General features: G+C 70.6%; 15 protein-coding genes and 1 tRNA gene (1 of these 16 running past the window's edge). 3 read left to right on the top strand and 13 right to left on the bottom strand.

The annotated features are described in order from the left end of the window. Both D7V97_RS03385 and D7V97_RS03380 read right to left on the bottom strand, forming a co-directional pair. Positions 1-1,574, bottom strand: partial view of a DEAD/DEAH box helicase gene (locus tag D7V97_RS03385; RefSeq protein ID WP_199728685.1) — the 5' portion only. It extends 151 nt beyond the left edge of the window; the window shows 1,574 of its 1,725 coding nt (coding positions 1-1,574); the start codon lies at positions 1,572-1,574; its stop codon lies off the left edge, out of view. Next, positions 1,571-1,954 carry a hypothetical protein gene (locus D7V97_RS03380; protein ID WP_120609131.1) on the bottom strand — a complete coding sequence of 128 codons (384 nt, stop codon included), beginning with the start codon at positions 1,952-1,954 and terminating at the stop codon, positions 1,571-1,573. The genes D7V97_RS03385 and D7V97_RS03380 overlap by 4 nt, the downstream gene beginning before the upstream one ends. A gap of 107 nt (positions 1,955-2,061) precedes the next feature. Between D7V97_RS03380 and D7V97_RS03375 the strand changes: the two genes are divergently transcribed. Next, the gene (locus tag D7V97_RS03375; protein ID WP_147444672.1) at positions 2,062-3,351 is read left to right on the top strand and encodes a hypothetical protein; all 1,290 of its coding nucleotides are present in this window, start codon (positions 2,062-2,064) and stop codon (positions 3,349-3,351) included. Positions 3,352-3,421: 70 nt separating this feature from the next. Here the strand turns inward: D7V97_RS03375 and D7V97_RS03370 are convergent, their stop codons facing one another. The 9 genes from D7V97_RS03370 to D7V97_RS03335 form a co-directional block, all read right to left on the bottom strand. Next, the gene (locus D7V97_RS03370; RefSeq protein WP_120609129.1) at positions 3,422-3,931 is read right to left on the bottom strand and encodes a DUF1643 domain-containing protein; all 510 of its coding nucleotides are present in this window, start codon (positions 3,929-3,931) and stop codon (positions 3,422-3,424) included. Continuing rightward, entirely contained in the window at positions 3,928-4,662 is a 735-nt protein-coding gene (locus D7V97_RS03365) for a hypothetical protein (protein ID WP_120609128.1), read from the bottom strand. Before D7V97_RS03365 ends, D7V97_RS03370 begins: the two co-directional genes overlap by 4 nt. Beyond that, positions 4,655-5,827 carry a DUF5131 family protein gene (locus D7V97_RS03360; protein ID WP_120609127.1) on the bottom strand — a complete coding sequence of 391 codons (1,173 nt, stop codon included), beginning with the start codon at positions 5,825-5,827 and terminating at the stop codon, positions 4,655-4,657. The genes D7V97_RS03365 and D7V97_RS03360 overlap by 8 nt, the downstream gene beginning before the upstream one ends. Continuing rightward, positions 5,820-6,035, bottom strand: a complete 216-nt coding sequence (locus D7V97_RS03355; RefSeq protein ID WP_120609126.1) for a hypothetical protein — start codon at positions 6,033-6,035, stop codon at positions 5,820-5,822. Before D7V97_RS03355 ends, D7V97_RS03360 begins: the two co-directional genes overlap by 8 nt. Then, positions 6,028-6,393 carry a hypothetical protein gene (locus D7V97_RS03350; RefSeq protein WP_120609125.1) on the bottom strand — a complete coding sequence of 122 codons (366 nt, stop codon included), beginning with the start codon at positions 6,391-6,393 and terminating at the stop codon, positions 6,028-6,030. The genes D7V97_RS03355 and D7V97_RS03350 overlap by 8 nt, the downstream gene beginning before the upstream one ends. Then, positions 6,386-6,691: a LexA family transcriptional regulator gene (locus D7V97_RS03345; protein WP_120609124.1), complete on the bottom strand. Its 306-nt coding sequence runs from the start codon at positions 6,689-6,691 to the stop codon at positions 6,386-6,388. The genes D7V97_RS03350 and D7V97_RS03345 overlap by 8 nt, the downstream gene beginning before the upstream one ends. Continuing rightward, positions 6,688-6,906 (bottom strand): hypothetical protein, encoded by a 219-nt coding sequence (locus tag D7V97_RS44015; RefSeq protein ID WP_147444671.1) that lies wholly within the window; start codon positions 6,904-6,906, stop codon positions 6,688-6,690. Before D7V97_RS44015 ends, D7V97_RS03345 begins: the two co-directional genes overlap by 4 nt. Continuing rightward, entirely contained in the window at positions 6,903-7,610 is a 708-nt protein-coding gene (locus D7V97_RS03340; RefSeq protein ID WP_158623255.1) for a PP2C family serine/threonine-protein phosphatase, read from the bottom strand. The genes D7V97_RS44015 and D7V97_RS03340 overlap by 4 nt, the downstream gene beginning before the upstream one ends. 320 nt (positions 7,611-7,930) lie before the next feature. Next, a tRNA-Arg gene (locus D7V97_RS03335) sits at positions 7,931-8,004 on the bottom strand. Between the two features lie 574 nt (positions 8,005-8,578). On the opposite strand from D7V97_RS03335, the gene D7V97_RS03325 reads away from it, so the two are divergent. After that, on the top strand, positions 8,579-10,345 hold the full coding sequence (locus D7V97_RS03325) for a glycoside hydrolase family 15 protein (RefSeq protein ID WP_233582491.1): 1,767 nt from the start codon (positions 8,579-8,581) through the stop codon (positions 10,343-10,345). A gap of 268 nt (positions 10,346-10,613) precedes the next feature. Next, positions 10,614-11,906 carry a DUF2254 domain-containing protein gene (locus D7V97_RS03320; protein WP_233582490.1) on the top strand — a complete coding sequence of 431 codons (1,293 nt, stop codon included), beginning with the start codon at positions 10,614-10,616 and terminating at the stop codon, positions 11,904-11,906. A gap of 24 nt (positions 11,907-11,930) precedes the next feature. Here D7V97_RS03320 and D7V97_RS03315 read toward each other — a convergent pair whose 3' ends face one another. Both D7V97_RS03315 and D7V97_RS03310 read right to left on the bottom strand, forming a co-directional pair. After that, positions 11,931-49,211, bottom strand: a complete 37,281-nt coding sequence (locus D7V97_RS03315) for a non-ribosomal peptide synthetase (protein WP_120609120.1) — start codon at positions 49,209-49,211, stop codon at positions 11,931-11,933. Beyond that, positions 49,201-57,654: a non-ribosomal peptide synthetase gene (locus tag D7V97_RS03310; RefSeq protein WP_255424748.1), complete on the bottom strand. Its 8,454-nt coding sequence runs from the start codon at positions 57,652-57,654 to the stop codon at positions 49,201-49,203. Before D7V97_RS03310 ends, D7V97_RS03315 begins: the two co-directional genes overlap by 11 nt. Positions 57,655-57,671 lie beyond the last annotated feature (17 nt).

Genomic DNA, 57,671 nt, shown 5'->3' with positions numbered 1-57,671 from the left:
TCCGAGCCCGAGTCGGACGTCAGGAAGTAGGCCATGACGGGGTCCGGCTGCCCGTCGCGGTGGACACGGCCGATGGCCTGCTCGTGCACGCCGGGGCTCCAGTCCAGCTCGCCGAACACCACTGTCCGGCAGCAGCCCTGAAGCCCGTCGAGCCCCGCGCCGGCGCGCAGGGACATGATGAGGATGGGCGTCTGCCCGGACTTGAAGCGCTGGGCCTGCTCCTCCTTCTGCGTCGGGCTCTCCTGCCCGGTGAAGATGGCCGGGGAGTACTCCGCGAGGCGCTGCCGCCAGATGCTGTAGACCTCGTGGTGCCACCCGTACAGCAGCACCCGCTCGCCGTTCTCCACCAGCATGCGGACGAACTCCGCGACGAAGGGCGCCTTGCTGATGCCGGTGGCCTGGCGAAGGCGCCAGGAGAGTTCCCCGGAGGCCTGCATCCGCTCCTCCGGTTTCACCCCGCCCTGCGCGAGGATGATGCGGGCGAGCTCCGACGCCTTGTCCTGCACCTCATCGAGGACCTTTGTGTCGGCCTCCACGGTGTGCACGGTGCGCGTGAGGGACGGCAGCTCCCGCCCGACTTCCTGCCGCGTGCGGCGCAGCATGAGCCCCGCGTCGCGCAGGTAGGTGCCGAAGGCGCGCGGGTCCTTGAAGTTGAGCTTGTCGTCCACGCCGGTGCACCACTCGCGGCTGAACTCCTCGCGCGTGCCCAGCACCCCGGGCTTCAGGGCGTCGAGGACGTGGAACATCTCCCCGCCGTAGTTGTAGATGGGGGTGGCGGACAGGCCGATGGCAAAGGGCACGCGCTCAGCCAGGTAGTGCGCGGCCTTGTACTTCTCCGACTCCGGCCCCCGCCGCAGTTCCTGGCACTCGTCGAAGACGACGGCGCGCACTCCCGCGGCGACGAGCGTGTCCGCCCAGCCAGACAGCTTGTGGTAGTTGAGGATGAGGACGTCGGGCCAGGGCAGCTTCTGCCCGCCACGTCCCCGGGTGACGTCCTCCGGCGTGGCGCGCTTCGCCACGTGCACACGCAGGCGCGGGAGGAAGCGCGCCAGCTCGCGCTGCCACTGCCGGGGCAGGTGCGTCAGCGTCACCACCACCGCAGGCAGGGTGCGCTTGTCCGTGAAGCCCGTGAGCGCGGACGCCGTCTTGCCCAGGCCCACGTCATCCGCCAGCAGCAGGCGCTGCAGGCGCAGCCACATGTCCGCGGCGCGGCGCTGGTAGTCGCGCGGCGGCACAGCCATCGCGAAGTCCGGTGGCTGGTACTCGGCGGCCAGCAGGTTGGCCACCTGCGCTTCGCGCCGGGCATGCTCGCGCGCGCCGCGCCGCAGGAAGTCCTGTGCCTCCTTGCCCACCACCTCCAGCGGGTAGCGCTCAAGGAACCACTCCAGCTCCCGGGCCGTCTCCTCGGTGGCCGCCAGCAGCACCTCGCCGACGTCGCTCTTGTTGACGCGCTCGAAGATGCGCTTCAGCCGCACGGCCACGTGAGGCTCCGCCTGCACCACCCACGCGGGCCGCTCCCCTCCCCGGTTTCCCAGCTTCCGCGCCTCCAGGCGCACCGTCCCGAATGTCTTCACAGCAGGCCTCCCCTCAGCACGGCCACGCGCACGGGCTTGCCGCGCATGCGCGGAGGCAGGCCGCCGTGGCGGGAACGGGTGGTGACGAGCAGGAGGGCGTGGACGTCCTCCCGCTCCGCGTACCGCAGCAGCTGGCGGGTGACCTCCGACAGGCCCCCGTCCACCTTCACTTCGAGGCCCACGTGGGCCTGCGTCAGCAGGAAGTCGATGCGGCCCGCCTCGCCCAGCGACACCTCGCGCTGAAAGGCGATGCTGGCCCCCGCCAGCACCTGAGCGAGCGCCACCTGGAGGAGTGCCTCCCCGGCACAGCGGAACCGGTGGCCGGTGACGAGGGCGTGGACGTGGTCCAGCACCGCGAGGGTGTCCGCGGGCGTGCTCATGCGGTCCCCCAATGCGTCGGCGGGATGCTGGTGACCCACCCAAAAGGTCGGGCTGCGACCCAGACTGCCCGGCACCTCTGTGGGTGGGGGTGGAGTACGGTTTCCGCGTGGCCCTTCACGAACTCACATCGCGGGACGCAGTCCTGGCTGCCATCGCTAAGTACCGAGAACTCGGACGCGACGCATTCCTCCGCAAGTACGGCTACCTGCGCGCCCGTCGCTACTTCCTCTCGTACGATGGCGAGCTTTTCGACTCGAAAGCCATCGTCGGAGCAGCCTTTGGAATCCAGTACCCGGACCGAGGGCCACTCACGCACGCGGACTTCAGCGGCGGTGACGCCACGGTGCGGGCTCGTCTCGAAGCGCTCGGGTTTGCCATGTCGGTCAAGGCGAGTGAGGGCCCTGCCCCTGATGGATCGAAGGAGCAACCCCGGCTTGAAGTAGGGCGCGTCTACTCCTGGGACGAGCTCGGAGAGATCTTCCACTGCAAGCCTGCCTACTTCGGCTCGGCTGGCGGGATGATTTCCAGGCCCATGGTCTGGGCCCTCATCCTCATCACGCACATTGGAGGCGCGAAGTCGTTCGATTACGACGACCACTGGGAAGGCAAGGATCTCATCTACACGGGTCGTGGACAGACGGGCGACCAGCGCATGGAGGCGCAGAACTCCTATCTTGCGCGTAATCAGTTCACGAACTTCGTTTTCGAAGGTGCTGGTACCTACCGCCTGCGCTTCCTCGGTCTCGCGCAGTGCGCACAGCATTGGTGGTCGACAGGCCCAGACAGCACTGGGGCGACGCGCCGTATCATTCGGTTCCGATTGAGGTTCGATGCTGGCGCAGAGGTCGAGGCGCCCGAAGCGGTCGAGGCTGTCGCGCCCGCGCGTACGCGCCGCCGGACGAGCTTCACGCCTCGCCCATTCGACGAGGCCCGCGAGCCTGCCCCCTTCGTTCAGGGTGATGCCCCTGAGCCGCTGGAGGAGACTCTCGCGAGGAAGGAGAAAGCTGCAGTGGACCATCACCGTCTGCTCGCCGCGCTCAACCGCGCGCTCGGGGCGGCTGGTTGGAGCATCATCGAGGAGATGCCTGGTGCCGTGGACCTGTGGGCGCGGCGTCCGGCCGACACGAGGCGCGTCATCTTCGAAGCGAAGACGCTGATAGGTAAGAACGAGGTACACCAGACTCGCTCGGCACTCTCGCAGTTGCTGGAATACCGGCACTTCCACGGCGAGCCAGACGACCTTCTCTGCCTGGTGACGAACGCGCCGGTGTCCGATACCCGAGAGCGCTTCCTTCGCTCGCAAGGCGTGGCCGTCCTCATGTACGACGGCACCGCCTTCGAGGCCGCGGGACCGCTCGCGCTGGAAATGATCGGCACGCTCAGCCAGCGGCAGTAGCAACCACCACGCGCTTTCCCGCGCAGTGATGAAGAGGGTTACGGCAGCGGCACCCAGGAGTGCGAGGACGTCACTCATAGCTCGCCTCCCGGTAGAGCTGCGGCCGCAGGTGGCCGGCGAGGTACAGCGGGTGCCGGGGCTCTCCGGCGCCGGTGAGCGCGAGCGCGTGCACCGGGTGGTACCGGCGCAGCAGGGCCAGCACGGCGGGCGCGCGCTGAGGCACCATGCGGTGGGCGCCCCATGCCCCGACGACGAGGGCGGACTCGCGCGCGGCCCGCTCCAGCGCGGCGTCATTGAGCGGGCCCACCGCGTCCCTAGCCGGCAGCAGGTCCGCCGGATCGGTGGCGCGCAGCGCGAAGAGGTTGCAGAGCGTGAGCGCGCCGAAGCCCCACGCATGGGCGAAGCCCACGCAGCGGCGCAGCGTCGGGTCGTCCTGCTGCCCGTCGGCAATGGACGGGTTGAGCATGACGAAGAGGACGCGCGGCGTGTCCTCCTGCGCGGACCACCGTCGCCAGAGGCGGTACCGGTACAGGCCGCACTCGCTCAGCTCGGCGCCGGCATCCAGGTAGCGGGGCGTCATCGCGACACCTCGACCTGGCGGAACTCAATCCTCCAAACCCACGGGTTGGCGTCCCAGGACTCGGCACCGTTGATGGAGCTCCAGAGGCGCTCGAAGGCGACGCGCGGGCTCACGTCCCAGTCCACCCACGGCCAGCCGGTGTCGTCGGTCCCGGGGAGTCCATCGCGGTCGGGGATGCCGTACTTCCAGGTGCGGCCGCCGTCCTTGGTGATGCACGCAAGCCCTTCTGCCTTCGCGTCCTCCTCGGTGATGTCGTGCAGGCGCTCGACGCGGACGGACGCCACGTCGAGCGTCAGGCGTGAGGCCCACCGCGGCATGTGGATGGAGGGACGCCAGCGCGTCGGCGCGTAGTCCGACGCGAGGTAGAAACGATCGTTGAGGTTCGAGCGCCAGGCAGCGGCGCGGTCCGCCTGCCAGACCACCCGCTCACCGTCGTCCTTGCCGTCCTCCAGTCCCCACGTCTCGCGCACCCAGAGCCGGTCCCCAGGCTGGCCGTAGGGGCAGCGCAATTCGCGCACGTCGGAGGACATGGGGCGCGTCACCGCGAAGCTGGGTGGACGCCCGACGATGTTGGTGAGCCACTCGATGCTCTCGCCCGTCTCCGGCTGAGGCTTCACCAGCCGTCGCGTGATCGTCTTCCGGCCAGCGACCAGCGCGCAGATCATCGGCCCCGAGAAGAGGATGGGGCCCTCGCGGACGGAGGGTGCGGCAACCACGGCAGGGCTACCCATGGCGCACCTCCGGCATCTCGTCCCAGGTGCGGCCACCGAGGACGCGACCAGCAGCCTTCTTCCCCAGGTTGAAGAGCGTGTGGACTTCACCGCCCACCGGCAGCGGTTCCGTGGGGAAGGACACCACCGGCACCCGGCAGCGGCGCGTGCTGTCGGGAGGCATGCCTTCAGCCACCGGTTCGTAGAGCGCGTCGGCCTCCTGCTCCGTCATCGCGCAGTAGGGCTTCCACGCTCCCCACTGCTTGAAGAAGAAGCTCGTACCGGCGGCAACGCACTGGTCGCGCAGGCGTCGCACCCAGACAGGATGAATGGGACGCGCGCCGGGGCCGGACTCGCCACCGACTACGACCCAGCCGACTCTCTCATCGGGGAACCTGCTGTCGGTTTCACCTCCGCAGTGCGGACATGCCCCCATGCACTCCGAGTCGATCCACGCCGCCCGAGTCGACGATGAGGCGTCGACATGGTCGTCCCAGAGCAGCCCGCGCTTGCACTTCATGCAGAAGCGCTCGCCTACTGCATGCGACAGATCCAGCGGGCCCAGGAGCGGTTCACACGACAGCCACCGCACCGCCGCAGGCGTGCGCAGCAACTCCGGGATGCGCTCGTCCGCGCGCTGCTGGTCCTCCACTGACACGCCCAGCCACACGTTGGGCAGCGGCCAGCGCAGTTCGCCGGGCTCCAGCTCGAGCCCGCGCCGCGTGGCCTCCATCGACGCGATGGACAGCACGAGTCCCTTGAAGTCCTCGCTGCCGACGGTACGCGCCATGACGTCCGCGCGCTTCGTGAGGACCTGGAAGGTGTGCGTCCGCGCGAGGGCCATCACTGCGAACACCAGCGCGATGTCCTTCACGCTGAGGGCCTCGTGGAAGAGGTCGCTCATGCTGTTGACGAAGACGCGCCGGGGCTTCTTCCAGCGAAGTGGCTCGGCCAGCTTCTCCGCGTCGAGCACCACCTTGCCCGTCCAGCGCGGTCCGGCAGGGGTGCTCTTCACCAGGCCCTCATAGGGCTGGCCCGGCCCCGCAAGCCGGATGGCCATGCGCTCCGCGTAGCAGCCGCCCTTGCGATTGCCGGCGGTGCCGCCACCGCAACCGGGAGAGAAGCGGGAGCAGCCGCGCGTCGGGTTCCACACCACGTCCGTCCACTCGATGCTCGTCTCACCCATGGTGCTTCACCTCGGAGCGCAGCTGCGTGGAGAGGCCGCCGGGCAGGATGCGGAGCACGGGCCGGCCGGTGGTGCGGGTGGGTGCGGGGCGCGAGGGCTCGCGCTCCAGCGCCGTCAGGAGCGCGGTCGCGGCCTTCGTCGCTGCGGCCGCTGCCCGGAGCAGCACGCTGGCGATGAGGAGGCCGAGGGCCCGGAGGACGTCACGCATGGCACGCCCCCTCTCCGCTCCTGCTGCCCGAGAACGCCTCGACGAGCGCCGCCTTCGCACGCTCGTGAAGGGTCGCCTCGCGCTTCAGCGCACGGCGCCAGAGGCGCCAGCAGTGCGCGTCCTTGCAGGTGGCGACGGGCCGGTCCTGCAGCTCGTTCAGCTGCTGGCGACGGGGGCGCAGCGTCCAGCACACCGCGCACCGAGCCTTGAGTCCGCCGTACCCGGCATCCTCCGGAGACGCGGGTGTTTCCTCGTACAGCCGCAGGCGCAGCAGACCACGCTCGTGCTCGGGGCATTCACGCACTAGGTCGCAGACCTGCTCGCGGCGCGCCTCCGGCGTCGGCAGGCGGCTACCCATGGAGCACCTCCGGGTGCGCGTCGAGGTACGCCTGGGCCAGGGCCTTGCCGGACTCGGTGAGGCGCAGCGACCGTGCCGCCTTCGCCTGCCGTGTCAGCAGCCGGAGCTGCTCCAGCCGACCGAAGTACTCGTGCGCGGCGTTGGTCGACGTCCAACCGAAGCGCTCGCACAGTTCGCGCGCCGTGGGCGCCATCTCGTGGGCCGCCTTGAAGGCGTGGACGTACGCGAGCACCTCCTGCTGGCGCTGCGTGGGGACGCCGCCGGACGGGCCGTGCTCGGGGTTCGGGCGGCAGGTCATCGCGTAGGCCTCCGCGTGATGATGGTGTTGCAGCTCGCCGCGCGCTCGCGGCGCAGGTGGTCCAGGTCGTCGGCCTTCAGCCAGGCCGCGCGCCGGTCCGGGTCCCAGACGCTGACAACGGGGCCGGTGCCGTCGCTCAGCGTCACGCGGACACCGGGTCCGCTCCGAAGCGAGGAGCGCACCATCGCGGCGGGGTGGCAGTTAGTGGCGCTCACGCGGCACCTCGCAGCGACGCGTCGGCAGTGCCAGGCGCCCGGACCACCACGGCCGTGCAGTTGTCGCGGCTGCCGGCGGACAGCGCCAAGGAGACCAGCGCCTCGGCGGCGACCTGTGCGCTGGCCCCATCCTCCAGGACGGCACGCAGCTCGCCGGTGGACAGCGACTCGTGCACGCCGTCCGTCGACAGGAGGTACACGTCACCGGGCTGGAGGTCCGTCTCCAGCACGTCCGGCGTGGAGTCCGTCCCCGGGCGCTCGCTGCCCAGGCACCGGTTGAGGACGTGCCGGCTGTCCTTGTGGTCGACGGTGAGCTGCGCCAGGTGGCCGGCGCGGAGCCGGTACACGCGCGAGTCGCCCACGTGCACCACCACCGCGCGGGCGCCCTCCACCTTCAGGAGCGCCAGGGTGGTGAGCCCCCTGTGCCCGGAGGCGAGCTGCTCGCGCAGCACCTCCTGGTGGGCTTGCTCCACCACCGCCTCCATGCCGGCACGCAGCGACAGCGCCGCGGGCGACAGGAAGGCGTGGTGCAGTACCGTCCGCACCGCCACCTGGGCGGCACGGTCGCTGCCGGCGTAGTGGCCCAGGCCGTCCGCGACGGCGGCCACCAGGGCGCCCTGGACGGACTCGCCCCCGGCCGCGTCCTGCTGATAGTCCCGCGGGCCCTTCTCGGAACACGAGCCGATGTCGAAGGCGGGGCTCATCGGCCACCGCCTTTCCCGCTGGCAGCGTCCGACGAGGTGGACGTGGGTCCAACGGTGGAGACAGTCTTCCGGGACAGGGCAACGAGCGCGTCCACGAACGCGTCGTAGACGTGGTCGCCGACGCCACTGGATGAGCCAGTGACGGCCCATCCACCAGGGACGCGCTGGAAGTTCAGGTGGAAGCTGTCGGGGAGCCCGGGCGGGCCGCTCGCGCGAGCACCGTCACCGGAACTCCCACTGGACTCCCAAGGCTTTGCTGCTTGTTTGGCCGTCCGCCCCCGGCCCGCTGATTTCCTCAGTCGGGCCGGGGGTTTGGACAGCGACCCCGACAGGAATCGAACCTGTGGCCTACGGTTTAGGAAACCGCCGCTCTATCCAACTGAGCTACGGGGTCAGGGCGGTGGGCTTTATAGCAGGCGGCCCGACGCGCGCAACGCGTGTGAGGCCCCCCGGCCGCCGGGGTGTCCGCCGGGCTACGCCTGCCCCTTGGGCTGCTTGGGTCAGACCTCGAAGGCGATGTCCCCGATGAGCTCAGGTGCTGGTGGTGGACGACGATCCTCGCCTCGCTCACCGGGCGCCATCGTGCTGGACCAGCCCAGGTAGTTGTCGTCGAGCGACTCCAGCAGCCGCGCGATGTCCTCGCGCGAGAAGCCGCCGACGTAGCCCTCGTCGTTGAGTGACTTCAGCGGTGAAGGGAGGGTTGACGGCCACTCCTATGAGTACCGAAGTTCATTGTCCCTTCCACGATTTTCTGGATCGTGCCCGGGTCCGGCTTCGCGGGTGACACCGTGCGTCCGGGTTGCGGTGGGCCGGCTTGTACGCTCCCACATGACTGGCGAGAGGGGTGGCGGTGCCTACGTTTTCTGGGACCCACGAACCAGGAGCGGTGAATGGCTTCGACACAGACGGTGCAGACGAGGGAATCACCCAGGACCGGTTGGGGAACCAAGACCCGGCAGGAGCCGGGGTTGCTCATCGAGGATCACGCGCTCCTGGGAGATCTGTATACGGCAGCGCTCGTGGCCCGGGACGGGTCCATCGACTTTCTCTGCCTCCCGGATTTCGACTCGGACGCGTGCTTCACGTCGCTGCTGGGAACAGCCGACAACGGGCGGTGGAAGATTGCTCCGACGGCGACCGTGCGCGACGTGAAACGCCGCTACCGCGGCAAGACCCTCATCGTGGAAACGGAGTTCGTGACGGACGAGGGCACGGTGCGCCTCGTGGACTTCATGCCCATTCGCAAGGGCACCCCCCATCTGGTGCGGTGGGTGGAGGGAGTCCAGGGCACGGTGACGATGCGCTGCGAGCTGCGGCCCCGGTTCGCCAACGGCTCCACCGTCCCCGTGGTGCGCAAGGCAGACCTTGCCAGCGCCGCCATCGCCGGTCCGGACGCGCTCTATCTGCGAGGCGCGCTCGGTGAGGCGCCACCTCCGTTCGAGTCGGAGTTCAAGGTTCAAGCCGGCCAGCGGATTCCCTTCGTGCTCTCCTGGGCCCGGCCCTACGACGAGATCCCCAAGCCGCTCGACCCGGAGATCGCCCTGCGTGAGACGCAGTCGTTCTGGGAGGACTGGGCCTCGAAGATCCGCCTGCCCGCGGAATACAAGGACGTGGTCCTCCGCTCGCTGCTCACCCTCAAGGCGTGCACCTTCCATCCGTCGGGGGCGCTGGTCGCCGCGCCCACCTTCGGTCTGCCGGAGACTCCGGGCGGGGAGCGCAACTGGGACTACCGGTTCTGCTGGATCCGCGACTCGGTCCTGACGTTGAACGCGCTCATGCGCGCCGGCCTCATGGACGAGGCGGATGCGTTCGGCACCTGGCTGGAGAACGCCGTCGGAGGCGCTCCGGACCAGCTGCAGATCATGTATGGCATCCGGGGCGAGCGGCACCTCACCGAGATCACGCTGGGCTGGCTGCAAGGTTACGAAGGGGCTCGGCCCGTGCGGACCGGGAACGGTGCCTACACGCAGTTCCAGCTCGACGTCCTCGGCGAGTTCGCCGGGGTCCTCTTCATCCATGCGCAGCTGATAGGCAAGCTGCCAGAGCGCGGCCAGCAGGCCCTCAAGACCCTGGCGACCCGGGTGTCCGAGGTCTGGACGGAGCAAGACCATGGCATCTGGGAGATGCGGGGTCCGAAGCACGACTTCATCGCCTCCAAGGTGGCGGCGTGGACCACCATCGATCGCTGGGTGCAAGCCATCGAGCTGTACGGCTTGAAGGAGGACAAGGCGCCGTGGGTGAAGCTGCGGCAGACCATCTTCGACGAGGTGTGCAGCAAGGGCTTCGACGCCAAACGCAACACGTTCACGCAGTACTACGGCTCGAAGGGCGTGGACGCGAGCCTGCTCTTCATTCCGCTCTCCGGGTTCCTCCCGGCGGATGATCCCCGCGTCGTCGGAACGGTGCGGGCCATCGAGCAGGAGCTGATGCCGCAGGGGCTGGTGCTGCGCTACCTGACGGAGGAGAGCGTCGACGGGCTCTCCGGCGAGGAGGGCGCCTTCCTCGCCTGCTCCTTCTGGCTCGCGAACACCTACCAGCTCATGGGGCGGCAGGAGGACGCGCGGCGGCTCTTCGACAAGCTGGTGGGACTCTGCAACGACGTGGGCCTGCTCGCCGAGGAGTACCTGCCCAAGGAGCGCCGGCAGATCGGCAACTTCCCCCAGGCGTTCAGCCACCTGGCGCTCGTGAACTGCGCCTACAGCCTCGCAGAGGGGTACAAGCCCCCGCTGCATTAGCAGGCCGGCGCGAGTCTCCAGCAGGGGGCCATGGGGCCCGCGGCGTGTGAACGGTGCTCCCGGACGGGAGTGCCGCCCGCCCGGGCCCTCGCTTGACCATGCGACCGGATCCAGGAGGCCCGAGGCCACGCCTGGCGAAGGCACCAACCCGTGGAGGGAGGGGCGGATGGCGGGTACCGGGGCAATCCTTCGCCAGCAGGTGCGGCCCGGCGGCGTCCCGAAGCGGACGAGGCGTCGGCATGAGACCCGCCGGCTCCGCGACTGGAGGGTGAGGAACCAGTGGCTGCTGCCCGCGCTCGCGGCGCTGCTGGGGGTCGTGCTCGGAGTGATGCTGGTGGATGCGACTCCCGGCTCGGCGCTCGGCGGTCTGGCGTGGCGGGGCACGCCCAGGGAGGCCCGGAGCGTCCTGTCGTCGGTGCTGGGCACCGCGCTCACCTCACTGAGCATCATCCTGTCGCTGTCCATGCTGGTGGCACAGAACCTGGCTGCGCAGTACTCGCCGCGCCTGATCCGCGTCTACCAGCGCGACGCAGGCAACCGGATCGTCCTCCCTGTGTTCATCCTCACCGGCGTCTACTGCTTGGTGGCCATCCAGCGGTTCGGCCTGGTTCCTGGCGATCAGGAGCAGCCGCGCCCGGCGGCCGGCATGGCCATCGTCCTGCTCATCGCATGTGGAGCGGCGCTGGTGTTCCAGGTGCTGCACACCCTCCAGCTCATGCGCGTGGAGAACCTGGTGCGGACGGTGGCGAACCTCACGCTGCATGTGGCGCGCGGGCTCCATCGGCGCCGTCTGACGGACGCGCCCCCGGTGGCGCCTCCGCCGCCCTCCCCGCATGCCCTGCCGTTGAGGGCCCCGGCGGACGGCTTCGTCGCAGACGTGGACGGCGCGGCCCTGCTGGCGCGGGCGGAAGCGCACAGGGTCGTGGTGCACGTGGACATCGCCATTGGCGAGCCGGTGCTGCGGGGCACCCCCATCGGGTGGGTGGAGCCGGAGCGCACCGGGGTCGCTCGGGCGGCCGGCGAGTCCGAGTCCCTCGTGCGCGCCATCGCGCTGGACGGCTGGAGGGACCAGGACGCGGACGTGGCCCTGGGCCTGCGGCAGCTGGTGGACATCGCGATCAAGGCGCTGTCGCCGGGCATCAATGATCCGTACACGGCCGTGGAGGCGCTGGATCAGCTCACCTTCATCCTGTGTGGGCTGGCACACCTGCGGCTGGGCCCGCGCGTGCTGGCGGATGGGGATGGGCGGGCGCGTGTGTTCCTGCGCGCGCCGGAGCTGCGCGACTACCTGGACCTCGCCACGGAGCAGATCACCCGCTACGGCGCGGGGGAGCCCGTGGTGGTGCTGCGGCTGCTGCGACTGGCGGGTGCGGTGGGGCAGAGCGCACGGCATCTGGCGGATCGGCAGGCCGCGCACGCCACCCTGGAGCGCATCCTCGCCGAAGCAGAGCGGGCTCGGACGGACTCGCCCCAGTTGGGAATGCAGCAGCGCTACGCCCGGGAGGTGGAGCGTGCGATGGAGGGAGCACCGCTCCCTCCCCTGCCAGCGCTCGAGTTCTGAGCGCACGCCAGAGCTCCAGAAGGATCATTCCTGACCTTCTTGCAGGGCCTCCGCGATCCGCTTCCGAAGCGCCTCGGCCAGGACCGTGACCTGCGGGGCCCGGAGGATGGAGTAGTGGTCGCCCTCCACTTCGAGCAGCTTCACGCCACCCAGGCCCAGGGCGCCCCATCCCCGATCCCGGCCGAGCGGCGCGGGGTCCGCGTTCTTGCTGGCGCGGATCACGGTGATGCCGCCCTCGTGCGGGACGGGGACGTACCGACGGGTCGCCTTGCGGTTGAGCTCGAAGATGCCCATCAGGATGCGGAAGTCCCGCAGCTCCACGTCCGGCGTCACCGCTCCGGCCTTCTTCGCCTCGTCCAGCAGCCGCGCCAGGAGCGCATCTCGCGAAGGCGGTTCGCCGGCCTCCGGTGACTTCCGCGGAGCCTTGCCCTCGGGGTCCTCATCGAAGAGCGCCTCCAGCTCCTGGCCGAGCTGCTCGCCTTCCGTGCCCGTGCCTCCGGTCGTGCTCACGGAGCCCGGATCGATGAGCGCCAGCAGCGCCACGGTCTGTCCCGCCGCGCGCAGCTGGCGGGCCATCTCGTAGGCCACGGCTCCGCCCATGGACCAGCCCGCGAGCAGGTAGGGGCCTTGCGGTCGCACCGTGCGCACGGCTTCGACGTAGGTGGTCGCCATCGCCTCGATGGTCTCCAGCGGCTTCTGCTCGCCTTCGATGCCCAGGGAGCGCAGCCCGTAGAACGGCTGATCCGGACCCAGCTGCCGCGACAGCTCCACGTAGCCGAGGACGTTGCCTCCGGCCGGGTGGACGCAGAACAACGGGGGACGACTGCCTTGCGGCTGGATGATCACCAGCGGCGACATCGACGGTGCCGAGTCCTGACGCAGGAGCGCCGCCAGCCGTTCCACCGTCGGGCTCAGGAAGAGCGCCGCCAACGGCAGGCCCTTCCCCAGACGCTTGCGGATCGCCGTCATCAACCGGACCGCCAGCAGCGAGTGGCCTCCCAGCTCGAAGAAGTCCGCATCGACGCTGATCGGCTGGGTGCCCAGCAGCTCCTCCCAGATGGACACCAGCTGCAACTCCACGGTGTCACGGGGCGCGATGACCTTCCCCGCGACGCTTGTTCCCACCGCCGGCGCGGGCAGGGCCTTGCGGTCCACCTTGCCGTTGGCGTTGAGGGGCAGTGCGTCCAGCACCACGAAGGCCGATGGCACCATGTACTCCGGCAGTCGGCCCTTCAGTGCGCTCCGCAGGGCCGTGGCCTCCACGGTGTGGCCCGGCTGCGCCACCACGTACGCCACCAGTCGCTTGTCTCCCGGTGCGTCCTCGCGCACCACCACCACCACGTCGCGCACGGACGGCTGCGCGCCCAGCGCCGCTTCGACTTCACCCAGCTCGATGCGGAAGCCTCGCACCTTCACCTGGAAGTCCATCCGGCCCAGGTACTCCAGCGTGCCGTCCCTCCCCCACCGCACCTTGTCGCCCGTGCGGTACAGCCGCGCTCCCGGCTTCTCACTGAAGGCGTCGGGCACGAAGCGCTCCGCAGTCAACCCGGGCTGGCCCAGGTAACCGCGCGCCAGGCCTTCGCCTCCGAGGTACAGCTCTCCGGGCACGCCCACCGGCACCGGCTGGCCCTTCGCGTCCAGCACGTACGCTTGCGTGCCTTCCAGCGGACGGCCGATTCGCGGCTCCGTCTTCGCTCCGCGCTCTACCCGCGCGTGCGTCGAGTACGTCGTGTCTTCTGTCGGGCCGTAGAGGTTGTTGACCTCCTTCACCTGCGGCAGGGCATACAGCGCCTGCACCAGTCGGTTCGGCAGTGCTTCGCCTGCGAGGTTCACTGTCTCCACCGTCGACGGGATGCCTCCGCTTCGCACCAGCTCCGCCACGGCTGACGGCACCGTGTTCAGCAGCGTCACGCGCTCGGCTTCCTTCAGCCCGGCCAGGGCCAGCGCGTTCTCCGCCACCACCACCGTGCCGCCGCTCACCAACGGTGCGAAGACTTCGAACACCGACAGGTCGAAGTTCAACGACGTCGCGGCCAGTACGCCCTTCAACTGCTCCGGCTTGAAGGTGCCCGTGGCCCACTTCAAGAAGGCCGCCGCGCTCGCGTGCGTCACCGCCACGCCCTTCGGACGTCCCGTGCTTCCCGACGTGTACAGCACGTACGCCAGCTGGCTCGGGAGGCTGCCCACCTTCAACGGCGTGGGGACGTAGCCGTTCAACACCGCCGCATCCGTGTCGAGCCGCACGCGCTGGCCCGTGTATTCCGGCAGCACTCCTTCCAGGCTCGCCTGCGTCACCACCACTGGGGTGCCTGTGCCCTCCAGCATGTAGGCCAGGCGCTCCTTCGGGTACGTCGCATCCAGCGGGACGTAGGCAGCCCCCGCCTTCATCACGCCCAGCAGCGCCACCACCATCGCTTCCGTGCGCTCCATGCACACGCCCACCCGACTCTCCTCCCCGACTCCCAATGTCCGCAGGTGACGCGCCAACTGGTTCGCCCGCGCCTCCACCTGCGCGTACGTCAGCTCCGCTCCCTCGTGCACCACCGCCACCGCAGCGGGCGTCTTCGCCGCTTGGGCTGCGAAGAGGCCGTGCACGGTCTCCGTCGTCTCACGCTCCTGGGCCGCCGTGCCCGCGAAGTGCTTCAGCACCTGCTGGCGCTCCTCCGCCTCCAGCAACGGCAGGTCCCAGATGCTGGCGTCCGCGTCCTTCGCGATGCCTTCCAGCAGCACCGCCAAGTGCCCCAGCATCCGCTGCGCCGTCTCCGCGTCGTAGAGGTCGGTGTTGTATTCGAGCGATGCCGCGAGGCCCCGGCCCGTCTCCGCCATGGCCAGCGACAGCTCGAACTTCGCGGCTCCGCTGCTGGTATCGACTTCGTGCAGCGCCAGCCCTTCACTTCCGGGCTGTCCCGCGTCCGCGCCCTTCGCGTTGTTCTGCAAGGTGAACATCACCTGGAACAGCGGCGAGCGGCTCAGGTCGCGCTCCGGCTTCAGCTCCTCCACCAGCTTCTCGAACGGCACCTCCTGGTACGCGTACGCGCCGAGCGTCGTCTCCTTCACCTGACGCAGCAGCTGCCGGAAGCTCGCGCCGTCTTCCAGCTTCGTGCGCAGCACCAGCGTGTTCACGAAGAAGCCGATCAGCCCTTCCAGCTCCGTGCGGTTGCGGCCCGCGATGGGCGTTCCCACGCTGATGTCCTGCTGTCCGCTGTAGCGGGCGAGCAGCACCTGCCACGCCGCCAGCAGCACCATGAAGGGCGTCGCTCCCTCCTGACGTGCCAGCGCCGACACCGCGTCTTCCAGCGTCTTCGGCAACACCACCGCGGTGTTCGCGCCGCGGAAGGTCTGCACGGCGGGCCTCGGATGATCCGTCGGCAGCTCGATGGCCCTCGGCGCACCCTCCAGCTGCTGACGCCACCAGGCGAGCTGCGTCTCCAACACGTCACCACGCAGCCAGCCGCGCTGCCAGGCCGCGTAGTCCGCGTACTGCACTTCCAGCTCCGGCAGCGGCGAGGGACGCCCCTCCGCATACGCGGCGTAGAGCGCGGACACTTCGCGCACCAGCACCCGCATCGACCAGCCGTCCGACACGATGTGGTGCATCACCAGCACCAGCACGTGCTCCTCCTCCGACACCGAGAGCAGGGTCGCGCGGAAGAGCGGGCCCTGGCTCAAGTCGAACGGACGCGCGGCCTCCTCTTCGGCGAAGCGACGTGCCTCCGCCCTGCGCTCCTCGGTCCCTTGCTCGGAGAGCGGGATGATCTTCAGCGTCTTCGTCGCCACGGGCGCGATGACCTGGATCGGTTCTCCGTCGATCCCCTGGAACGTGGTCCGCAGGGCTTCATGCCGGCGCACCAGCTCCGTGAACGTGCGCTCCAACGCCGACACGTCCAACCGTCCCGTGAACCTCACGGCGGACGGCAGGTTGTAGAGGGCACTGCCCGGTTGCAGTTGATCCAGGAACCACAGGCGCTGCTGCGCGAAGGACAGCGGCTCCCGCCCCGTGCGCGGCCGGGCCACCAGCGGAAGCTGCTTCGTGCCCTGCCCCTGTGCCACCTCCACGTCGATCCGCTCGGCCAGGGCCTGCAGTACGGGCGCCTCGAAGAGGGCTCGCAGCGGCAGCTCCACGCCGAAGGCCGTCCGCAGGCGCGACACCACCTGCGTCGCCAGCAGCGAGTGCCCGCCCAGGTCGAAGAAGTCGTCCCGAGCCCCTACCTTCTGCACGCCCAGCACCCGCGCCCAGAGGGCCGCCAGCGCTTCTTCCGTCGCCGTGCGTGGCGCCTCGTACCGGCCTGCTTGCGACGGGCTGGCCTCCGGCGCCGGCAGGGCCCTGCGGTCCACCTTGCCGTTGGCGTTGAGCGGCAGCGCTTCCAGCACCACCAGCGCCGACGGCACCAGGTAGTCCGGCAACCGCTGCTTCAGCGCCGTGCGCAGCGCCTGCGCGTCCACCGCTTCGCCCGGCTTCGCCACCACGTACGCGACCAGCCGCTTGCCCGTCGCGGCTTCATCGCGCACTACCGCCACGGCTTCGCGGACTCCGGCCTGCGCCACCAGCGCGGCTTCCACCTCGCCCAGCTCGATGCGATGGCCGCGCACCTTCACCTGGAAGTCCAAGCGGCCCAGGTACTCCAGCGTCCCGTCCTCCCTCCAGCGCGCCTTGTCTCCGGTGCGGTACAGCCTCGCTCCGGCCCGTCCACTCAGACCGTCCGGGATGAAGCGCTCCGCCGTGAGGTCCGCGCGGCCCAGGTAGCCCCGAGCCAGACCCTCGCCGCCCACCAGCAGCTCACCCGCCACGCCCACCGGCACGGCGCGCCCTGCGTCGTCCACCACGTACACGTCCGTGTTCGCGATGGGCCGGCCGAGCGGCACCACCTCCACCGCCTCCCGCGGCGTCTCCCACGCCACGCAGTCGATGCACGCTTCCGTCGGGCCGTACTGATGCACCAGCGTCGCGCCCAGCTTCTTCACGAAGCGCCGGTGCAGCCCCGCGCCCAAGGCCTCGCCGCCGCAGAAGACGTAGCGCAGGGCTTCGCACGCCTCGACCCCAGCGGTCTCCAGGAAGGTGCCCAGCGGCGCCGGCCCGAAGTGCACGTGCGTCACCGCGTGCTCGGCCACCGTCTTCACGAGGTACTCCGTGTCGCGCTGACCTCCCGGCTTCGCCAACACCAGCCGCGCTCCACTCACCAGCGGGGCCCAGACCTCCCACACCGAGATGTCGAAGCTGCTGGAGGCCTTTGCCAGGAACGCGTCGCTTCCGCTCATCGGGAAGCGCTCCTGCCGCCAGTGCAGGTGGTTGACGACGGCGCGGTGTCCCACGCCCACGCCCTTCGGCTTCCCGGTGCTGCCTGACGTGTAGATGACGTACGCCAGGGCGTCGGCATCCCGGGCCACTTGGGCTTCCTTGCGAGCGATGTGTTCCGACGAAGCCCCTGTGGCGAGGGCGTCCTCCACGTGGACCACGCGCGCGGCGGTGATGGGCAGTTCGTGCGCCCGGGCCTTGTGCGCGAGCACCAGGGCCGCGCCGCTGTCCTCCACCATGAAGCCCAGCCGCTCCGCCGGGTACTCGACGTCCAGGGGCACCCAGGCGCCTCCGGCCTTCAGCGTCGCCACCTGCGCCACCACCAGCGCCGCGGAGCGCTCCAGCGCCAGGCCCACCTTCACCTCCGGGCCCACGCCCCAGGCACGCAGCTTGTCCGCCAGCGCTTCGGCGGCTTCGTTCACCTGCCGGTAGGTGAGCGTCCCTTCCTCGCTGATGATCGCCACGGCGTCTGGCGTCTTGAGGGCCTGCGCCTCGAAGAGGCCGTGCAGCGTCGCCTCTCGCGGGAACTCCGCCGCCGTCTGGTTCCACTCCACCAGCACCCGCTGCGCCTCGGCGCCCCGCAGCAGGGCCACCTCCGCGAGGCGTGCATCGGGACGGGCCGTCACTTCCTCCAGGAGGATGCCCAGGTGCTTGAGCAGCCGCTTCGCGGTTCCCTCCTCGAAGAGGTCCGTGTTGTACGTCAGCGTCGCCGCCAGCCCCTGGCCCGTCTCCGACATCGCCAGCGTCAGGTCGAACTTCGCCGTCGCGCCTTCCGTCTCCACCGAGCGCAGCACCAGCCCACCCGGCAGGGACTGGCCCGTCCCCGTCGGCACGGTGTTCAGCGTGAAGGACACCTGGAACAGCGGCGTGCGGCTGAGGTCGCGCTCCGGCTTCAGCTCCTCCACCAGCTTCTCGAACGGCACCTCCTGGTGCGCGTACGCGCCCAACGTCATCTCACGCACCTGGGCCAGCACCTGCCGGAAGGACCGCTGCCCCTCCACCTTCGTGCGCAGCACCAGCGTGTTCACGAAGAAGCCGATGAGCCCTTCGAGCTCCGTCTGGTTGCGGCCCGCGATGGGCGTTCCCACGCTGACGTCCTGCTGCCCGCTGTAGCGCGCCAGCACCACCTGCCAGGCCGCCAGTAGCAGCATGAAGGACGTCACGCCCTCCCGCTGCGCCAGCGCCTTCACCTGCTCCTCCACGGAGCGCGGCAGTGCCACCGAGTGGCTCGCGCCCCGGAAGCGCTGCACCGCCGGACGCGGCTTGTCCGTCGGCAGCTCCAACGCGGGCGGCGCGCCTTCCAACTGCTGACGCCACCAGCCGAGCTGTGACTCCAGGACCTCGCCCTTCAGCCAGCCGCGCTGCCACGCCGCGTAGTCCGCGTACTGCACCGGCAGCTCGGACAGCGGCGACTCGTGGCCCTGCGTGAAGGCCGCGTAGAGGGCTCCCACTTCCTTCACCAGCACGCCCATCGACCAGCCGTCCGACACGATGTGGTGCATCACCAGCACCAGCACGTGTTCGGTGGCGCTCAGCCGCAGCAGCCGGGCCCGGAACAACGGGCCCTGGCTCAAGTCGAACGGACGCTGTGATTCCCACTGCGCCCGGCGCTGGGCCTCCGCCTCACGTTCCGCGGCGGGCAGGGCTTCGAGGTCCACCGACTCCAGCACCGTGTTCGCCGACGGCGCGACCACCTGCGCCGGCTGACCGTCGCGGACCTGGAAGGTCGTGCGCAGGGCTTCGTGGCGCCGTACCAGCTCGTCGAAGGTGCGGCGCAGGGCCGCCACGTCCAACGGACCCGACAGCCGGACGGCCGCGGGCAGGTTGTAGAAGGCACTGCCCGGTTGCAGTTGATCCAGGAACCAGAGGCGTTGCTGCGCGAAGGACAGCGGCTCCTCGCCCGTGCGCGACTGCTTCATGAGCGCGGGCATCGTCGCGCGACGGCCCGACTGCCAGGCCGCTTCCACCTTCCGGGCCAGCTCCGCGACCGTGGAGGCCTCGAAGAGGGCTCGCAGTGGCAGCTCGACGTTGAAGGCCGTGCGGATTCGCGAGACGGCCTGCGTCGCCAGCAGTGAGTGGCCGCCCAGCTCGAAGAAGCTGTCGTGGATGCCCACCTGCTTCACGCCCAGCACCTGCGCCCAGACGCTCGCCAGCACCTCCTCGGTTTCCGTGCGGGGTGCGACGTAGACGTGCGTGCGCTCCGCGCCTGCCTCTGGCTTCGGCAGGGCCTTGCGGTCCACCTTGCCGTTGGCGTTGAGGGGCAGTGCCTCCAGCACCACGAAGGCCGACGGCACCATGTACTCCGGCAGCCGGCCCTTCAGTGCGCTCCGCAGGGCCGTGGCCTCCACGGTGTGGCCCGGCTGCGCCACCACGTACGCCACCAGTCGCTTGTCTCCCGGTGCGTCCTCGCGCACCACCACCACCACGTCGCGCACGGACGGCTGCGCGCCCAGCGCCGCTTCGACTTCACCCAGCTCGATGCGGAAGCCTCGCACCTTCACCTGGAAGTCCATTCGGCCCAGGTACTCCAGCGTGCCGTCCCGGCCCCACCGCACCTTGTCTCCCGTGCGGTACAGCCGCGCTCCCGGCTTCTCACTGAAGGCGTCCGGCACGAAGCGCTCCGCCGTCAACCCGGGCTGGCCCAGGTAACCGCGCGCCAGGCCTTCGCCTCCCAGGTACAGCTCTCCGGGCACGCCCACCGGCACCGGCTGGCCCTTCGCATCCAGCACGTACGCTTGCGTGCCTTCCAGCGGGCGGCCGATTCGCGGCTCCGTCTTCGCTCCGCGCTCCACCCGCGCGTGCGTCGAGTACGTCGTGTCCTCCGTCGGGCCGTAGAGGTTGTTGACCTCCTTCACCTGCGGCAGCGCGTACAGCGCCTGCACCAGTCGGTTCGGCAGCGCTTCGCCTGCGAGGTTCACCGTCTCCACCGTCGACGGGATGCCTCCGCTTCGCACCAGCTCCGCCACCGCCGACGGCACCGTGTTCAGCAACGTCACGCGCTCGGCTTCCTTCAGCCCGGCGAGGGCGAGCGCGTTCTCTGCCACCACCACCGTGCCGCCGCTCACCAGCGGTGCGAAAACTTCGAACACCGACAGGTCGAAGTTCAGCGACGTCGCCGCCAGTACGCCCTTCAACTGCTCCGACGTGAAGGTCGCGGTGGCCCACTTCAGGAAGGACACCGCGCTCGCGTGCGTCACCGCCACGCCCTTCGGACGTCCCGTGCTTCCCGACGTGTACAGCACGTAGGCCAACTGCTGCGCTGTACCCGTGTTGCCCAGACCCGCATCCGAGTACGCAGCCAACGTTCCCGCGTCCGCGTCGAGTCGCACGCGCTGGCCCGTGTACTCCGGCAGCACGTCCTCCAGGCCCGCCTGTGTCACCACCACTGGCGCGCCCGTGCCTTCCAGCATGTAGGCCAGGCGCTCCTTCGGATACGTCGCATCCAGCGGGACGTAGGCGGCCCCCGCCTTCAGCACGCCCAGCAGCGCCACCACCATCGCTTCCGTGCGCTCCATGCACACGCCCACCCGGCTCTCCTCCCCGACTCCCAATGTCCGCAGGTGACGCGCCAACTGGTTCGCCCGCGCCTCCACCTGCGCGTACGTCAGCTCCGCGCCCTCGTGCACCACCGCCACCGCGCCCGGTGTCTTCGCCGCTTGCGCCGCGAAGAGGCCGTGGATGGATTCTGTCGCTTCACGCTCCTGGGCCGCCGTGCCCGCGAAGTGCTTCAGCACCTGCTGACGCTCCTCGGCCTCCAGCAGCGGCAGATCCCAGACGCTCGCATCCGCGTCCTTCGCGATGCCTACCAGCAGCACACCCAGGTGCCCCAGCAGCCGCTCGGCGGTCTGCGCGTCGTACAGGTCGGTGTTGTATTCGAGCGATGCCGCGAGCCCCCGGCCGGTCTCCGCCATCCCGAGGGTCAGGTCGAACTTCGCCGTGGTTCCTTCCGTGTCCACGGGACGCAGGACGAGGCCAGCCGGAAGCGCCTCTCCTGATCCGCCCGGCGTGTTCTGGAGCAGGAACATCACCTGGAAGAGCGGCGAGCGGCTGAGGTCACGCTCCGGCTTCAGCTCCTCCACCAACTTCTCGAACGGCACTTCCTGGTGCGCGTACGCGCCCAGCGTCGTCTCCTTCACCTGGCGCAGCACCTGCCGGAAGGACGGACTGCCCTCCAGCCGCGAGCGGATCACCAGCGTGTTGACGAAGAAGCCGATGAGCCCTTCGAGCTCCGTGCGGTTGCGACCCGCGATGGGCGTTCCCACGCTGAGGTCCTGCTGTCCGCTGTAGCGCGCGAGCAGCACCTGCCACGCCGCCAGCAGCACCATGAAGGACGTCGCGCCCTCCTGACGCGCCAGCGTCTTGACGGCGTCCTCCAGCGACTTCGGGAGCATCCGGGCCGCATTGGCGCCGTGGAAGGTCTGCACCGCGGGCCGCGCCCGGTCGGTCGGCAACTCCAGCGCGTGCGGTGAGCCTTCGAGCTGCTGACGCCACCAGGAGAGCTGCGTCTCCAGGACCTCGCCCTTCAGCCATCCACGCTGCCACGCGGCGTAGTCCGCGTACTGCACCGTCAGCTCCGGCAGCGGCGAGGGACGCCCTTCCGCGTACGCCGCGTAGAGCGCGGTCACTTCGCGCACGAGCACGTCCATCGACCAGCCGTCGGACACGATGTGGTGCATCGCCAGCACCAGCACGTGCTCCGATCCGGTCAAACGCACCAGCGTCACGCGGAAGAGCGGACCCTGGCTCAGGTTGAACGGACGGAGGACCTCGGCGCGCACCTGCTTCCGGAGCTCCGTCTCACGCCAGGCCTCCGGTACGCCTTCCAACGCGGTCAGGCTCCAGGCCACTTCCTGGGACGGCGCGACCACCTGGAAGGGCTGTCCATCGTGCACCTGGAACGTCGTGCGCAGGGCGTCGTGGCGGCGCACCAGCTCGTCGAAGGTGCGGCGCAGCGCCTCCACGTCCAGTGCGCCGGAGAGACGCACCACCATGGGCAGGTTGTAGGACGCACTCCCGGGCTGGAGTTGATCCAGCAGCCACAGCCGCTGCTGGGCGAAGGACAACGGCTCCCGCCCCGTCCGCGCCACGGCCTCCAGCTTCGGCACCGTTAACGCCAGCCCCGTGCTCCGGGCCGCTTCGACCTTGAGGACGAGCCCTGCGACCGTCGGGGCCTCGAAGAGGGCTCGCAGTGGCAGTTCGACACTGAAGGCCGAGCGGATACGGGACATCGCCTGCGTCGCCAGCAGCGAGTGACCACCCAGCTCGAAGAAGCTGTCGTGGATGCCCACCTGCTTCACGCCGAGCAGCAGCGCCCACAGTCGTGTGAGCACTTCCTCGGTCTCCGTGCGCGGCGCCACGTACTCCTGGCTGCGCTCCGCACCTGCCTCCGGCCTGGGCAGGGCCTTGCGGTCCACCTTGCCGTTGGCGTTGAGGGGCAGTGCCTCCAACACCACGAAGGCCGACGGCACCATGTACTCCGGCAACCGGCCCTTCAGGGCACTGCGCAGGGCCGTGGCCTCCACGGTGTGGCCGGGCTGCGCCACCACGTACGCCACCAGTCGCTTGTCTCCCGGTGCGTCCTCCCGCACCACCACCACCACGTCGCGCACGGACGGCTGCGCGCCCAGCGCCGCTTCGACTTCGCCCAGCTCGATGCGGAAGCCTCGCACCTTCACCTGGAAGTCCATCCGGCCCAGGTACTCCAGCGTCCCGTCCCGGCCCCACCGCACCTTGTCTCCCGTGCGGTAGAGGCGTGCTCCCGGCTCCTCGCTGAAGCCGTCGGGCACGAAGCGCTCCGCCGTCAACCCGGGCTGGCCCAGGTAACCGCGCGCCAGGCCTTCGCCTCCCAGGTACAGCTCTCCAGGTACGCCCACCGGCACCGGCTGGCCCTTCGCATCCAGCACGTACGCTTGCGTGCCTTCCAGCGGACGGCCGATTCGCGGCTCCGTCTTCGCTCCGCGCTCTACCCGCGCGTGCGTCGAGTACGTCGTGTCCTCCGTCGGGCCGTAGAGGTTGTTGACCTCCTTCACCTGCGGCAGCGCGTACAGCGCCTGCACCAGCCGGTTCGGCAGTGCTTCACCCGCGAGGTTCACTGTCTCCACCGTCGACGGGAGGCCTCCGCTTCGCACCAGCTCCGCCACGGCCGACGGCACCGTGTTCAGCAACGTCACGCGCTCGGCTTCCTTCAAACCGGCGAGGGCGAGCGCGTTCTCTGCCACCACCACCGTGCCGCCACTCACCAACGGCGCGAAGACTTCGAACACCGACAGGTCGAAGTTCAGCGACGTCGCCGCCAGTACGCCCTTCAACTGCTCCGACGTGAAGGTCGCGGTGGCCCACTTCAGGAAGGACACCGCGCTCGCGTGCGTCACCGCCACGCCCTTCGGACGTCCCGTGCTTCCCGACGTGTACAGCACGTAGGCCAACTGCTGCGCTGTACCCGTGTTGCCCAGACCCGCATCCGAATACGCAGTCAACGTTCCCGCGTCCGCGTCGAGTCGCACTCGCTGGCCCGTGTACTCCGGCAGCACGTCCTCCAGGCCCGCCTGTGTCACCACCACTGGCGCGCCCGTGCCTTCCAGCATGTAGGCCAGGCGCTCCTTCGGATACGTCGCATCCAGCGGGACGTAGGCGGCCCCCGCCTTCAGCACGCCCAGGAGTGCCACCACCATGGCTTCCGTGCGCTCCATGCACACGCCCACCCGGCTCTCCTCCCCGACTCCCAATGTCCGCAGGTGACGCGCCAACTGGTTCGCCCGCGCCTCCACCTGCGCGTACGTCAGCTGCGCGCCCTCGTGCACCACCGCCACCGCGCCCGGTGTCTTCGCCGCTTGCGCCGCGAAGAGGCCGTGGATGGATTCTGTCGCTTCACGCTCCTGGGCCGCCGTGCCCGCGAAGCGCTTCAGCACCTGCTGACGCTCCTCCGCCTCCAGCAGCGGCAGGTCCCAGACGCTCGCATCCGCGTCCTTCGTGAGCCCGCGCAGCAACGTCCCCAGGTGTCCCAACAGCCGCTGGGCCGTCTCCGCGTCGTACAGGTCGGTGTTGTATTCGAGCGACGCAGCGAACCCCTGGCCCGTCTCCGACATCGTCAACGACAGGTCGAACTTCGCCGTCGCGCCTTCCGTCTCCACGGGACGCAACGTCAATCCGCCGACGCCGGGCAGGGCTTCGTCCGGCCCCTTCGCGCTGTTCTGCAGCGTGAACATCACCTGGAAGAGTGGCGAGCGGCTCAGGTCGCGCTCCGGCTTCAGCTCCTCCACCAGCTTCTCGAACGGCACTTCCTGGTGCGCGTACGCGCCCAGCGTCGTCTCCTTCACCTGCCGCAGCACCTGACGGAAGGACGGACTGCCCTCCAACCGCGAGCGGATCACCAGCGTGTTGACGAAGAAGCCGATGAGCCCTTCCAGCTCCGTGCGGTTGCGACCCGCGATGGGCGTTCCCACGCTGATGTCCTGCTGCCCGCTGTAGCGCGCCAGCAGCACCTGCCACGCCGCCAGCAGCACCATGAAGGACGTGGCGCCCTCCCGACGTGCCAGCGTCGACACCGCCTCTTCCAGCGACTTCGGCAACAGCACCGATGCGCTCGCACCCCGCACCGTCTGGACCGCGGGCCTGGGCCGATCCGTCGGCAGCTCGATGGCCCTGGGGGCCCCCGACAACTGCTGACGCCACCAGGACAGCTGCGCTTCCAGCACATCACCACGGAGCCACCCGTGCTGCCAGGCCGCGTAGTCCGCGTACTGCACCGCCAGCTCCGGCAGCGGCGAGGGACGCCCTTCCGCGTACGCCGCGTAGAGCGCGGCCACTTCACGCACCAGCACCCGCATCGACCAGCCGTCGGACACCGCGTGGTGCATGACCAGCACCAGCACGTGCTCCTGCTCCGACTCCGTGAGCAGCAACGCGCGGAAGAGCGGGCCCTGGCTCAGGTCGAACGGACGCGCGACTTCCGCCTCCACGACACGCCGGACTTCGTCCTGCCGCGCTTCGGCCGCTCGCTCCGAGAGGTCGATGACGCCCAGCGCTCCGGAGGACTTCGGCGTGATGACCTGGACCGGTTCGCCATCACGGACCTGGAACGTGGTGCGCAGGGCCTCGTGCCGACGCACCAGCTCCGCGAACGTGCGCTCCAGGGCCGGCACGTCCAGCCTCCCCGACAGCCGGAGGGCGACAGGCAGGTTGTACTGGGCGCTTCCCGGCTGGAGCTGATCCAGGAACCACAGGCGCTGCTGCGCGAAGGAGAGCGGTTCGGCCCCCGTCCTCGCCACGGGCACCAGGGCGGGAATCACGGACCGCTCGGTGTCGTGGGTCGCACGCACCGCTTCGTCCACCTTCAGCGCGAGGCGGGACACCGTGGGTGCCTCGAAGAGCGCACGCAGCGGCAGCTCCACGCCGAACGCCGAACGGATGCGGGACATCGCCTGCGTCGCCAGCAGCGAGTGCCCACCCAGCTCGAAGAAGCTGTCCTCCGCTCCCACCTGGGGCACGCCCAGGACCTGGGCCCAGAGGCTCGCGAGCAACACCTCCGTCGGGGTGCTCGGGGCCACCCACTGATCCGGACGGGACGCGCCCGCCTCGGGTGCCGGCAAGGCGCGCCGGTCCACCTTGCCGCTGGTGTTGAGCGGCAGGGTGTCCAGCACCACGAACGCCGACGGCACCATGTACTCCGGCAGCTGCTCCCGCAGGAAGGCGTGGAGCACGCCGGACTCCAGCGTCGCTCCGCCTTCGGCCACGACGTACGCCACCAGTCGCTTGCCACCGCGGGCGTCGTCGCGCACGACGACCACGCACTCGCGCACCGCCGGATGCTGGGCGAGCGCCTGTTCGATCTCTCCGGGCTCGATGCGGAAGCCACGGACCTTGACCTGATCATCGGCGCGGCCCAGGAACTCCAGCATCCCTTCGGCCAGCCAGCGCACCCGGTCGCCAGTCCGGTACAGCCGGGCTCCGGGCTCGGGGGTGAACGGATCCGGGATGAAGCGTTCGGCCGTCAGCGCGGGGCGGCGCAGGTAGCCGCGCGACACGCCCGCTCCCGCGACGTACAGCTCGCCACCGACTCCGACGGGGACCGGCCGCAGGCGGGCGTCCAGCACGTAGGCCCGCATGTTCGTGATGGGCTGGCCAATGGGAGGCGCCTGCGTCGAGGCGCTCACCACCGCCGCGGTGGAGACCACCGTGCCTTCCGTGGGGCCGTAGTGGTTGACGACCTGGAACGGCAGGCCATCGACGTCCACGCGGTGCAGCCGGTCTCCGCCCGTCAGCAGCGTGCGGAGCGCCGTCGCTGCGGGCCACTCGTGGGCGATCACCGCTTCGGCGAGCACCGTGGGCAGGAACGCGACGGTGATGCGCCGCGCGGTCAGCCAGTGCACCAGCTCGGAGGGCGCGGTGCGCACCTCTTCCGGCGGAAGGTGCAGGCTCGCGCCCGTGGCCAGCGTGGGCCAGATCTCCCAGACGGACGCGTCGAAGGCCAGGCCCGCGAGCTGCGTCGTCCGATCCGCCTCCGTCAGTCCGTAAGCGCGCTGATGCCACGTCACCATGTTGCCGAGGTTCGCGTGTTCAACCTCCACGCCCTTCGGCCGCCCGGTGGAGCCCGACGTGTAGATGACGTAGGCGAGCTGCCCCGCCGCGACCGATGCCAGGACTCCCGCGTCCGGGGCCACGAGGGTCTCCCAGTCCGAGTCCAGGCACAGCACGTGCGCCGATCCTTCCGGCAATGCCTCACGGAGTGAGCGCTGCGTGAGCACCACCGGCATCCGGGCGTCTTCCAGCAGGTACGCCAGTCGCTCGCGAGGATGGGCCGGATCCAACGGGACGTACGCGCCGCCCGCCTTGAGCACGGCCAGCATGCCCACCACCATCTCGGGCGAGCGCTCCACGCACAGGCCCACGCGGACCTCGGGGCCCACGCCCAACGCGCGCAGGTGCCGCGCGAGCCGGTTCGACCGGGCCTCCAGCTCGCCGTACGTCAGCTTCGCGCCGGAGGCCGACTCCACCGCCACCGCTCCGGGTGCCCGCGCGGCCTGGACGGCGAAACGCTCGTGCACGGCCCCTTCCGTGGGGAAGGCGACGTGGGTGTCGTTCCAGCGCACGAGGACCTGCTGACGTTCGGCCGCATCCAGCAGCGGCACGTCCCACACGTCCGCATCCGCGTCCTTCGCGAGTCCCTCCAGCAGCAACCCCAGGTGCTTCAACATCCGGTCCGCCGTCGTCGGGTCGAAGAGGTCCGTGTTGAATTCGAGCGACGCGCGGAGGCCCGAGGGGTCTTCCATCATCGACAGCGTCAGGTCGTACTTCGCCGTGTTCCCGACCGTTTCGAGCGAGCGCAGCGACAGGGCGCCTTCGGAGGAAGGGGCCTCCTGCGTTCCTGACACCGCGTTCTGCAGGGTGAACATCACCTGGAAGAGCGGCGGGCGGCTCAGGTCGCGCTCCGGCTTCAGCTCCTCCACCAGCTTCTCGAACGGCACCTCCTGGTGCGCGTACGCCCCCAGCGTCGTCTCCTTCACCTGGCGCAGCACCTGACGGAAGGACGGACTGCCCTCCAGCCGCGAGCGGATCACCAGCGTGTTGACGAAGAAGCCGATGAGCCCTTCCAGCTCCGTGCGGTTGCGGCCCGCGATGGGCGTTCCCACGCTGAGGTCCTGCTGTCCGCTGTAGCGCGCGAGCAGCACCTGCCATGCCGCCAGCAACACCATGAAGGACGTGGCGCCCTCCTGGCGTGCCAGCGTCTTCAGCGACTCGTTCAGCGACTTCGGGAGCATCCGGGACGCGTTGGCGCCGTGGAAGCGTTGCACCGCGGGCCTGGGCCGATCCGTGGGCAACTCCAGCGCGTGCGGGGCGCCGTCCAACTGCTGACGCCACCAACCGAGCTGCGCCTCCAGCACCTCGTCTCGCAGCCAGCCGCGCTGCCAGGCCGCGTAGTCCGCGTACTGCACCGCCAGCTCCGGCAGCGGTGACACACGGCCCGCCGCATACGCGCCGTAGAGTGCGGACACTTCGCGCACGAGCACGTCCATCGACCAGCCGTCGGACACGATGTGGTGCATCACCAGCACCAGCGCGTGTTCCGTCTCCGTCAGCCGCACCAACGTCGCGCGGAAGAGCGGACCCTGGCTCAAGTCGAACGGACGATGGGCATCCGCGGCCACCTGCTTCTGGAGCTTCGTCTCACGCTGCGACTCGGACAGTCCGTCCAGCGACGTGAAGGCCCAGGCCATCTCCTGCGATGGAGCGACCACCTGGAAGGGCTGGCCGTCGTGCACCTGGAAGGTCGTGCGCAGGGCCTCGTGACGGCGCACCAGTTCGTCGAAGGTGCGGCGCAGGGCCTCCACGTCCAGTGCACCGGAGAGACGCACCGCCATGGGCAGGTTGTAGGACGCGCTCCCGGGCTGGAGCTGATCCAGCAGCCACAACCGCTGCTGCGCGAAGGACAGGGGTTCCCGACCCGTCCGAGGCAGTGCCTCCAGACGGGGGGCCGTCAATGCGAGCCCCGCGCTCCGGGCTGCTTCCACCTTGAGGGACAGCTCCGCGACGGTCGGGGATTCGAAGAGGGCTCGCAGTGGCAGCTCGACGTTGAAGGCCGTCCGGATGCGAGACATCGCCTGCGTCGCCAGCAGTGAGTGGCCGCCCAGTTCGAAGAAGCTGTCGTGGATGCCCACCTGCTTCACGCCGAGCAGCAGCGCCCACAGTCGTGTGAGCACTTCCTCGGTCTCCGTGCGCGGCGCCACGTACTCCTGGCTGCGCTCCGCACCTGCCTCCGGCCTGGGCAGGGCCTTGCGGTCCACCTTGCCGTTGGCGTTGAGGGGCAGCGCTTCCAGCACCACGAAGGCCGACGGCACCATGTACTCCGGCAGCCGGCCCTTCAGTGCGCTCCGCAGGGCCGTGGCCTCCACGGTGTGGCCCGGCTGCGCCACCACGTACGCCACCAGTCGCTTGTCTCCCGGTGCGTCCTCGCGCACCACCACCACCACGTCGCGCACCTGGGGCTGCGCACCCAGCGCCGCTTCGACTTCGCCCAGCTCGATGCGGAAGCCTCGCACCTTCACCTGGAAGTCCATTCGGCCCAGGTACTCCAGCGTCCCGTCCCTCCCCCACCGCACCTTGTCTCCCGTGCGGTACAGCCGCGCTCCCGGCTCCTCGCTGAAGCCGTCGGGCACGAAGCGCTCCGCCGTCAACCCGGGCTGGCCCAGGTAGCCTCGCGCCAGGCCTTCGCCTCCCAGGTACAGCTCTCCGGGTACGCCCACCGGCACCGGCTGGCCCTTCGCGTCCAGCACGTACGCTTGCGTGCCTTCCAGCGGGCGGCCGATTCGCGGCTCCGTCTTCGCTCCGCGCTCCACCCGCGCGTGCGTCGAGTACGTCGTGTCTTCTGTCGGGCCGTAGAGGTTGTTGACCTCCTTCACCTGCGGCAGCGCGTACAGCGCCTGCACCAGCCGGTTCGGCAGTGCTTCACCCGCGAGGTTCACTGTCTCCACCGTCGACGGGAGGCCTCCGCTTCGCACCAGCTCCGCCACGGCCGACGGCACCGTGTTCAGCAACGTCACGCGCTCGGCTTCCTTCAAACCGGCGAGGGCGAGCGCGTTCTCTGCCACCACCACCGTGCCGCCACTCACCAGCGGTGCGAAGACTTCGAACACCGACAGGTCGAAGTTCAGCGACGTCGCGGCCAGTACGCCCTTCAACTGCTCCGGCTTGAAGGTGCCCGTGGCCCACTTCAAGAAGGCCACTGCGCTCGCGTGCGTCACCGCCACGCCCTTCGGACGGCCCGTGCTTCCCGACGTGTACAGCACGTACGCCAGCTGGCTCGGGAGGCTGCTCACCTTCAACGGCGTGGGAACGTAGCCGTTCAACACCGCCGCATCCGTGTCGAGCCGCACGCACTGCCCCGTGTACTCCGGCAGCACGTCCTCCAGGCCCGCCTGCGTCACCACCACCGGGGCGCCCGTGCCTTCCAGCATGTAGGCCAGGCGCTCCTTCGGGTACGTCGCATCCAGCGGGACGTAGGCAGCCCCCGCCTTCAGCACGCCCAGCAGCGCCACCACCATCGCTTCCGTGCGCTCCACGCACACGCCTACCCGGCTCTCCTCCCCCACGCCCAGCGTCTTCAGGTGACGCGCCAGTTGGTTCGCGCGTGCCTCCACCTGTGCGTACGTCAACTCCGCGCCCTCGTGCACCACCGCCACCGCAGCGGGCGTCTTCGCCGCTTGGGCCGCGAAGAGGCCGTGCACGGTCTCCGTCGTCTCACGCTCCTGGGCTGCCGTGCCCGCGAAGTGCTTCAGCACCTGCTGGCGCTCCTCCGCCTCCAGCAACGGCAGGTCCCAGACGCTCGCATCCGCGTTCTGGGTGATCGCGACCAGCAACGTCCCGAGATGACCCAGCATCCGCTGCGCCGTCTCCGCGTCGTACAGGTCGGTGTTGTATTCGAGCGATGCCGCGAGCCCCCGGCCCGTCTCCGCCATTCCCAGCGACAGGTCGAACTTCGCGGTGGTCCCTTCCGTCTCCACCGGGCTCAGCACGAGCCCACCCGGCAGCGCCTGGCCTGATCCACCCGGTGTGTTCTGGAACGTGAACATCACCTGGAAGAGCGGCGAGCGGCTCAGATCGCGCTCCGGCTTCAGCTCCTCCACCAGCTTCTCGAACGGCACTTCCTGGTGCGCGTACGCGCCCAGCGTCGTCTCGCGAACCTGACGCAGCACCTCGCGGAAGCTCGCGCGCTCGTCCAGCTTCGTGCGCAGCACCAGCGTGTTCACGAAGAAGCCGATGAGGCCTTCCAGCTCCGTGCGGTTACGGCCTGCGATGGGCGTGCCCACGGTGATGTCCTGCTGTCCGCTGTAGCGGGCGAGCAGCACCTGCCACGCCGAGAGCAGCACCATGAAGGGCGTTGCTCCCTCCTGACGCGCCAGGGCCGCCACGCCCTCTTCCAAGGCTCGCGGCAACTGGAGCCCGGTCCTCGCGCCACGGAAGCTCTGCGTCGCCGGACGCGGCCGGTCCGTGGGCAACTCCAGCGCGTGCGGCGCTCCCTCCAGCTGCTGACGCCACCAGCCGAGCTGGCCTTGCAGCACGTCGCCTCGCAACCAGCCGCGCTGCCACGCCGCGTAGTCCGCGTACTGCACTTCCAGCTCCGGCAGCGGTGATGCACGGCCCGCCGCGTAGGCGCTGTAGAGCGCGGCCACTTCGCGCACGAGCACGTCCATCGACCAGCCGTCCGACACGATGTGGTGCATCACCAGCACCAGCACGTGCTCCGTCTCCGACAGCCGCGCCAGCTTCGCGCGGAAGAGCGGACCCCGGCTCAGATTGAACGGACGGGTGGCCTCTTCCCTGGCGAACCGGTTCACTTCGGCGGTCTGCTCGGAGGCAGTCCGTCCCACGAGCGCGATCATTTCGAGAGCGGACTCGACGCGGGGAGCGATGACCTGGACCGGCTGGCTGTCCCGGGTCTCGAAGGTCGTCCGCAAGGCCTCGTGCCGACGCACCAACTCCGTGAACGTGCGCTGCAACGCCGGCACATCCAGGCGCCCCGCCAGCTTCACCGCGGTGGCCATGTTGTAGGAAGCGCTGCCCGGCTCCAGCTGATCCAGGAACCACAGGCGCTGCTGCGCGAACGACAGCGGCAGGTTGCTCGCGGTGCGGTCCACCGCCACGAGCTTCGGGACCACGGCTTCCTGCCCCGCGCGCTGCGCCGCCTCCACTCGCAGCGCGAGCTTGGCGACGGTGGACGCCTCGAAGAGCGCTCGCAGGGGCAGCTCCACCCCGAAGGCGCTCCGCACGCGCGACATCGCCTGCGTCGCCAGCAGCGAGTGCCCGCCCAGGTCGAAGAAGTTGTCCTCCGCCCCGACTCGCGCGACTCCCAGCACCTGCGCCCACACCTGGGCCAGCAGCTCCTCCGTCGGCGTGCGCGGGGCCACGAAGTGCGCCGTCTCCTGCGCCCCGTCCGGCGTGGGCAGGGCCTTGCGGTCCACCTTCCCGTTGGGCGTCAGCGGCAGCGCGTCCAGCACCACGAAGGCCGCCGGCACCATGTACTCCGGCAGTCGCTCGCGCAGGAAGTCGCGCAGCTGCACGCTGTCCGTACCCTCCGGCGCCACCACGTACGCGATGAGGCGTCGCGGGTCCTCTCGCAACAGCACCACCGCCGTGCGCACCGCAGGGTGCTTGCCCAGCACTGATTCGATTTCGCCCAGCTCCACCCGGAAGCCGCGCAGCTTCACCTGCGTGTCCGCTCGGCCCAGGAATTCGATGTTCCCGTCCGCCAGGTGCCGCGCCCTGTCTCCGGAGCGGTACAGCCGCGAGCCCGGTGCCCCATAGGGGTTCGGCACGAAGCGCTCCGCCGTCAACTCGGGACGGTGGCAGTAGCCTCGCGTCACGCCTTCGCCGCCGATGTACAGCTCGCTCGCCACGCCCGCCGGCACCGGCTTCAAGGCCGCGTCCAGCACGTACATCCGCACGTTCGCGAAGGGCTTCCCAATCGGCACCAGCCGGTTGTCCCCCGCTGCCAGCGCGTCGCTCTCGAACCACGTGCTGTCGATGGTGGTTTCGCTGATGCCGTACGAGTTGATGAGGCGCGTTTTCTCGCCAATCACGCCCCGGATGCGCCGGTACTCATTCACGTACCAGGCGTCGGAGCCGGCGATGAGCACCTTCATCGCCTCCAGTCGCTGGCCCGTCTCCTCCAGGTGCTGCAACAGCCCTCGCAGCACCGCCGGGACGAACTCCGCGCAGTCGACGCGCTCCGCTTCCATCAGCCCGTGCAGCTTCTTTGGCTCCAGCAGCCACTCGCGCGGGCACAGCACCAGCTTTGCTCCCGAGCAGAGGGCGCGGGACAAGTCGCCGCCGAAGACGTCGAAGGAGAAGCTCGCCATCTGCAGGTGGCTTCGGCACTCCGCCTTCAAGGCGTAGCTTCGCTCCCAGCCCAGGTACGCATTGGCCCAGCTCTGGTGCGAAACCATGACGCCCTTGGGCGTCCCCGTGCTCCCTGACGTGAAGACGACGTAGGCCAGATTCTCAGGCTGCGCCGTGCGTGAAGGCGCTTCGGTGGACAGGCCCGCGCGTGCGGGGGCCTCCGCGTCCAGCAGGTAGCGCTGGAGACCCGGGGCCTCCACCGTGCCTTCCAGCGACTGCTGCGTCAGCAGCAGCGACATGCGCGACTCGGACACCATCAGCGCCAGTCGGTCCGCCGGGTAGGACGGGTCCAACGGCACGTATGCGCCGCCCGCCTTGAGGATGCCCAGCAGCGCCACCAGCAGGCGCGGCGTGCGCTCCAGGCACACGCCCACCAGCACCTCGGGGCCCACGCCCAGGCTTCGCAGGTGGTGCGCCAACTGGTTCGCCTGCGCGTCCAGCTCGCCGTACGTCAGCGCCGCTTCTCCGGGGGCCACCACCGCCTGCGCGTCCGGCGTCAGGCGTGCCTGGGCCGCGAAGCGCTCCAGAATCCCCTGCTCCACCGGCAGCGCCACGTCGGTGTCGTTCCACTCCACCAGCACCCGTCGCCGCTCGGCCTCGCCCAACATCGGCAGGTCCAGCACGCGCGCATCCGGCTGCGCCGCGATGCCCTGAAGCAGCACACCGAAGTGCGCCAGCATCCGCTGCGCCGTCGCCGCGTCGAAGAGGTCGGTGTTGTACTCGAGGGACGCCGACAGGCCCTGGCCCCGGTCTCCCATGTCCAGGGACAGTTCGAACTTGGCGGTGTCGCCTTCGGCATCCAGCGGTTGCAGCCGCAGCCCGGTCGGGAGCTGGGCCGCGGGCAACGGGGCGTTCTGGAGCGAGAACATCACCTGGAAGAGCGACGAGCGGCTCATGTCGCGCTCCGGCTTCAGCTCCTCGACCAGCTTCTCGAACGGAACCTCCTGGTGCGCATAGGCGCCCAGCGCCACCTCTCGCACCTGACGCAGCACCTGGCGGAAGGTGGCCTCACCGGTGACCTGTGTGCGCAGCACCAGCGTGTTGATGAAGAAGCCGATCAGTCCTTCCAACTCCGTGCGATTGCGGCCCGCGATGGGCGTGCCCACGCTGATGTCGTCCTGCCCGCTGTAGCGCGAGAGCAGCACCTGCCAGGCCGCGAGCAGCGTCATGAAGGGCGTCGCGCCCTCCTCACGGCTCAGGGACCAGAGGGCGTCTCGCAACGACAGGGGCATCGTCACGGAGCAGCTGCTGCCCCGGAACGTCTGCACCGCCGGACGCGGCCGGTCCGTGGGCAGCTCCAGTGCGTGCGGCGCTCCTCCCAACTGCCGCTTCCAATACGAGAGCTGCTCCGCCAGCACGTCTCCCTGCAACCAGTCGCGCTGCCAGGCCGCGTAGTCCGCGTACTGCACCGCCAGCTCCGGCAAGGGCGACGGCTGCCCGGTGCTGTACGCGCCGTAGATCGCGGCCACTTCCCGCACCAGCACGCCGCGCGACCAACCGTCGGAGACGATGTGGTGCACCGACAACAGGAGCACGTGCTCCACGTCCGACAACCGGATCAGCGTCACCCGGAAGAGCGGGCCTCGCTCCAGATTGAACGGACGCCGGACTTCCGCCTCCGCCAACGCCTGCGCACGGGCCTCCGCGTCCGCCTCACCCGACAGGTCCACCCACGTCAGGGGCACTTCCGTCGCCGGTGCCACCACCTGCACCGGACTGCCGGCGAGGGCTCGGAACGTCGTGCGCAGGGACTCGTGACGGCGCACCAGTTCGCCGAACGTGCGGCGCAGCGCGACCACGTCCAGCTCGCCCGACAGCCTCACGGCCGTCGGGATGTTGTAGGAGGTCCCGCCCGGCTCCAGCTGATCCAGGAACCACAGGCGCTGCTGCGCGAACGACAGCGGCAGCGCGTCCGTGCGCTCCACCCGCACCAGGGGCGGCATCCGCATGCCGCTGCCCGCATGGACCGCGAGGTCGATGCGCGTGGCCAGCCGCTCCAGCACCGCATCCTCGAACAACGCGCGCAGCGGCAGCTCCACCTGGAACGTCTGGCGGATCCGGCTGATGGCCTGCGTCGCCAGCAGCGAGTGCCCGCCCAGCTCGAAGAAGCTGTCGCCCAGGCCCACCTGCTTCGCGCCCAGCAGCGCACTCCAGATGCTCGCAAGCTGCTGCTCGGTGGGCGTGCGCGGCGCGATGAAGCCTCGCGCGTCCCCGTCCAGTTGCTCCGGCTTCGGCAGGGCCTTGCGGTCCACCTTGCCGTTGGCGTTGAGCGGCAGCGCCTCCAGCACCATCAGGGCCGACGGCACCATGTACTCCGGCAGCCGTCCCTTCAGCTCGCTTCGCAGCGCCGTGACGTCCACGGTGTGGCCTGGCTTCGCCACCACGTACCCCACCAGCCGCTTGTCCCCGGGCACGTCCTCACGCGCCACCACCACCGCCTCGCGCACGCCTTCGCACGCGCTCAGCCCCGCCTCCACCTCGCCCAGCTCCACGCGGTATCCGCGCACCTTCAGCTGGAAGTCCACTCGGCCCAGGAACTCCAGCTTCCCGTCCTCCCGCTGCCGGACCTTGTCTCCCGTCCGGTACAGCCGCGCGCCGGGCTCCTCGCTGTACGCGTCCGGTACGTAGCGCTCCGCCGTGAGTTCCGGTCGGCCCACGTACCCGCGCGTCACCACCGCGCCGCCCACATACAAATCCCCCGCCACGCCTCGCGGCACCGGACGCCCGCTCGCGTCCAGCACGTACATCCGCGCGTTTCCAATGGGCCGGCCCAGCGCCAGCGTCGCCGCGCCTTCGTCCCATGTGCCTTCCACGGGGTTCGTCAGCACGCCCACCGTCGTCTCCGTCGGGCCGTAGTGGTTGAAGACGGCGCACTCCGGCGCCAGCCGCTGCACTGCCTCCACCAGCGCCCTGTCCGACGCCTCGCCGCCCACCACCAGTCGCTTCAGTGGCAGCACCTGCTTCGCATTCGGTCCGCTCAGCAACGCCCGCAGGTGCGAGGGCACCACCTTCAAGCCCTCCACCCGGTGCGTCTGCATGTACGCGCCCAACGCTTCCGCGTCGGAGGCCACTTCCTTCGCCACCAGGTGCAGCGTCCCGCCTCCGCACAGCATCGGGAAGACGGCTGTGTGCCCCAGGTCCGCCGCCAGCGTCGTCACCGACGCGAAGCTCATTCCCTCCGTCAGCTTCAGCCGACCTCGGATGCTCTCCACGTAGTTGGCCAGCTGCCGGTGCTCCACCACTACGCCCTTCGGGCGGCCCGTGCTGCCTGACGTGAAGATGGCGTACACGGGGTTTTCACTCCGCACGCCCGACTCCACGCGCTCGGTGCTCCCGCCCGCCTCTTCCACCGCTTCGACGACGACGGTGGTGCAGCCCAGCCCCGCCACGTCCTCGGCATACGCCTGCTGCGTCACCACCACGCGCAGGCTTGCATCCTCCGCAATCGCCTTCACGCGCGCCGCGGGGAAGGACGTGTCCATGGGCACGTACCCGCCGCCCGCCTTGAGGATGCCCAGCATCCCCACGACGGACTCCACCGTGCGCTCCACGTACAGCCCCACCAGCACCTCGGGGCCCACGCCTTGCTTCACCAACGCTCGCGCCAGCCGGTTCGCCTTCGCGTCCAGCTCCGCGTACGTCAACTGCTTGCCCTCCGCCACCACCGCCACGGCCCCGGGCACTCGCTCCACCTGTGCTTCGAACAGCGCGTGGATGCACGCGGACGGCACCGCTTCCGCCGTCTGGTTCCACGTCTTCAGCACCTGCTGACGCTCGCCCTCCCCCATCAACGGCAGCGCTGCCACGGACACGTCCGGGTTCGCCGCGATGCCCTCCAGCAGCACGCCGAAGTGCGCCATCATCCGCTCCACCGTCGAGCGTTCGAACAGGTCGGCGCGGTAGTCGCTGATTGACAGCAGCCCCATGCCGGTGTCCTTGAAGGACACCGTCAGGTCGACCTTCGCCGCACCCTCGTCACGGCCGAGCGAACGCAGCTTGAGCCCTGGCAGCTCGATGGAGGCCGCGGGCGTGTTCTGCACCGACAGCTTCACCTGGAACACCGGGGCGTGGCCCAGGCTGCGCTCGGGGTTGATCGCCTTCACCAGCTCCTCGAACGGCAGGTCCTGGTGCGCGTATGCCCCCAACGCCGTGTCCTTCACGCGACGCAGCAGCGTGCGGAACGTCGGGGCGTCGTCTAGACGCGTGCGCATGGCGAGCTGGTTGACGAAGAAGCCGATGAGCCCCTCGGTCTCCGCGTGGTTGCGGTTCGCGATGTCCGTGCCCACCACGATGTCCGTCTGCCCGCTGTAGCGCGACAGCAGCACCTGGAAGCCCGCGAGCAGCGTCATGTACAGCGTCGCGCCCTCCTGCTGGCTGAGCGCCTGGAGCTTCTCCGACAGCGCCTTGGGGAACTCCGTCGGCACCGTCCCCGCGCGGTGCGCGCGCACCGTCGGCCGGACATGATCCGTGGGCAGCTCCAGGAGGCGCGGCGTGTCCCGCAGCTGCTCGCGCCAGTAGGAGAGCTGCGCTTCGAGCGCGTCACCCTTCAGCCAGCCGCGCTGCCAGGTCGCGTAGTCCGCGTACTGAACCGGCAGCTCCGGCAGCGGCGAGGGCCGGCCCGCATGGAACGCCTCGTAGAGGGCGGCCATCTCCCGCATGAAGATGCCCATGGACCAACCGTCGGAGACGATGTGGTGCATGGTCAGCAGCAACACGTGCCGGTGGTCGTCCTGACGCAGCAACGTGGCCCGCACCAGCGGACCGCGTGACAGGTCGAACGGACGGCGCGACTCCTCCAGCGCGCGCTGCTCCAGCCGCGCTCCGGCCTCCTCCGGCGTCAGTGCCGCGAGGTCCACGACCTCCAGCGCCACGTCGGGCACGCCGGAGATGACCTGCACCGGCTCGCCCTCGTGCACGCCGAAGGCGGTGCGCAGGGATTCGTGGCGGCGGAGGATCTCCTGGAACGCGCGGCCCAGCGCGGGCACGTCCAGCGCGCCCTCCAGGCTCACCGTCAACGGGATGTTGAACGCGAGGCTCCCCGGCTCCAGCTGATCCAGGAACCACAGGCGCTGCTGCGCGAACGACAACGGCAGCGGCTGGTCGCGCGACACCGGCACCAGCGGCGGCACCTCCGGGCCCGAAGCCTGGACGTGCGTGGACAGCCACGCCGCGAGCGCGGCCACGTTGGGCATCTCGAAGAACGCCCGCACGGGCAGGTCCACGCGGAACGCCTGACGGATGCGCGACACGGCCTGCGTCGCCAGCAACGAGTGGCCGCCGAGTTCGAAGAAGTCCGAGGTCCGCCCCACGCGCTCCACGCCCAGCAGCTCCGCCCAGATGCCCGCGAGCGTCGTCTCCACTCCCGGACGGGGCGCGGCCTCCTCTGGCGCCGCCGCCAGTCGCTGCACGTCCGGCCGGGGCAGCGCCTTGCGGTCCACCTTGCCGTTCGGCGTCAGCGGCAGCACGTCCAGCGACACCACCGCCGACGGCACCATGTACTCCGGCAACCGCTCCTTGACGAACCGGCGCAGCGCCTCCGCGTCGACCGTCTCCTCCTCCTGCGGCACCACGTACGCCACGAGTCGCTTCTGGCCGGGCACGTCCTCGCGCGCCACCACCACCACGTCACGCACGGTGGCGTGCTGGCCAAGCACCGCTTCGATCTCTCCCAGCTCGATGCGGAAGCCGCGCAGCTTCACCTGATGATCCGCGCGTCCCGCGAACTCCAGCTGGCCGTCCGCGCGGTAGCGCACCACGTCGCCTGTCCGGTAGAGCCGGCCTCCGGGCTCGCCACCGAAGGCGTCTGGCACGAAGCGCTCGGCCGTCAGGTCCGGGCGCTCCAGGTAGCCACGCCCCACTCCCATGCCGCCGATGAACAGCTCGCCCAGCACGCCCGTGGGCACCGGCTGCCCCGCCGCGTCCAGGACGTACAGGCGTGTGTTCGGGTACGGCCGACCGATGCCGGGCCGTCCCCCGCCCGGCGCGCACTCGGCGCTCGTCGCGGTGACGCTGATCTCCGTGGGGCCGTAGCAGTTGACGAACCTGCGGCCCGCGCCCCAGCGATCCACCAGCTCGGACGGCAGCGCCTCCGCGCCGGAGATGATCGTCTGGAGTTCCGGCAGTGCTTCTTGCGGCAGGGCCGCGAGCACCGGCGGCAACAGCACGGAGGTCGTGATGTGCTGGTCGCGCAGCAGCGCGGTCAGCTCCGGCCCCGGCAGCAGCGCGTCGCGGGACACGAGCACCAGCGTGCCTCCGCCCGCGAGCGTGCCGAAGATCTCCAGCACGGACGCGTCGAAGCCGAACGCGGTGAACTGGAGGACCCGCCGACCCGGCGCGATGTCGAAGTCCGCCACCGTGCGCAGGATCGTGTTGCGGATGCCCCGGTGCTCCACGAGCACGCCCTTGGGCCGCCCCGTCGAACCGGAGGTGAAGATGACGTAGGCCGCGTTGCGGGCGTCCGTCAGCGACGGCGGATTCTCCTTCGATTTGCGCGCGATGACCGCCTGCTCCGCGTCCACCGACAGCAGCCACTCGCCCCGCGAGGGCACCTCGTCCGCCAGCGTGTCCTGCGTCACCACCACGGGCACGCGGGCGTCCTCCAACATCGCGCCCAGCCGCTCGGAGGGATAGGACGGATCCAGCGGCACGTACGCGCCGCCCGCCTTGAGCACGCCGAGCAACGCCACCACCAGCTCCAGCGAACGCTCCAGGCACACGCCCACGCGCGTCTCCGCGCGCACGCCCAGGCCGCGCAGGTGCCACGCGAGCTGGTTGGCCCGCGCGTTCAGCTCGCGGTACGTGAGCGCTTCGCCCTGGAACTCCACGGCCACCGCGTCCGGCGTGCGCTCCACCTGGGCCTCGACGAGCCCGTGCAGCCCACCCTCCTCGGGCAGGGGAAGCGCGGTGTCGTTCCAGGACTCCAGCAGCGTGCGGCGCTCCTCGGCGGACAGCACGTCGAGCGAAGACACGCGCGCCGCGGGCTCGGCGACCGCGGACTCCAGCAGCGCTCTCAGCCGCGTGGACATGCGGTCCATCGTGGACGCGTCGAACAGGTCGGTGCTGTAGACCCACTGGCACGACAGGCCCTGCGGCGTCTCCGTGATGGAGAGCGTGAGGTCCAGGTTCGAGGAGACCGACTCGGCGCCCGAGGCGCGGAAGGTCAGCCCCGGCAGCTCCAACGCGGACGTGGGTGTGTTCTGCAGGATGAGCTTCACCTGGAACAGCGGCGCGTGCGCGAGGCTGCGCTCGGGGTTGAGTGCCTTGACCAGCTCCTCGAACGGCAGGTCCTGGTGCGCGTACGCCCCCAGCGCCGTGTCCTTCACGCGGCCCAGCAGCGTGAGGAAGGTCGGGTCATCCTCCAGCCGGGCCCGCAGGGCGAGCTGGTTGATGAAGAAGCCGATGAGCCCTTCGGTCTCCGCGTGGTGGCGGTTCGCGATGTCCGCGCCCACCACGATGTCCGTCTGCCCGCTGTGACGCGCGAGCAACACCTGGAAGCCCGCGAGCAGCGTCATGTACAGCGTCGCGCCCTCGCGCTGTCCCAGCGTGCGCAGGGCGTGCGTGAGCCGCTCCGGGAGCATCCGGTGGAGGATGGCGCTGCGCGTGCCCTGCACCGCCGGACGCGGACGGTCCGTGGGCAGCTCCAGCAGGCGCGGGGCGCCTCCCAACTGCCCGCGCCAGAAGGAGAGCTGCTCCTCCAGCGCGTCGCCCTTCAGCCAGCCGCGCTGCCAGGCCGCGTAGTCCGCGTACTGCACCGGGAGCGCGGGCAGCGTCGACGGCTGCCCCGTGCGGAACGACTCGTAGAGGGACGTCACCTCGCGCACGAGGACGCCCATGGACCAGCCGTCGGAGATGATGTGGTGCTTGGCCAGGAGGAGCAGGTGCTGCTTCTCCCCCAGTTGGAGCAGCGTGGCCCGGAACAGCGGCCCCCGGCCCAGGTCGAAGGGCCAACGCGACTCCACGCCCGCGATGCGACGGGCCTCCAGCTCGCGCTTGCTGTCCTCCAGCGCGCGCAGGTCCACCCGCGCGAGCACCTGCTCCGGCACGGGCGCGATGCGCTGCACCGGTTCCTGGCCCACGGCCTGGAACGTCGTGCGCAGCGACTCATGCCGGCGCACCAGCTCCTGGAAGGCGCGCTCCAACGCGGCCACGTCCAGGGTGCCCTCCAGGCGGAGGGCGGTGAACATATTGAAGGCCGTGGTCCCGGGCTCCATCTGATCCAGGAACCACAGGCGCTGCTGCGCGAACGACAGCGGCAGCGCGTCCGTGCGCGCCACGGGCAGGAGGGGTGGCGCCTTCGCGCCCAGCGCGGCGGCATCCACCTTCAGCGCCAGCTCCGCGACCGTGGGCGCCTCGAAGAGGGCCCGCAGCGGCAACTGCACGCCCAGCGTGGAGCGGATGCGCGAGATGGCCTGCGTCGCCAGCAGCGAATGTCCGCCCAGCTCGAAGAAGTTGTCGCGCGTGCCCACCCGGGCCACGCCCAGCACCCGGGCCCACTCGCCCGCGAGCACCTCTTCCGTCGGCGTCCTCGGCGCCACGTAGGTGCCGGACACCTCCACGCCCGCTTCACGCGGCTCCGGCAGGGCCTTGCGGTCCACCTTGCCGTTGGCGGTCAGCGGCAGCGCCGGCAGCACGACGAAGGCCGACGGCACCATGTACTCCGGCACCGCGTCCTTCAGCGTCGCACGCACGCTCGCGACGTCCAGACCCTCGCCCACCACGTACGCCACCAACCGCTTGTTCCCGGCGCCCTCACCGCGCGCCACCACCACGCACTCGCGCACGCCCTCGCAGCGGCCCAGCGCGGCCTCCACCTCCGCCAGCTCCACACGGAAGCCCCGCACCTTCACCTGCGTGTCGCCTCGGCCCAGGAACTCCAGCACGCCGTCCGCGCGCCACCGCGCCAGGTCTCCCGTGCGGTACATGCGGCTGCCCGGAGGGCCGAACGGATTCGGCAGGAACGCCGCCGCCGTCAGCTCCGGCCGGCCCAGGTAGCCTCGCGCCACGCCGTCGCCCGCAGCGTACAGCTCCGCCGCCACGCCCACCGGCACCGGCTGCCACTGCCCGTCCAGCACGTACACCTGCGTGTTGCCGATGGGGCGACCAATGGGCACCGTCGTGCCGATGGACTCCACCGTCTCCATGCGGTGGCAGCTTGTGAAGAGCGTGCCTTCCGTGGGCCCGTAGCAGGCCGTCACCGTCACGCCCAACACCTCCAGCGCGCGCTTCACGTGCGGCGCCGACACCACGTCGCCACCCGTGAGGAGCTGCTTCACGCCGCGCAACCCTTCCAGGTTGCCGTCCACCATCTGCGTGAAGAGGCCCGCCGTCAGGTGCAGCACCGTGACGCCGTGGCGCTGGAGCACGCCCTCCATCTCCTTCACGTCACCCACGGGCACCGGCGGGTACACCACCAGTCGCGCGCCGTTCAGCAGCGCGCCCCAGACCTCCAGCGTCGACGCGTCGAAGGACACCGGCGCCACGAGCAGCAGCGTGTCCTCGGCGTCCAGCCGCGCGTAGTTGGGGTGGAGCACCGTGCGCAGCACGCCCGCGTGCTCCGTGCACACGCCCTTGGGCTTGCCCGTGCTGCCCGACGTGAAGTCCACGTAGGCCAGGTTGCCGCCCCCGACTCCGCTCACCACCAGGGACGTGGGCTGACGCGCGAGCGACTCGCGCTCCTCTTCCACGCACAGCACGTCCAGGCCTTCGGTGGGCAGCCGCGCGCCCAGCTCGCGCGTCGTCACCAGCACGCGGGGCCCGGCCTCCGACAGCATGTACGCCAGACGGTCGCGCGGGTAGTCCGCCTCCAGCGGCACGTACGCGCCACCCGCCTTGAGGATGCCCAGCAGCGCCACCACCAGGTCCACGCCGCGCTCCAGGCACAGCGCCACCCGCGACTCCGGGCCCACGCCGCGCGAGCGCAACAGGTGCGCCAGCTGGTTCGCCCGCGCGTCCAGCTGCGCGTACGTCAGCTTCTCGTCACCTGACTCCAGCGCCACCGCGTCCGGCCGCCGCGCCACCTGCGCGGAGAAGACGTCCCCGATGCTCGCCTCGCGCGGGTACTCCGTGGCCGTCTGGTTCCACTCCACCAGCACCCGTCGCTGCTCCTCCGGCGACAGCACGCCCACCTGCCACACGCGCCCGGACTCGGCCGCCACCAGGCCTTCCACCGCGCGCTGCCACTGTCCCAGCAGCCGTTCGATGCCTTCGGCTTCGAAGCGCGGCGTGTCGTACGCCAGCTTCAGGAGCAGCTCGCGGCTGGGGCTGGACGACGCGGTCAGCGGGAAGTTGCTGCGCTCACGGCCCTGGACGTCCCGCACCTCCAGCACGCTGGCGCGCTGGCTCAGCGTGGAGTCGATGGGGAAGTTCTCGAAGACGAAGAGGCTCTGGAACAGCGGCGTGCCGCGCGGCACCTGACTGAAGCCCTGCACCCGCACCAGCGGGCTGTGCTCGTACTGGCGCCGCTCCAGCTGTCGCTCCTGGATGTTGCGCAGCCAGGGCACCACCTGCTCGTTCGCGGGGACGGCCACGCGCACGGGCAGCGTGTTGATGAACATGCCCGTCATCCGCTCGACGCCCGGCAGGTCGGATGGACGACCGGACACGGTGGCGCCCAGCACCACCTCCGCTTCGCCGCTGTGCCGCGCGAGCACCAGGGCCCACGCCGCCTGCACCAGCGTGTTCAACGTGAGCTGGTGGCGCTTGACGAAGGCGTCCACCTTCGCGGTGGAGTCCGCGGACAGGCGGAGGGACTGCTCCGCGGGGGCCTGCGCGCGCAGCTTCGCCTGGGCCGCGCGCTCGTCGTACGGCAGCGGCGTGGGGGCGTGGAAGCCCGCGAGGTCGCGCTTCCAGAACGCCTCCATGCGGGCGGTGTCCTGCCGCTGGAGCCAGGCGATGAACTCGCGGTACGCGACGGGGCGCTCGCGGGGCACCTCCTGCCCCTGGTCCAGGGCCCGATAGAGCCCGAACAGCTGCTGGATGAGGAGCGACATGCTCCAGCCGTCCAGCACCAGGTGGTGGATGGTCCACAGGCAGCGCAGCACCTGATCATCCAGCCGGATCACCGTCAGCCGCAGCAGCGGCACGCGCGACACATCGAAGCCTCGCGCCCGGTCCTCCTCCTGATACTGCTGGAACAGCTCCAGCTGCTCGGCGGGCGACAGGCCGCGCCAGTCCAGCTCCCGCCAGGGCAGCTCCGCCGTGGCGTGAACAACTTGCTGGGGATCCGCCACCCCGTCCCACACGAACGACGTGCGCAGCACGGCGTTGCGCTCCACCAGCAGCTCCCACGCGCGGCGCATCACCGGCAGGTTGACGGTGCCGTGGAAGCTCCACGCCATCTGCTCGCAGTACATGCCCGAGCCGGGCTCCAGGAGCGCGTGGAAGAGCATGCCCTGCTGGAGCGGGGACAACGGATACACGTCCTCCAGGTCCGGACGTTCCGCCAGGAGGCGCGCGAGCCCCGGCGCGTCCAGCTTCGCCAGCGGGAAGTCCGCGGGCGTGAAGCGCTTCGCGTCCTGCGTCTCGCGGTTCGCGATGAGGGTGCGCAGCGTCGTCATGAACGACTCCGCCAGCGCCTCCACCGTGGCGCGCGCGTGCACCTGGGTGCTGTACGTCCAGGACAGCTCCAGCCGGCCGTTGATGACCAGGCCGTTCAGCTCCAGCAGCGCGGTGCGCAAGCCGTCCTCACCCTGGCCGGGGCCCGCAGGCTCCCGCGCGAGTCCGAACATCGACTCGCCCGCGGCCATCGCGTCGAACTGGCCCAGGTAGTTGAAGGACACCTGCGCCGGGGGCACGGCGCGCAGCTTCGCGGCGTCCCCACCGTCGCGCAGGTAGCGCAGGAGCCCGTAGCCCACGCCCTTGTTCGGCAGGCGCCTCAGCGTGTCGCGCACGGCGCGCAGCCCGTCACCCGGCGAGCCCGAGCGCGGGGCCTCCAGCAGCACCGGGTACATCGCGGTGAACCAACCCACCGTGCGGGAGATGTCCACGTCCGCGAACAGCTCCTCGCGACCGTGGCCCTCCAGGCTGATGCGCACCCGCTCCTGTCCCGACCACCGCGAGAGCGCCTGCGTCAGCGCCGCCAGGAGCACGTCGTTGATGTGCGCCCGATACGCGGCCGGCACCTCCTGCAACAGCGTGCGCGTGTCCTCCACCTCCAGCACCGAACGGACGCTGCTCGCCGACGCGAGCGTGTTGGGCCCCGCGAAGTCCACCGGCAGGGGCGCGACCTGCTGCGCTCCGTCCAGCCAGAACGCCAGCTCCGAATCCAGCTCCGGCCCGTGGGCGTGGGCCTCCAGCTTGCGCGCCCACTCCTGGTAGGACGTCGTCTTCGGCGGCAGCGCCACGGGCACGCCGCGACGCAGCTGCTGGTAGGCGGTGTTCAGGTCCTCGAGCAGGACGCGCCACGACAGGCCATCCACCGCAAGGTGGTGCACCACCAGCAGCAGGCGCTCCGTGTGACCCTCGCCGCGCTCGAAGAGCATCGCGCGCAGCAGCAGCCCTTCGTCCAACCGCAGGCCCTGGTGCAGCTGCGTCGCGGCGGCCTGGATGGCGCGCCGCTGCGCTTCGTCGTCCCCCGCGAAGCGCGAGACGTCCAGGCGCCGCAGGGACACCGGCTGCTCCAGGCCCGCGTTCTCCTGCAACCAGCCCGTCTCGCCGCGCACGAAGCGCAGGCGCAGGGCATCGTGGTGCTCCACCAGTCGCGCCAGCGCCCGCTCCAACAGCCCGGCGTCCACGCGCTGCCGCGCTTCGATCATCACCGCCTGGTTGAAGTGGTGCGGTTGGGCAGGCGCGTGCTCGAAGAACCAGCCCTGCACCGGCGTGAGCGGCACGGGCCCGCGCACGAGGCCCTGTTCAGCCTGGGAGGCGAGCGCGGCCGTGACGACCCGGGCCAGATCCGCCACCGTCTGGTGCTGGAAGAGCTGCTTCGCCATCAACCGCAGTCCGGCCTGGTTGGCGCGCGAGATGATCTGGATGCTGATGATGGAGTCGCCACCCAGGGCGAAGAAGTTGTCGTGGATGCCCACCTTCTCCACGCCCAGCACCGACGCCCAGATGTCCGCGAGCGTCCGCTCCTCCGGGGTCCGGGGCGCGACGAAGTCCTTGCCCGACTCCTGCCGACCCGCCTGCGGCGCCGGCAGGGCCTTGCGGTCCACCTTGCCGTTCGCGTTGAGCGGCAGCGACTTCAGCATCACGAACGCCGACGGGACCATGTACTCCGGCAGCAGGTCCTTCAACGCCGCGCGCAGCGCGTCCACCGTGGGGCGCGTCTCCTCCGCACCGCCCACGTAGGCCACGAGTCGCTTGATGCCCGGCGGCTCCTCGCTCACCACCACGACGCTCTCGCTCACGCCTTCGCACTTGCTGAGCGCCGCTTCGACTTCGCCCAGCTCGATGCGGAAGCCTCGCACCTTCACCTGGAAGTCCATCCGGCCCAGGTATTCGAGCGCGCCGTCGCGCAGCCACCGCACCTTGTCGCCCGTGCGGTACAGCCGCGCTCCCGGCTTCTTGCTGAACGCGTCCGGCACGAAGCGCTCCGCCGTCAACCCGGGCTGCCCCAGGTAGCCGCGCGCCAGGCCTTCGCCTCCCAGGTACAGCTCTCCAGGTACGCCCACCGGCACCGGCTGGCCCTTCGCGTCCAGCACGTACGCTTGCGTGCCTTCCAGCGGACGGCCGATTCGCGGCTCCGTCTTCGCTCCGCGCTCCACCCGCGCGTGCGTCGAGTACGTCGTGTCCTCCGTCGGGCCGTAGAGGTTGTTGACCTCCTTCACCTGCGGCAGCGCGTACAGCGCCTGCACCAGTCGGTTCGGCAGCGCTTCGCCCGCGAGGTTCACCGTCTCCACCGTCGACGGGATGCCTCCGCTTCGCACCAGCTCCGCCACCGCCGACGGCACCGTGTTCAGCAACGTCACGCGCTCGGCTTCCTTCAGCCCGGCCAGGGCCAGCGCGTTCTCCGCCACCACCACCGTGCCGCCACTCACCAACGGCGCGAAGACTTCGAACACCGACAGGTCGAAGTTCAACGACGTCGCGGCCAGTACGCCCTTCAACTGCTCCGGCTTGAAGGTGCCCGTGGCCCACTTCAGGAAGGCCGCCGCGCTCGCGTGCGTCACCGCCACGCCCTTCGGACGGCCCGTGCTTCCCGACGTGTAGAGCACGTACGCCAGTTGCTGCGCGGCGGTCGTGGTGGCCAGGGTTGCTTCCGGGTACGCGGCCAGCACGCCCGCGTCCGTGTCCAGCCTCACGCGCTGACCCGTGTACTCCGGCAGCACGTCTTCCAGGCCCGCCTGCGTCACCACCACCGGCGCGCCCGTGCCCTCCAGCATGTAGGCCAGACGCTCCTTCGGGTACGTCGCGTCCAGCGGGACGTACGCGGCCCCTGCCTTCAGCACGCCCAAGAGCGCCACCACCATGGCTTCCGTGCGCTCCACGCACACGCCGACCCGGCTCTCCTCCCCCACGCCCAGCGTCTGCAGGTGACGCGCCAGCTGGTTCGCCCGCGCCTCCACCTGCGCGTACGTCAGCTCCGTCCCTTCGTGCACCACGGCCACCGCGCCCGGCGTCTTCACCGCTTGCGCCGCGAAGAGACCGTGAATGGTCTCCGCGCCCTCACGCTCCGGGGCCACCGTGCCCGCGAGCGGGCCCAGTATCCGCGCGCGCTCCTCCACGCCCATCAGCGGCAGGTCCGAGACGCGCGTGTCGGGATCCTTCACGATGCCTTGCAGCATCACCTCCAGATGCCCCGCCATCCGCTCCACCGTCGCCGCGTCGAACAGGTCGGTGTTGTACTCAAGCGACCCGTTGAACCCCGCCGGTGCCTCCGACAGCGACAACGTCAACTCGAACTTCGTCGTCTGGGACTCCACGTGCAGCGTGCGCAGCGCCACCTCCGGGAGGACCAGCTCCGACACCGGCGCGTTCTGCAGGCTGAACATCACCTGGAACAGCGGCGAGTGGCTGAGCGAGCGCGTCGGCTGGAGCAGATCCACCAGCTTCTCGAACGGCACCTCCTGGTGCGCGTACGCCCCCAGCGCCCGCTCCCGCACCTGCGCGAGCACCTGCCGGAAGGTCATCTCCGGCGTCACCCGCGCGCGCAGCACCAGCGTGTTGATGAAGAAGCCGATGAGGCCCTCCAGCTCCGCCCGGTTGCGGCCCGCGATGGGCGTGCCCACGCGGAGGTCGTCCTGGCCGGTGTAGCGCGCGAGCAGCACCTGCCACGCCGCCAGCAGCGTCATGAAGGGCGTCGCGCCCTCCTTCTGCCCGAGCGCCTTGAGCGACTCGGACAGCGCGCGGGGCAGCTGCACGAAGTGCTTCGCGCCGCGCGAGCTCTGCACCGCCGGACGCGGCCGGTCCGTGGGCAGGTCAATCACATCCGGCGCACCGGAGAGCTGCTCCTTCCACCACTTGAGCTGCGCCTCCAGCGTCTCGCCCTGGAGCCACTCGCGCTGCCACGCGGCGTAGTCCGCGTACTGGAGGGTCAGCGGAGGCAGCGGCGACGGACGGCCGTGGAGGAACGCGTCGTAGAGCGAGGCCAGCTCGCGGATGACGACTCCCATGGACCAGCCGTCGGAGATGGCGTGGTGCATCGTCACCAGCAGGACGTGCTCGCGCTCCTGGGTGCGCAGGAGCGACGCGCGCACCAGCGGGCCCCGGGTGAGGTGGAACGGGCGCAGCGATTCCTCGCGCACGTGCCGGTACAGCTCGTCCTGGAGCGCGGCGCCGGACAGGGCGCGCAGGTCCACCACGTCCAGCGTCAGCGGCGACGGCGGCGCGATGACCTGCACGGGCCCCGCCTCCGTGGTGCGGAAGGTGGTGCGCAGCGATTCGTGGCGGTCCTGGAGGGCCGTGAACGCTCGCTCCAGCGCGTCCTGCTTCAGCTCGCCCTTCAGCTCGATGGCGAGAGGGATGTTGTAGAGCGCGCTCTCCGGCTCCAGCTGATCCAGGAACCAGAGGCGCTGCTGGGCGAAGGACAGCGGCAGCGGCGACCCATCCCGGGGACGCGAGGCGATGACCGGCGCGCGCGCGGGCTTGCCCTGCTGGGCCTGCTGCTGACGCAGCTGCTTGAGCAGGAGGGCGCGCTTCTCGGGGGACAGGGCTGCGATGCGCTTGTCTGCGTCACTGCTCATTGCTGGAAGCCTTCTTGATGTCCTGGGGGAGCACTTCGTCAGAGGAAAGGAGCGCCTCCGCCTCTTCGGCGGACAGGTTCTCCAGCTCCCCCATGAGTCGTTCGAGTTCCGCGGGGTCTGCTTGCGCGGCCTGGGCCTGCACGATGTGGACGGCGAGGTTCTCCACCGTCGGGGACTCGAAGATGTCCCGGAGCGGCAGCTCCACGTCGAACGTCGTGCGGATGCGAGAGATGAGCTGGGTGCCCAGGAGCGAGTGGCCTCCCAGCTCGAAGAAATCGTCGTGCACGCCCACCTGCTTGACGCCGAGCAGCTCCGCCCAGATGCCGGCGAGCTCCTCTTCCAGCGCGTCGCGAGGCGCCACGTAGCCCTTCTCCAGGGCGGGCCGCTCCGTGTCCGGTGCCGGCAGCGCCTGGCGATCCAGCTTGCCGTTGGGCGTGAGCGGCAGCGCCGGGAGCGACACGAAGGCCGTGGGCACCATGTACTCGGGCAGGCGCGTGAGGAGCGCTTCCTTCAGCGCGCGCAGGTCCAGCACCTCGCCCTCGCGCGGCACGGCGTAGCCCACCAGCCGGGGGTTGCCGGGCACGTCCTCGCGCAGGAGCACGACGGTGGCTTCCACGGCGGGATGATCCGCGATGGCCGCCTCCACCTCGCCCAGCTCGATGCGGTAGCCGCGCAGCTTGAGCTGGTGGTCGATGCGGCCCAGGAACTCGAGGTCCCCGGACGGCAGGTAGCGCACCAGGTCGCCCGTCGCGTAGAGCCGGCCGCCCGCGTCGGGCCCGAAGGCGTCCGGCACGAAGCGCTCCGCGGTCAGGTCCGCGCGGTGCAGGTAGCCTCGCGCCAGGCCCACGCCGCCCACGTGCAGCTGGCCGGGGATGCCCACGGGCACCGGCTGCCCGGATTCGTCCAGCACGTACACCCGCACGTTCGGCAGCGGCGTGCCGATGGTGGGCCGCTCCGGATCCACGTTCGCGCGGACGGTGGCGCACACCGTCACCTCGGTGGGGCCGTACGCGTTGAGGAAGCGGCGGCCGGGAGACCAGCGGCGCACCAGCTCCGCGGAGCACGCCTCACCAGCGGCGGCCACGGCCGTGAGCGCGGGCAGGTCGTCGGCGGGCAGCTGCGCCAGCACCGACGGCGTCAGCGTCACGGTGGTGATGCCCTGCGACTTCAGCAGGCCGTGCAGGGGGGCGCCGGGCATCAGCTCCTCGCGGGGCGTCAGGTACAGGGCCGCGCCGGCCAGCAGCGCGGAGAACGTCTCCCACACCGACGCGTCGAAGCCGAACGCCGCGAACTGGAGGACGCGGCTGGTGCGCGTGATGCCCAGCGCCGCGATGGCCGCCGTAGCCGTGTTGCACAAGCCACGGTGGTGCAACAGCGTCCCCTTCGGCCTTCCCGTCGAACCCGACGTGTAGATGACGTACGCCAGGTGCTCCGGCTCCAGCTTCACTGGCGGCGGCGTCACGGGATGCTTCGCGATGCGGGCCGCGTCCGAGTCCAGGCACACCAGCAACTCGCCCTGCGACGGCAATTCATCCGCCAGGGCGTCCTGCGTGACGATGACGGGCACCGCCGCGTCCGCCAGCATGTAGGCCAGGCGATCAGCCGGGTACGACGGATCCAGGGGCAGGTAGGCCGCGCCCGCCTTGAGGATGCCGAGGATGCCCACCACCATGTCCAGCGAGCGTTCCACGCACAGCCCCACCCGCGACTCCAGCCCCACCCCGCTCTGCTTCAGGTGCCACGCGAGCTGATTGGCCTTCGCGTCGAGCTGCGCGTACGTCAGCGACTCCGCGCCGAACACCGCCGCCACGGACTCGGGCGTGCGCGCGGCCTGCGCCTCGAACAGCGCGGTGGCCGTCGGGCCCGGCAGCTCGGCCGTGCGGGTGTCGTTCCACGTCACCAGCAGCGTGCGGCGCTCTTCGCCCGTGAGCAGGGACAGCGAGGACAGGCGGCGGGATGGCTCGCGCGTCAGGCCCTCCAGCACCTGTCCGAAGTGCTTCGCCATCCGGGCCACGGTCGACGAATCGAACAGGTCGGTGGCGAACTCCCAGACGCAGGCGAGCCCCTGGGGCGTCTCCTGCACCGCGACGGTGAGGTCCAGCTTGGCGCGGGTGACCTCCTGGCCGACCTGGGACAGCTTCAGGCCGGGCAGCTCCAGCCGCGACGCGGGGGTGTTCTGGAGCACCAGCTTCACCTGGAACAGCGGGGCCTGCCCCAGGCTGCGCTTGGGGTTCAGCTCCTTCACCAGCTCCTCGAACGGCAGGTCCTGGTGCGCGTAGGACGACAGCGCCGTCTCCCGCGCGCGGGCCAGCAGCTCGCGCACGGTGGGGTCGCCGCCCAGGTTGCCGCGCAGGACGAGCTGGTTGACGAAGAAGCCGATGAGCCCTTCGGTCTCCGCGCGGTTGCGGTTGGCGATGTCCGTGCCCACCACGATGTCCGTGCGGCGCGTGTAGCGCGACAGCACCACCTGGAAGCCGGCCAGCAGCGCCATGAAGAGCGTGACGCCTTCACGGCGGCACAGGGCCTGGAGGTCCGCCATCACCGACGGCGGCACCAGCACCTGGAGCTGCTCACCATGGTGGGTCTGCACGGTGGGCCGGGGCCGGTCCGTGGGCAGGTCCACCGTCTGCGGTGCGCCGTCCAGCTGCTTGCGCCACCACGCGAGCTGCTGCGCGAGCGCGCCCTGCTCCAACCACTGGCGCTGCCACGCGGCGTAGTCCGCGTACTGGAGGGTCAGCTCCGGGAGCGGCGACGGCAGGCCCTGGCGGAAGGCCTCGTAGAGGGCCACGAGTTCGCGCACGAGCACGCCCATGGACCAACCGTCGGAGACGATGTGGTGCATGGTCAGGAGCAGCAGGTGCTCCTGTTCGGCGAGCTTCAGCAACGTCACGCGCAGCAGCGGCCCCTTCGAGAGATCGAAGGGACGCTTCGCCTCGTCCTGGGCCCGCTGGAGTGCCTCCGCCTCGCGGGTGGACTCGGGCAGTGAGCGCAGGTCCTGCGTGGGCAGCGGGACCTCCGGCACCGGCAGGATGACGTGGAGCGGCCGGCCCTCCTCGGAGCGGAAGACGGTGCGCAGCGATTCATGGCGGCGGAACAGCTCCGCGAACGCCCGCTCCAGCGCGGTCACGTCCAGCGTGCCCGTGAGCCGGAGCGCCGCGGGCACGTTGTGGAACGCGCCCTGCGGCTCCAGTTGATCCAGGAACCAGAGGCGCTGCTGCGCGAACGACAGCGGCAGCGCGTCCGTGCGCGGCACGGCCACCAGGGGCGGCACGCGCGGGCCTTCCGCGTCCTTCGCCTTCGCGTCCAGCAGGCGCGGCAGCAACCCCGCGACGGTGGGCGCCTCGAAGAGGTCGCGCAGGGGCAGCTCCACCTGGAACACGTCCCGGGCGCGCGACACGGCCTGCGTCGCCCGGAGCGAGTGTCCGCCCAGCGCGAAGAAGTCGTCGTGGACGCCCACCTTCTCCACGCCCAGCACTTGCGCGAAGAGGCCCGCGAGCAGCTCCTCCTCCGGCGTGCGGGGGGCCACGAAGCCCGAGTCCTCGCCCGGGCGTGCGGCCTCCGGTGCGGGCAGGGCCTTGCGGTCCACCTTGCCCGTCACCGCCACGGGCAGCGCGTCCAGCACCACGAAGGCGACCGGGACGAGGTAGTCCGGAAGCGTCTTGCGCAGCGCGGTCCGCAGCGACGCGGCTTCCACCGATGCACCGGGCTTCGGCACCACGTAGCCCACGAGGCGGCGGTCTCCGGGCACGTCCTCGCGCGCGAGCACCACGCCCGCGGCGACATCCGGGAGCGCGGTCAGCACGGCTTCGATTTCGCCCAGCTCGATGCGGAAGCCCCGCACCTTCACCTGATCATCCTTGCGGCCCAGGTACTCCAGCACGCCGTCGGCGCGGCGGCGCACGGTGTCGCCCGTGCGGTACAGGCGGGCGCCCGGCTCCATGCTGAACGGATCCGGCACGAACTTCTCCGCCGTCAGGTCCGGGCGGCCCAGGTAGCCTCGGCCCACGCCGTCGCCACCGATGAAGAGCTCGCCCACGGCCCCGAGCGGCGCGAGCCGGCCCACCGCGTCCAGCACGTACAGGCGCGTGTTGGCGATGGGATGACCGATGGGCACGGGACCCGTGCGCGGTTCGTCGTCGCGCACCTCGTGGATGCAGCAGCCCACCACCGTCTCGGTGGGGCCGTATTCGTTGATGAGCCGCGTGCCCGGCGCGTACCGCCGCCAGTGCTCCAGCGCCTCGTAGCCCAGGGCCTCGCCGCCGATGACGAAGGCACGAGCACGGCCGGGGGCGTCCTGCTCTCCGAGCTGCGCCTCCAGCAGTCGCAGGTGCGCGGGCGTCAGCTTCACGAGGCTGTGGTCGGCCTGACGGCGCAGGGCCTCACCCAGGCCCTCCACGGCGCCCACGGCTTCATCCACCAGCACGGCGGGACGGCCCGCGGCGAGCGGAGCCAGGAGGCTCGTCACGGTGAGGTCGAAGGAGAACGACGAGTGCACCGGCGCACCCTGCCCGTCCGCCACGCGATACGCGCCCAGCGTCCAGGCGAGGTAGTTGACCACGCCCCCGTGCGTCACCATCACGCCCTTGGGGCGGCCCGTGCTGCCGGACGTGTAGATGACGTAGGCGAGCGCCTCTGGAAGCGCGGACACGTCCGGACGCGTGGTCGGCTGCGCCGCGAGCACGGCCTCCAGCGCGTCCATGCGGACCACCGGGGTGTTCACGCCGGGCAGGCGCGCTTCCAGGTGCTGGTGCGTCAGCAGCGCGGAGAGGCCGGCGTCGCGGGCCATGTAGCCCAACCGGTCCTCGGGATAGGTCGGATCCAGGGGCACGTAGGCGCCACCGGCCTTGAGCACGGCCAGGAGCGCGACGACGAGGTCGGGGCCCCGCTCCAGGCAGATGCCCACGCGGGACTCCGGGCCCACGCCCAGGGTGCGCAGGTGGTGCGCCAGCTGGTTCGCGCGCGCGTCCAGTGCACCGGCCGTCATGCGGCCCGTGTTCCAGCGCAGCGCCTCCGCGTCGGGGGCCTGCGCGGCGCGGGCCTCGAAGAGCTGCTGCACCGCGAGCGTGCGGGGGTACTCCGTGCGCGTCGCGTTCCAGGTGTCGCGCAGCGCGTGCGTCTCCTCCGACGACAGGAGCGTCACGTCCGTGAGCCGCTGTCCTTCCCGAGCAACCAGCCCCTCCAGGGCCCGGCGCCACTGGCCGAGCAGGGCCTTCGCCGTGGCCTCGTCGAAGCGCGGCGTCTCATGGGCGAGCTTGAGCAACAGCTCCCGGCCGGGAGCGGCCACGGCGGTGAGCGGGTAGTTCGTCCGCTCGAAGGCGTGGAAGTCACGCACGTCCAGCTGGCGGGCCTGCGAGTCCACCGTGGTGTCGACGGGGTAGTTCTCGAAGACGAGCAGCGTCTCGAAGAGGGGCGTTCCCCGGGGCACGGCGCTCCAGCCCTGCACCTGCACGAGCGGGCTGTGCTCGTGGTTGCGCAGCTCCACCTGCTGCGCCTGGAACCGCTGGAGCCACGGCACGACGGTCGCCTCTTCCTCCAGGAGGACGCGCACGGGCAGCGTGTTGATGAACATGCCCAGCATCGTGTCGACGCCCGGCAGCTCCGAAGGACGTCCCGCGACGGTCGCGCCGAAGACGACGTCGGAGGTGTTCGCGTGACGCGCGAGCACCAGGGCCCACGCGGCCTGCACCAGCGTGTTGAGGGTGAGCTGGTGACGGCGCGCGAAGGCCTGGAGGGCCTCGGTCTCCGCGGTCGGCAGGAGCACCGCCTGCTCCGACAGCCCCCCGGTGGCGAGGGTGCGGGAGGCAGCGCCCGCCGGCAGCGGCGTGGCGGAGGAGAAACCCGCCAGGGTGTCGCGCCAGAAGGCCTCCGTGCGCGCCAGGTCCTGACGCTGGAGCCAGGCGATGTACTCGCGATACGCCGGGCCCTTCGCGAGGGCCGGGGCGTTGCCCTGTACGAGCGCGGCGTAGCGGGTGAAGACCGCCTTGCGCAGGAGCGCGGAGCTCCAGCCGTCCGTCAGCAGGTGGTGGAAGCTCCACACCAGCCGGTACGCGTGCTCCTCGGTGCGGATCAGCGCCAGCCGCATCAGGGGTGCACGGGACAGCTCGAAGCCGAGCGCCCGGTCCTCCGCGAGGAACGACTCCAGGCGCGACGACTGCTCCGCCGCGGGCAGCCCTCGCCAGTCGAGTTCCTTCCAAGGCAGCGTCACGCGCGCATGCACGGCCTGGAGCGGTGCCTCCAGTCCCTGCCAGAAGAAGGACGTGCGCAGCACCGGGTGGTGCGCGAGGACGTCCTCCCAGGCCTGCTTGAGCGCGACCAGGTCCAACGCGGAGTGGAAGCTCCACGAGCGCTGTTCGAAGTACGCGCCCGACGCCTGCTCCAGCAGCGTGTGGAAGAGCATGCCCTGCTGCATGGGTGACAGCGGGTACAGGTCCTCCAGGTCGGGCACCGCCGCCATCACTCGCTCCAGCGCGGCCGGTTCCACGCGGGCGAGCGGGAAGTCCGTGGGCGTGCGGCGAGCGGCATCCTGCGACGCTCGGGTCGAGATGAGCGTGCGCAGCGCGGCCACGAAGTCGCGGGCCAGGGACTCGATGGTGGCCTGGGTGTACAGGTTCTCGCTGTAGCTCCAGCTCAACTGGAGCTGCCCGTCCAGCACCAGCCCGCTGACGTCCAGGAGGTGGCGGCGCGGCGCGCGCGGGCTGCGCACGGGACCGCTGCCCTCGCGGGCGATGCGGAAGGCGGTGTCCCCTGCTCCGGACGCGACGCCGTCGAACTGCCCCAGGTAGTTGAAGGACACCTGCGCGGGAGGCGCGGCGCGCAGGGCTTCCGCCGTCGCGTCATCGCCCAGGAAGCGCAGGAGCCCGTAGCCCAGGCCGTTGCCCGGCAGGCGCCGCAGGGTGTCGCGGACCGCGCGCAGGCCGTCGCCGGGGCTGCCGGACACCGGCACCTCCAGCAGCACGGGATACACGGCGGTGAACCACCCCACCGTGCGGGAGATGTCCGCGTCCGCGAACAGCTCCTCGCGTCCGTGGCCCTCCAGGTTGACGCGCACGCGGGGCTGCCCCGTCCAGCGCGCCATCGACTGGACCAGCGCCGCGAGCAGCACGTCGTTGATCTGCGCGCGCCACGCGCTGGGCACTTCCTGCAACAGCAGCCGTGTCTCCTCCACGTCGAGCGACAGCGACACGCTCCGCGTCGAGGCCACGACGTTCTCACCGCCGGCCCGGTCCACGGGCAGCGGCGAGATACTCCGGGTGCCTTCCAGCCAGAAGGCGCGCTCGGCCAGCACCTCCGGGGTGCGGGCGTGGGCTTCCAGCTTGCGGGCCCACGTCTGGAAGGAGGTCGTCTTCTTGGGCAGCCGGACCGGTTGACCCGAGGCGAGCTGCTGGTAGGCCGTCTCCAGGTCCTCCAACAGCACGCGCCACGACACGCCATCCACCGCGAGGTGGTGCACCGCCAGGAGCAGCCGCGCCGTGTGGCCTTCACCGCGATGGATCAGCATCGCGCGCAGCAGCAGTCCTTCCTCCAGCACCAGGCTCGCCTGCACCTGGGCCGCGGCCTCCTGGAGCGCCTTCGCCTTCGCGGCTTCGTCCAGCGCGGACACATCCAGGCGCCGCAGCGTCAGGGGGTGATCCAGCCCCGCGTTCTCCTGCGACCAGCCGTGGGCGTCGCGGGTGAAGCGCAGGCGCAGGGCGTCGTGGTGCGCGACGAGCTGGCGGAGTGCCTGCTCCAGGAGCGCGGCGTCCACCGGACGGCGGACTTCGATCATCAACGACTGATTGAGGTGGTGCGGATCAACGACGTCTTCCTCGAAGAGCCGGCGCTGGATGGGCGTGAGCGGTACGGGCCCACGCACCTCGCCCTGATCCGCGACGACGAGCTGGGCCGTCGTGGCGACGCCCGCCAGCGCGGCGATCGTCTGGTGCTGGAAGAGCTGTCGGGTGGTGATGCGCAGGCCGGCCTGTGCGGCGCGCGCGACGATCTGGAGGCTGATGATGGAGTCGCCGCCCAGCTCGAAGAAGTTGGCGTGGATGCCCACGCGCTCCCGCCGCAGCACCTGGGCCCAGATGCGCTCCAGGGTCTGTTCGGTGGCCGTGCGCGGCGCGATGTAGCCGTGCGTCTCCGCTTCCGTGGGCTCCGGCTTCGGCAGGGCCTTGCGGTCCACCTTGCCGTTCGCGTTGAGCGGCAGGGCTTCCAGCACCACGAGGGCCGACGGCACCATGTACTCCGGCAGCCGCCCCTTCAGCTCACTTCGCAGCGTCGTGACGTCCACGGTGTGGCCCGGCTTCGCCACCACGTACCCCACCAGTCGCTTGTCCCCGGGCACGTCCTCGCGTGCCACCACCACCGCCTCGCGCACGCCTTCGCATGCGCTCAGCCCCGCCTCCACCTCGCCCAACTCCACGCGGTATCCGCGCACCTTCAGCTGGAAGTCCACGCGCCCCAGGAACTCCAGCTTCCCGT

The sequence above is a fragment of the Corallococcus sp. CA053C genome (genome assembly GCF_003611675.1).
Lineage (GTDB): Bacteria > Myxococcota > Myxococcia > Myxococcales > Myxococcaceae > Corallococcus.
This window is presented reverse-complemented; position numbering and strand designations above follow the sequence as displayed.

What these genes read in the sequence shown, in the direction of transcription:
- D7V97_RS03380 (WP_120609131.1), bottom strand. Translation starts at nt 1,954, where the DNA reads ATGAGCACGCCCGCGGACACCCTCGCGGTGCTGGACCACGTCCACGCC.
- D7V97_RS03370 (WP_120609129.1), bottom strand. Translation starts at nt 3,931, where the DNA reads ATGACGCCCCGCTACCTGGATGCCGGCGCCGAGCTGAGCGAGTGCGGC.
- D7V97_RS03365 (WP_120609128.1), bottom strand. Translation starts at nt 4,662, where the DNA reads ATGGGTAGCCCTGCCGTGGTTGCCGCACCCTCCGTCCGCGAGGGCCCC.
- D7V97_RS03360 (WP_120609127.1), bottom strand. Translation starts at nt 5,827, where the DNA reads ATGGGTGAGACGAGCATCGAGTGGACGGACGTGGTGTGGAACCCGACG.
- D7V97_RS03355 (WP_120609126.1), bottom strand. Translation starts at nt 6,035, where the DNA reads ATGCGTGACGTCCTCCGGGCCCTCGGCCTCCTCATCGCCAGCGTGCTG.
- D7V97_RS03350 (WP_120609125.1), bottom strand. Translation starts at nt 6,393, where the DNA reads ATGGGTAGCCGCCTGCCGACGCCGGAGGCGCGCCGCGAGCAGGTCTGC.
- D7V97_RS03345 (WP_120609124.1), bottom strand. Translation starts at nt 6,691, where the DNA reads ATGACCTGCCGCCCGAACCCCGAGCACGGCCCGTCCGGCGGCGTCCCC.
- D7V97_RS03340 (WP_158623255.1), bottom strand. Translation starts at nt 7,610, where the DNA reads ATGAGCCCCGCCTTCGACATCGGCTCGTGTTCCGAGAAGGGCCCGCGG.
- D7V97_RS03315 (WP_120609120.1), bottom strand. Translation starts at nt 49,211, where the DNA reads ATGAGCAGTGACGCAGACAAGCGCATCGCAGCCCTGTCCCCCGAGAAG.